Annotated in this window: 40 protein-coding genes; 18 read left to right on the forward strand and 22 right to left on the reverse strand. The window is 38.2% G+C overall.

Annotation, left to right across the window (positions count from 1 at the left end; translation table 11 throughout):
- The 4 genes from J582_RS17775 to pepN form a co-directional block, all read right to left on the reverse strand.
- Nucleotides 1-1,277, reverse strand: a 1,277-nt coding sequence (locus J582_RS17775) for a fimbria/pilus outer membrane usher protein (protein WP_032048310.1), incomplete at its 3' end; no start/stop codon positions are given.
- A gap of 9 nt (nucleotides 1,278-1,286) precedes the next feature.
- Nucleotides 1,287-1,991: a molecular chaperone gene (locus J582_RS17780; RefSeq protein ID WP_017393250.1), complete on the reverse strand. Its 705-nt coding sequence runs from the start codon at nucleotides 1,989-1,991 to the stop codon at nucleotides 1,287-1,289.
- 74 nt (nucleotides 1,992-2,065) lie between these two features.
- Nucleotides 2,066-2,596 carry a spore coat U domain-containing protein gene (locus J582_RS17785; RefSeq protein WP_004886579.1) on the reverse strand — a complete coding sequence of 177 codons (531 nt, stop codon included), beginning with the start codon at nucleotides 2,594-2,596 and terminating at the stop codon, nucleotides 2,066-2,068.
- A 541-nt stretch (nucleotides 2,597-3,137) separates the two neighbouring features.
- Nucleotides 3,138-5,744, reverse strand: coding sequence for an aminopeptidase N (gene pepN / locus J582_RS17790; RefSeq protein ID WP_031982607.1), 2,607 nt, complete (start codon nucleotides 5,742-5,744; stop codon nucleotides 3,138-3,140).
- Between the two features lie 319 nt (nucleotides 5,745-6,063).
- Between pepN and J582_RS17795 the strand changes: the two genes are divergently transcribed.
- The 3 genes from J582_RS17795 (at nucleotide 6,064) to thiM (ending at nucleotide 8,491) form a co-directional block, all read left to right on the forward strand.
- Complete coding sequence (locus J582_RS17795) at nucleotides 6,064-6,321, forward strand: hypothetical protein (protein WP_002049016.1); 258 nt, start codon at nucleotides 6,064-6,066, stop codon at nucleotides 6,319-6,321.
- A 151-nt stretch (nucleotides 6,322-6,472) separates the two neighbouring features.
- Nucleotides 6,473-7,630 carry a hypothetical protein gene (locus tag J582_RS17800; RefSeq protein ID WP_032048311.1) on the forward strand — a complete coding sequence of 386 codons (1,158 nt, stop codon included), beginning with the start codon at nucleotides 6,473-6,475 and terminating at the stop codon, nucleotides 7,628-7,630.
- 33 nt (nucleotides 7,631-7,663) lie between these two features.
- Nucleotides 7,664-8,491, forward strand: a complete 828-nt coding sequence (thiM, locus tag J582_RS17805; RefSeq protein ID WP_031982604.1) for a hydroxyethylthiazole kinase — start codon at nucleotides 7,664-7,666, stop codon at nucleotides 8,489-8,491.
- Nucleotides 8,492-8,519: 28 nt separating this feature from the next.
- Here thiM and J582_RS17810 read toward each other — a convergent pair whose 3' ends face one another.
- The 3 genes from J582_RS17810 to J582_RS17820 form a co-directional block, all read right to left on the reverse strand.
- On the reverse strand, nucleotides 8,520-9,371 hold the full coding sequence (locus J582_RS17810) for an AraC family transcriptional regulator (RefSeq protein ID WP_031982602.1): 852 nt from the start codon (nucleotides 9,369-9,371) through the stop codon (nucleotides 8,520-8,522).
- A gap of 81 nt (nucleotides 9,372-9,452) precedes the next feature.
- Nucleotides 9,453-9,812 (reverse strand): 5-carboxymethyl-2-hydroxymuconate Delta-isomerase, encoded by a 360-nt coding sequence (locus J582_RS17815; RefSeq protein WP_004886572.1) that lies wholly within the window; start codon nucleotides 9,810-9,812, stop codon nucleotides 9,453-9,455.
- 43 nt (nucleotides 9,813-9,855) lie between these two features.
- Complete coding sequence (locus J582_RS17820) at nucleotides 9,856-11,568, reverse strand: AAA family ATPase (RefSeq protein WP_017393254.1); 1,713 nt, start codon at nucleotides 11,566-11,568, stop codon at nucleotides 9,856-9,858.
- 230 nt (nucleotides 11,569-11,798) lie between these two features.
- On the opposite strand from J582_RS17820, the gene mdh reads away from it, so the two are divergent.
- Both mdh and J582_RS17830 read left to right on the forward strand, forming a co-directional pair.
- Nucleotides 11,799-12,971, forward strand: coding sequence for an iron-dependent methanol dehydrogenase (gene mdh, locus J582_RS17825; RefSeq protein ID WP_032048312.1), 1,173 nt, complete (start codon nucleotides 11,799-11,801; stop codon nucleotides 12,969-12,971).
- 193 nt (nucleotides 12,972-13,164) lie between these two features.
- Nucleotides 13,165-14,133, forward strand: coding sequence for an alpha/beta hydrolase (locus J582_RS17830; RefSeq protein ID WP_002049001.1), 969 nt, complete (start codon nucleotides 13,165-13,167; stop codon nucleotides 14,131-14,133).
- Here J582_RS17830 and J582_RS17835 read toward each other — a convergent pair.
- Nucleotides 14,130-15,320, reverse strand: coding sequence for a helix-turn-helix domain-containing protein (locus J582_RS17835; RefSeq protein ID WP_004708154.1), 1,191 nt, complete (start codon nucleotides 15,318-15,320; stop codon nucleotides 14,130-14,132). The genes J582_RS17830 and J582_RS17835 overlap by 4 nt on opposite strands.
- A 142-nt stretch (nucleotides 15,321-15,462) precedes the next feature.
- Between J582_RS17835 and J582_RS17840 the strand changes: the two genes are divergently transcribed.
- From J582_RS17840 to J582_RS17860, 5 genes are all read left to right on the forward strand, one after another.
- Complete coding sequence (locus J582_RS17840; RefSeq protein WP_022575525.1) at nucleotides 15,463-16,974, forward strand: aldehyde dehydrogenase family protein; 1,512 nt, start codon at nucleotides 15,463-15,465, stop codon at nucleotides 16,972-16,974.
- A 221-nt stretch (nucleotides 16,975-17,195) separates the two neighbouring features.
- Nucleotides 17,196-18,632 (forward strand): ethanolamine permease, encoded by a 1,437-nt coding sequence (gene eat, locus J582_RS17845; protein ID WP_031982601.1) that lies wholly within the window; start codon nucleotides 17,196-17,198, stop codon nucleotides 18,630-18,632.
- Nucleotides 18,633-18,646: 14 nt separating this feature from the next.
- A complete protein-coding gene (locus J582_RS17850) occupies nucleotides 18,647-20,032 on the forward strand; it encodes an ethanolamine ammonia-lyase subunit EutB (RefSeq protein WP_031982599.1) in 1,386 nt (461 codons plus the stop codon).
- A gap of 10 nt (nucleotides 20,033-20,042) precedes the next feature.
- Nucleotides 20,043-20,858 carry an ethanolamine ammonia-lyase subunit EutC gene (gene eutC, locus J582_RS17855; protein WP_031982598.1) on the forward strand — a complete coding sequence of 272 codons (816 nt, stop codon included), beginning with the start codon at nucleotides 20,043-20,045 and terminating at the stop codon, nucleotides 20,856-20,858.
- Between the two features lie 164 nt (nucleotides 20,859-21,022).
- On the forward strand, nucleotides 21,023-21,745 hold the full coding sequence (locus J582_RS17860; RefSeq protein WP_002048996.1) for a glutamine amidotransferase: 723 nt from the start codon (nucleotides 21,023-21,025) through the stop codon (nucleotides 21,743-21,745).
- 778 nt (nucleotides 21,746-22,523) lie between these two features.
- Here J582_RS17860 and J582_RS17865 read toward each other — a convergent pair.
- Entirely contained in the window at nucleotides 22,524-24,251 is a 1,728-nt protein-coding gene (locus J582_RS17865) for a glutamine--tRNA ligase/YqeY domain fusion protein (RefSeq protein WP_002049025.1), read from the reverse strand.
- A gap of 167 nt (nucleotides 24,252-24,418) precedes the next feature.
- Between J582_RS17865 and J582_RS17870 the strand changes: the two genes are divergently transcribed.
- The gene (locus tag J582_RS17870) at nucleotides 24,419-24,928 is read left to right on the forward strand and encodes a peptidylprolyl isomerase (RefSeq protein ID WP_002049022.1); all 510 of its coding nucleotides are present in this window, start codon (nucleotides 24,419-24,421) and stop codon (nucleotides 24,926-24,928) included.
- Between the two features lie 15 nt (nucleotides 24,929-24,943).
- Nucleotides 24,944-25,663: a UDP-2,3-diacylglucosamine diphosphatase gene (locus J582_RS17875; protein ID WP_031982596.1), complete on the forward strand. Its 720-nt coding sequence runs from the start codon at nucleotides 24,944-24,946 to the stop codon at nucleotides 25,661-25,663.
- A gap of 7 nt (nucleotides 25,664-25,670) precedes the next feature.
- Here J582_RS17875 and J582_RS0104940 read toward each other — a convergent pair whose 3' ends face one another.
- Nucleotides 25,671-25,889, reverse strand: a complete 219-nt coding sequence (locus J582_RS0104940) for a hypothetical protein (protein ID WP_022575521.1) — start codon at nucleotides 25,887-25,889, stop codon at nucleotides 25,671-25,673.
- 138 nt (nucleotides 25,890-26,027) lie between these two features.
- Between J582_RS0104940 and nfsB the strand changes: the two genes are divergently transcribed.
- Nucleotides 26,028-26,681, forward strand: coding sequence for an oxygen-insensitive NAD(P)H nitroreductase (gene nfsB / locus J582_RS17880; RefSeq protein ID WP_002048986.1), 654 nt, complete (start codon nucleotides 26,028-26,030; stop codon nucleotides 26,679-26,681).
- A gap of 36 nt (nucleotides 26,682-26,717) precedes the next feature.
- Here the strand turns inward: nfsB and J582_RS17885 are convergent, their stop codons facing one another.
- From J582_RS17885 to tsaE, 5 genes are all read right to left on the reverse strand, one after another.
- Nucleotides 26,718-27,575: a DMT family transporter gene (locus J582_RS17885; RefSeq protein WP_022575520.1), complete on the reverse strand. Its 858-nt coding sequence runs from the start codon at nucleotides 27,573-27,575 to the stop codon at nucleotides 26,718-26,720.
- 129 nt (nucleotides 27,576-27,704) lie between these two features.
- Nucleotides 27,705-28,211 carry an RNA chaperone Hfq gene (hfq, locus tag J582_RS17890; protein WP_000033651.1) on the reverse strand — a complete coding sequence of 169 codons (507 nt, stop codon included), beginning with the start codon at nucleotides 28,209-28,211 and terminating at the stop codon, nucleotides 27,705-27,707.
- A gap of 94 nt (nucleotides 28,212-28,305) precedes the next feature.
- Nucleotides 28,306-29,250, reverse strand: coding sequence for a tRNA (adenosine(37)-N6)-dimethylallyltransferase MiaA (gene miaA, locus J582_RS17895; RefSeq protein ID WP_031952771.1), 945 nt, complete (start codon nucleotides 29,248-29,250; stop codon nucleotides 28,306-28,308).
- 6 nt (nucleotides 29,251-29,256) lie between these two features.
- Complete coding sequence (gene mutL, locus J582_RS17900) at nucleotides 29,257-31,212, reverse strand: DNA mismatch repair endonuclease MutL (protein WP_022575518.1); 1,956 nt, start codon at nucleotides 31,210-31,212, stop codon at nucleotides 29,257-29,259.
- Nucleotides 31,205-31,678 carry a tRNA (adenosine(37)-N6)-threonylcarbamoyltransferase complex ATPase subunit type 1 TsaE gene (gene tsaE, locus J582_RS17905; protein ID WP_002049012.1) on the reverse strand — a complete coding sequence of 158 codons (474 nt, stop codon included), beginning with the start codon at nucleotides 31,676-31,678 and terminating at the stop codon, nucleotides 31,205-31,207. The genes mutL and tsaE overlap by 8 nt, the downstream gene beginning before the upstream one ends.
- Nucleotides 31,679-31,797: 119 nt before the next feature.
- Between tsaE and J582_RS17910 the strand changes: the two genes are divergently transcribed.
- The 3 genes from J582_RS17910 (at nucleotide 31,798) to J582_RS17920 (ending at nucleotide 33,667) form a co-directional block, all read left to right on the forward strand.
- On the forward strand, nucleotides 31,798-32,706 hold the full coding sequence (locus tag J582_RS17910; protein ID WP_031982595.1) for a pseudouridine synthase: 909 nt from the start codon (nucleotides 31,798-31,800) through the stop codon (nucleotides 32,704-32,706).
- A 111-nt stretch (nucleotides 32,707-32,817) separates the two neighbouring features.
- The gene (locus J582_RS17915) at nucleotides 32,818-33,126 is read left to right on the forward strand and encodes a type II toxin-antitoxin system RelB/DinJ family antitoxin (RefSeq protein WP_002049033.1); all 309 of its coding nucleotides are present in this window, start codon (nucleotides 32,818-32,820) and stop codon (nucleotides 33,124-33,126) included.
- Between the two features lie 97 nt (nucleotides 33,127-33,223).
- Nucleotides 33,224-33,667: a GNAT family N-acetyltransferase gene (locus J582_RS17920; RefSeq protein ID WP_002049009.1), complete on the forward strand. Its 444-nt coding sequence runs from the start codon at nucleotides 33,224-33,226 to the stop codon at nucleotides 33,665-33,667.
- Here J582_RS17920 and J582_RS17925 read toward each other — a convergent pair.
- A complete protein-coding gene (locus J582_RS17925) occupies nucleotides 33,660-34,364 on the reverse strand; it encodes a pseudouridine synthase (RefSeq protein ID WP_031982594.1) in 705 nt (234 codons plus the stop codon). The two genes, J582_RS17920 and J582_RS17925, sit on opposite strands and share 8 nt — an antisense overlap.
- A 102-nt stretch (nucleotides 34,365-34,466) precedes the next feature.
- Nucleotides 34,467-34,685: a hypothetical protein gene (locus J582_RS17930; protein WP_002049030.1), complete on the reverse strand. Its 219-nt coding sequence runs from the start codon at nucleotides 34,683-34,685 to the stop codon at nucleotides 34,467-34,469.
- Nucleotides 34,686-34,941: 256 nt separating this feature from the next.
- Here J582_RS17930 and J582_RS17935 point away from each other — a divergent pair, with 256 nt between their 5' ends.
- A complete protein-coding gene (locus tag J582_RS17935; RefSeq protein ID WP_002049035.1) occupies nucleotides 34,942-35,394 on the forward strand; it encodes a DUF441 domain-containing protein in 453 nt (150 codons plus the stop codon).
- A gap of 62 nt (nucleotides 35,395-35,456) precedes the next feature.
- On the opposite strand, the gene J582_RS17940 is transcribed toward J582_RS17935, so the two are convergent.
- On the reverse strand, nucleotides 35,457-36,377 hold the full coding sequence (locus J582_RS17940) for a LysR family transcriptional regulator (protein ID WP_002048985.1): 921 nt from the start codon (nucleotides 36,375-36,377) through the stop codon (nucleotides 35,457-35,459).
- 271 nt (nucleotides 36,378-36,648) lie between these two features.
- The gene (locus J582_RS17945; protein WP_139841901.1) at nucleotides 36,649-37,077 is read right to left on the reverse strand and encodes a hypothetical protein; all 429 of its coding nucleotides are present in this window, start codon (nucleotides 37,075-37,077) and stop codon (nucleotides 36,649-36,651) included.
- Between the two features lie 230 nt (nucleotides 37,078-37,307).
- Between J582_RS17945 and J582_RS17950 the strand changes: the two genes are divergently transcribed.
- Nucleotides 37,308-38,507, forward strand: coding sequence for an MFS transporter (locus J582_RS17950; protein WP_031982591.1), 1,200 nt, complete (start codon nucleotides 37,308-37,310; stop codon nucleotides 38,505-38,507).
- A gap of 28 nt (nucleotides 38,508-38,535) precedes the next feature.
- On the opposite strand, the gene J582_RS17955 is transcribed toward J582_RS17950, so the two are convergent.
- The 3 genes from J582_RS17955 to J582_RS17965 all read right to left on the reverse strand — a co-directional run.
- A complete protein-coding gene (locus J582_RS17955; RefSeq protein ID WP_031982589.1) occupies nucleotides 38,536-39,519 on the reverse strand; it encodes an ion transporter in 984 nt (327 codons plus the stop codon).
- A 138-nt stretch (nucleotides 39,520-39,657) separates the two neighbouring features.
- Nucleotides 39,658-40,092: a hypothetical protein gene (locus J582_RS17960; RefSeq protein WP_031982588.1), complete on the reverse strand. Its 435-nt coding sequence runs from the start codon at nucleotides 40,090-40,092 to the stop codon at nucleotides 39,658-39,660.
- A 229-nt stretch (nucleotides 40,093-40,321) separates the two neighbouring features.
- The coding region (locus J582_RS17965) for an aconitase family protein (RefSeq protein WP_032048313.1) at nucleotides 40,322-41,364 on the reverse strand (1,043 nt) is incomplete at its 5' end.

The following is a 41,364-nucleotide window of genomic DNA, read 5'->3' on the forward strand; positions in this document are numbered from 1 at the left end:
TTTTCATCCTTATACTGACTGGCGGCAATATCGGCATTAATCACCCCCACACCAAACAAATTCTTGGCGAAACCTGTTCCTACGTTGGAAAGACCATCTGTTGAGGCTTCCACACCCCCACTTAAGGTTAGTGAATTGCTATAACCATAACGAATTGCACCAGAGGCAAAGGTGGCATCATCATAATCGTTTGAGTACAGCCCATAGTTATAGCGTGGAACCCCAACATCTACTGAAAACTCATTTATGCCTTTTGCCAGAATCTTCGATGAAAAGTAGTAAGGCTTTTTAGTAATGATTTGCTGACCTGTGGCATCAGTCGTCACCAGTGTGACTTCATTTCCTGAAATAAACGGCAGCTGTTTAATGTCAAATGGGCCTGACGGAACAAGGCCTGAATAAATCTTTTGCTGGTTAACGTATAAGTCCAGTGTTGAAGGCAGTGCCGCCGAACCGGAAAATTGCGGCAACGCCGAGGTAACAATATCACCACGCTGGGTATAGGCACTCGACCACTGCAAACCGGCAAGACGCACACTACTGCCCCAGTCCGAGCTGTTAGAAATAAAGTCACCTAGGGTATATATCCTGACTTTTTCAGGGTCTACATATTGCCATTTACTTTCCAGACGCACCCACTTCTCATGGCTATAGCTCGTTTCATTACTACCGTTATATAAAACGCCTGATGAAAAGTTACCGAGTGCACTATTAAAAATTCCTTCAGCTGAACCTGAGAAAATACTCTCATCATTGGTTATAGTGTGGTACAGGCTGTAGTTCAGGATTGCAGCATTTAAGGGTTTCATTTTCAGCAAGTTAGTGTTTGTAGTCGATTGACCATTTAAGTCAACAGAATAGTCACTCAACATGCTCGAAGGAACTTGTAAGTTTAAAGATTGCTCATTTTCCAGATATTTAAACTGGATTCCTTTAAGTTCATTAATACATACCCATTGGCTATCTGGAATATGCTCATCCATTTTCACTCTTAGCGTTTTTAAGTCGCCAGAACGAATATATAACTTTCCGTCCTTAGATTGTTTTACGGAAAACAAATCTTCTGAAGGATTAGAGTTAATAGAAATATTTAAAAATAACTGAATAAAATTAAGATTTTGCTCCTGTCCATTTGTCTTTTCCTGCGTATATTTATTATTGCCATCTATAGATTCAGGAACACTTGGAATCAAAGTATTCGTATGATCTACTAATTGTTCAGCAAATGAATGCGCTGGAAAGTACGCAACACATAAGACACCTATAATATATTTCATATAAGCCTCTTAAAGTGTGGTTTTCTTACCATTTACTGTCAGAGAAATACTATATTTATGATTTGGCTGATATGTAAAATTACTAATTGAATAACTTTTTGCTTGCTTTGCAAGAATATAGCCATTCACTGTATTTACCTTAATCGGATAACTCTTATTCTCTGTGTTATCTACAAGGGTTAAATCATTTAACAGTGCATGTCGATTCCCAACATTATTAATATTTAGGGAAGGTTCTTTTTGATGAGTATCAATTTTCCAATTTAGTTGAGTAATCGCATCTTTATTGACAACAAATACAGGTAATGACGAACGAAGCAATACATTTACACCTTGAGAAGCTTTTCGGCTATCAACAGGTTTGGGTAATTCATCAATAATAATACGGTAAGTTTTTTCACCAGAAATAGGCTCTGGATTAATTCTAACTACCCGTAAATTATAAGACTCATTAGGCTTTAGCTTTAAAAAAGGTGGACTAATATTGATTTCATCTGTAGGCGTTAATTGATCTTGCCCATTATTTTGAGTCCATTCAAATATACGTACCTGTAAATCAGCACTTTCATTTGACTGATTATATAAACTAATTGAAGATGCTTTCTGATGGCTTAAAATTTCCACTGTTACTGGTGAAAGACGGATTGTAGCTGCGTTAATAATGGTAGATAAAGATAAGAATAATCCCGTAATAATAAAAATATTTTTTTTCATGTTTTACTCAAATATATATCTTTTAATATATTAGCCCTTTCAAAAGGGCTAACAGTTTTTCTAATTTATACAAATTAATAAGTTACCGTTATTGTCACCGTATCAACATAGCTACCCGCACTTGGCAACGCTGAACCAGCAGGAATACGACCATATACGTTTACTGTTTGTACCGCACCACTCCCTGTACCACTATAAGCGGTTGTAGCAATTCCAATTGCAGTAGCACGTCCTGTATCTGAATATAAGTTATAAGGGATATATTCATTACTTGTTGCACCACCAATCATACGACGTTGGGTCGTTTGAGCATTTTTGCCGCCATCGAAAGCTAGAGTCCATGGCACAGTATTGTTACAAAGGACTTTAATTGAGGTACCTCCGGTCGTCGTGGTATCAGCATCTTCGTTAGTTGCGAGAGAGCTTAAAGTACCAAAGTCCAAAACAGCATTTGTGGTTGTACCTGTTGCAGATGTATTCAGGACACAACTATTTGTTACTGTCGCCTTAACAGTTAATGTCCCCGTTGCTGTAGCGGCGTTTGCTGCATTAAAAGAAAATAATCCTACAGCAATTGCCGATAAATAAAAAAAAGTCTTTTTCATGTCTAAAACCTTTTAAACTAAATTGTCGAATTAATAGATATAAAAAAATTAACTCTTATCCTTACAATCATTTTTATTTGACTGCTCTTTTAAAGCTTATTTTTTATCCTATTTTAGTCATCATACATAAAAATAATTAAAATGTATGAGTATGTTTTTATTTTTATTTCTATTTAATAAAATACCATTACACCAACTAACAAAACATTAACAAAAGTTAACAATCAAAATTACAAGAATTTGAATTATTTAAAATTAATAAATTACTATTAAAATTTATTTCCTAAATTTTAAATAAATATGTCAAAAATTTAGGTCTTTTAGATAAAAACCATAAGGATTAAAATTTAACTATACTATTTTTTGTCACATTAAAAGATATATTTAAAATAAATCATTAAAAACTCACTTTAACTAAAATAAATTATAGAGCGTATATAATTCTAATTTTTATGATGGGTAATATCGAACACTCTTTATTATGAAATTTATATAAAAATAAAGGCCTCTTAAGAGGCCTTTATTAAGTATATTTAAATAATTAAATACTCAACATACTATTTAAAGTTTCAGAAACATTTTTAGATTTCACTTTAGGCTGCAAGGCTTGTAAAGCCAGTTGCACTTGAGTGCGCTGAGGTTCTGCAAGCGTATACCAACGAGATAACACTTGTAATAAGCGTGAACCTAAAATCGGGTTTTTCTCGTCCAGATATTCTGCAAGATGAATAAAGTGAGCCACACCAAAGCCCCAAGTATTTTCAGGGTTATTTGACAAACCACCACTCACGGCGCGAATACGGTTTGGCGTAGTTAAGTCATAATCAGGATGTTGAGTTAAGTACTCAATTGTCTCAACTGTCGCATTTGGGTTTGCTGCCTGAATCATAAACCATTGGTCTAAAGACAATGCTTCGTCTTTAAAGCGATTATAGAAATCAGCAAGGGCTTCTTGTGCTTGAGGCGCATTTTGCCACACTAGTACACGTAGCGCACCTAAACGTTCAGACATATTGCCTGTGCTTTGATATTGCTCGTAAGCCAATTCAAACGCACTTTGGTCGCCCTGTCGCGCCATCATCATAAGCATAATGTTCTTTAATGCACGTACACCCATCGCTAAAGAAAATTCTTTTTGCAAGTCTGGGTCCAGGGTAAGGTAAGTCTCTTTCCAGAATGAACCCAAATCTTGTGCTAAACGATTCAGCAAGGCTTCACGTTTTACATGAATATCGGCTGGTGCATAGTTTTGATCAATACGACTACCCAAATAACCTTCAGTTGGTACATCAAATAAACGGGATGCTAAAAGTGGATCACGACCAACTAAATCAGGCAATGTACTTTGAATAGCTTGAATATAAGTATCCGCAGAGTGATCTTCTAACAAAATACGTTCAAGCAAGGTTTGTGTTGCTTGCCATTGGTTAAAACCATTTGTTTCATGCTGAATCAAGAATGCTAATTCTTCATCACTGTAATCGAATATCAGATTTACAGGTGCAGAGAAGTTACGTAATAGCGATGCAACTGGTTGCTCAGTCACACCTGTAAACTCGATAGTAGCTTCATCTTGGTCAAACAAATACACGCCATCTTTAACACCATTTACAAATAGGCTGTCGCTATGAAGTGTATATTGCTCACCTGTTTTAGCATTAAATAGCGCCAACGCTACAGGAATCGGAACAGCTTTTAAGTTTGGATATTTAGGATGTGCTTTTAGGCTTTGTTTAAAACTTAAACGGTAAGTTTGTGCTGCTGCATCATACTCACCTTTCGCTTCAAGCTTTGGTGTACCTGGTTGGTTATACCAAGTTAAGAATGCAGATAAATCGACACCTGAACCTGCTGACAATGCTGCAACCCAGTCTTCTACAGTTACGGCTTGTCCATCATGACGGCGGAAATATTCATCCGTTCCCTGACGGAATTTTTCTTTACCTAGTAATGTCGACATCATGCGGTTAATTTCCGCACCTTTTTCATAAACAGTCGCTGTATAGAAGTTATTAATTTCTACAAAGTGGTCTGGGCGTGGAGGGTGCGACAATGGACCTGCATCTTCTGGGAATTGATGCGATTTAAGAACAGCGACATCGTCAATACGTTGAACCGCAGCAGATTGTAAATCTTCCGAGAAAGATTGATCACGGAATACAGTTAAACCTTCTTTTAAGCACAACTGGAACCAGTCACGGCAAGTAATACGGTTCCCTGTCCAGTTGTGGAAATATTCATGGGCAATCACAGACTGTACACGCATAATCGCTGCGTCAGTTGTATATTCTTCATCGGCAAGTACACATGAGGTATTAAAGATATTTAAACCTTTATTTTCCATTGCACCCATGTTGAACTGGCTCACCGCCACAATCATATAGTTGTCGAGATCATAAGCACGGCCGTAGTGTTCTTCATCCCAACGCATAGAATGCTTTAATGCTTCCATCGCGATATGGCATTTTGGAATATCTTTCTCAATCGCATAGATTTCTAAAGCGACATCACGCCCTTCTGAAGTGGTATATCGGTCTTTAAGAACAGCTAAATCACCAATCACACAAGCAAACAAATAACTTGGCTTTTTAGTCGGGTCTTGCCAGATCGCAAAGTGACGGTTTTCACCAACTTCACCTGTTTCAAGCAAGTTACCGTTAGCAAGTAATACCGGATATTTTTTGTCTGCTTCTACACGTGTAGTAAAAACTGAAAGTACGTCTGGACGGTCTGGATAGAAGGTAATTTTGCGGAAACCTTCAGGCTCATTTTGCGTTACAAACAAGTCACCAGCTTTATATAAACCTTCAAGCTGAGTGTTGGTTTCAGGGTGAATAATAACTTGAGTTTGTAAAATGACTTCATCTGGTGCATCAGTGATCACCAGTTGTTCACTATCGAGTGAATATTGTGCAGGAGTAAGATCTTGTCCATTGAGCTGAATAGATTGCAACTCAAGATCACGGCCCAATAGCACCAAGTCTCCGGCAGTTTGACGCTTCATGACCAATGTTGAATCAACAATTGTTTTATCGTCATAGACTTGAATATCAAGATTAATTGATTCAACCAAGAACGCAGGTTTTTGATAATCTTTTAAATAAACTGTTTGATCTGCCTGAACTGGAGGCTGCGCCGCAATATTCATCTTTATTCCTTATATACTTTTCGGAAACCGTAGTACGAATTTTATGAATTTGATCATATACATTCATACATACTATGTTTGTTTACCTTTATAAAATTAATGGGACTTCATTTATACATTTCAAATTAGAATCGTCTTTTATTAGCACAGATTAGACCAAAATTACGATAATCGCTGCTTATATAATCAATCTATACAATAAAAATAAAACTACTTTCGCTTTTAACATTTTTGAGGAGCTGCTTACATTTTGGGCATGGTTCTTGCCTTATCAAATATACCAGTATAAGTATTTCAATCAGAACAAGAGGAACTCACTATGGAATTAAAAACTTATTTACATCGATTAGAAAATATTAAAGCGATTCATGATCTAGATGCAGCAGGACTCGACCATCATGTGATTGCCGTGTTCTTGTCTGCCGAAGGTATTTCAATGACTGCTCAGGAGGTAACCACTATCGTTAATACTTATGACGCCTTAGGTAAAGTGAAATTACCAAGTAAAAAAGTGCAGGCACTTATCAATGCCAAAAAACTTGGACAAAATGATGAGACCTTACCGTGCCCTGTTTAATCTTAACTTTTAACCTCTTATGAAAACCTAAAGTCAAAACAAAGACTTTAGGTTTTCTATTTTTGCACCAAACAAAAAGACAATCACAGCTATCGGCAATGCGGCTGTGTATAATAGGTCAGTCATGATTAATTTAAATGTTCGGAGCGAAATGGCCTTACAAATTCTACAAAAACAGCTAGATGAAAGTAGCCATTGCCCTCTCTGCCAAGCGTCGATGTATTGGGTAGATGCCGAACAATTTGAGCAAGACGTTCAATTTCATGAATGTAGCCATTGCCAACATCGTGTATTTAAAGACACGAAAATGACGTGCCACTGTGATCAATGCACAAAACAAAGAAAGAAACTTTTACAGCAAACCCGCCTACAAGAACAACGCCAATTTAAATCAAAAGACCAACCACAACGCAGTCTGGAACAACTGAGTTTTTTACATAAACTTTTTTTACTAAGCCTACTTGATGACTATGCTCGTGATGACATTGCACATGACGAATACATTCATTGGGACCAAATAAAATATCAGCCGATTACCCCCAACTGGATGTTCCAAAGCCATCTGATTAAACAGCTTCATAAAGATGGGATTTTAAATGCACAAGATCAAACCGATGAACCACAGTGCTTTTATTTAAATATTCGTCTAGATGGTTATAACGACCCAAGTTTATTTAGTGTAGCTCAGCAACTACGCCACTGGTTCTATGAAAACCTAAGTCTTGGTATTCCATTTCGTAGTGCCGATGAAGTGAAAGATGTGCTGTTTCAGGTGCTCTACCAAGAAATTATTCAGTTCACTCAGTTCTACTGCCGAACTTGGGGTATCCAAATTGCAGGAAGCTCTAATTTTCAAGCCTTTTGCTACCGTTTAATGGACTCATTGGCAATTGGACAAATTTATTATCTTATTCAGACTGCACTTGAATACCTTTATAAACAAAAGGCGCTACAGCCACGAAATGAAAAGTTTATTAACACCAATTTATTAAAGAAAACTTTAGAGCAATATCGGGAACGGGCTTTGGCTGAAAAGTGGGAAACTTCAATGTTGCCACGTCCTTACAATATTCCTTACAGTAAAATGAGCCACATATTGTTTAACCGCTTTTTAGGTTATGACGAACAGATTTTTGTACAACCTGTATGGAAAGCATGGCGAAAAATCGAACCTCGGTTAAACTTTTACTCGGTTAAACGTTGTATGTACTGTGGTTCAAATGATCTAAGTGTTGACTATGATGCAGCAGATTATGTGTCGTTGATTTGCCAAAACTGTAAACATCAAGATCACTATTTTACACGTTAAATTTCTTATCTCTGGCTTAATAAGGATTATCAGATGACTTCGACATCCAACCTCATTGAACAGGTGATTGAAGCTTGGCAAAACATGCAGGCAAAAACGCCTCTTGTGCAATGTATTACCAACAGCGTTGCTGCCAACTATACAGCCAATGTGTTACTCGCTTCCGGTGCTTCACCTGCCATGATTGATAATCCTTATGAAGCAGAAAGCTTTACCAAAATTTCATCGGCTTTAAGCATTAATTTGGGTACACCGACTTCAGAGCAAATGCAAGCCATACAAATCTCTGCTAAGACCGCACAGCTTAATGAAGTACCGTGGGTACTCGATCCGGTGGGCTACGGACCAATTTTAGCTTGGCGCAGTCAAATGACAGACGAGCTTTTGCAGTTCAAACCAAACGTTATACGTGGTAATGCCTCAGAAATTAGCACGCTTGCAGGCAATCAGGTTCAATCAAAAGGTGTAGACAGCACTTTAAGCAGTGACCAAGCTTATCAACAAGCTTTTTCACTCTTAACACATGCAAGCTGTATCGCTATTTCAGGTGAATCAGATTACATTTTATCTAACGAAATAGATGCTGTGATTCAAGTAAATGGTGGAAGCCCGTTACAACCCAAAATTACCGCAACTGGCTGCGCTTTGGGTGCATTAATTGCAGCCTATAGCGCTGTGACAACACCAACTATTGCAGCTCTTTCAGCTCATATTCATTTTGCAATTGCAGGTAAACTTGCTGCAAATCAAGCACAAACGATGGGTAGTTTTAGTAGCATATTTATGGATTATATCCATATGCTAGATGCTAACCTGATTGAGCAATATGCAGATATCAAACTTTTAAATAAACAGGCATAACCTAAGTTATGCCTGAATGACACTAGACTCACTTTAAAAGTAAGTAGATATCTGTCACAAGGTCACATTCATTCACATCATGCACAAAGTTATGATAGTGAAAGAAAACCGGATAATCCCCTGCCTCTTCTGGTTGCTCAGGTAACCAGTTTCTAAAGATGTAATAGACGCTATCTTTAATCTGGTCATGGCTACCCAAATGTCTTACGGTTGCATAACGCCCCGCAGGAATTTCACCTGTCTGTACACCGTAAGTATTTTCAGGTACAGCCTTTTCAATTGAACCGGCAATATCAAATCGAAACTCATCAGATAGAGTCTGTTCAGGGTCAGCAAAAGGAATACCATAAGTTCTAGACTTGGTCACTGGTGACAAACCTGTTTCTTTGCGCCAAGCAATAAAACGTGCAGCCGTTTCAAAGACTTTATCAGGGCTTCCTAAATGCGATAAATACGCAATCTTTTCAGCAGGTCGCTCAACAATATTTACATTCATTTTTAACTCACTTTTCGGAATCGTAAAAACAAACTTCTGATGCCAAGATTCCCAGTCCGGTTTATCTCTAAAAGCTCGAGGAGTTTGATCAAATGAACGCTTAAATGCACGAGTAAATGCCTCTGGACTATCAAACCCTGCTTGTAATGCAATCTCAACAATCTTGAGATCAGGTTCAAAAGCCAATTGAAAAGAGGCCCGCTTTAAACGAGAAAGTTGAATAAACTTCATCACATTTAAACCAATATGAATGGCAAAAATGCGATGAAAATGGAACTTAGATAAAGCTGCGATCTGACTCAATCGATCAACATCTAGGTCTTCATCTAGATGTCTTTGAATATAATCGCAAACCAGTTGCAGCTTTTGTGTATATACAGCCATACATTCATGTCTGTTCATTCGATAGCACTACTTTTACATAGTGCTCATCGCTATTCTTGATCGAAATTGCGTTTTTTAGAATTATACAACTTGCTTAAAATAATCGTCTCTTGGCATGTCGATAAGCTCAACACACAATTGAATTTCTTTATTAAACTCTTGTGGTAGATATTTTTTGTTGCTGAGCGCCGCTAATAACTGCTCACCCACAAGCTGTTTTTGTTCAGCAGTTCTTCCCGACAAAATATAGGCTTTTACATGGATATAGGCTTGATCAACCCCTAAGCCAATCAGAAAAACTTCATCTTTACGTGCACGGCTTTTGATGTCTTCTGGACTAAACAACTCTGTTTCAATCAGCGTGGTATTAATTTCTTCAAGTAATTGTTTTGCATTTAGTCCAGTTAAGTTATCTGAATAATCAACTACAACGTGCGGCATAGCCACCTCAATTTATATAATAAGTCATTAAGCCCATTGAACTTTATTCAATAAATAATAAAGCTAATCGAACTTGATCATATCCCATTCGAGGGCTAGTTGCTTCAACAATTGGTCTTAGTTTGATCGAACCATCATCAGAAAAATGATCTGGATTTTGACGCTTTTTCAACTTCTTATAAATTTTACGGACTTCTTCGACCACTTCTTCACCTGGGTGAGCAACCGAAATATCTAGTTTTTGCTCTTTATGCAGTCGAGCCAAGTGATTAATAATAGTTGCTGGTGTTAGACCACGTTCATGCGCGATATCTTCAATTTCGTAACCTTCTTCAAACAAGACACGTGTCTCGTCTAGCGTTGCCGTAGCATAATTTTGCTTACCACCTTTTGCGAGTTTCTTCTCATTACGAGAAATCTCGGTTTCATTTAAGGTGCCGCCACAGTGACGGATAAAGGCTTTGTGCTGGGCGGTTAAATCGACATCAGCAAAATTATCTTCCGCTTCAGCCGATAACTCCTGAAAACGGCGATCAGCTTTTACAGCAAGACTATCTAGCTCTAAGGCCTGCTCATTAAATCCTAATAATTTTAATCCTGTTAAAGATTTCAAACGTGAGAGCGCAACATAACCTTGCCCTTTTTCAAAGGTATGCATCAGGTTAATTTCAGCAGCCTCCAAAGTCATACCTTGGCTTTTATGAATGGTAATCGCCCAAGCTAAACGAAGTGGAATTTGCTGGAAACTTGCAATGACTTTTCCGGCTTCATTTTCAATTGACCATGTTTCCGGTGCGACCAGCAAAGTTGTACCGTCAGTTAATTTTACTTTTGGTAATAACCCGTTTTCGTCATCTTCTTCAAAACCGATCACCTCACCTAAACTTCCGTTGATATAACCCATATCAAAGTTGTTTTTTACAAACATGACTTTGGCATGCTTTTTCAAAGTAAGTTCTTCTGGTGCACGAACTGAGGATTTTAAAGTTTCTAATAGTTTTTCATTACCATCTAAAACTGCATTAAATTGATGTCCTTCATTATCAATTTCATTTAAGTGCTGATAATTGATATTGTCGACATCCATATTGTGCGTATAAAGACGAGTAAATGTCTCACCAATGTCATGTGCACGTGATTGATGTAAAGCTTGCAAATGTTCAGCTTGAATACTTTGCGCACGGATGGCATTTAAAATCTGATTTAAAATTTCATCGTCTTGACGGTGCTGTTCTGTTAAATAGCATACGCGGAATTTAGCTTCGACCCATGCATCTGACATAAAACAGAATTTGTCACGGTTGGCTTCACCATTACGGCCTACAGGTGGCAACTGAAAAAAGTCTCCAGCCACAATCACTTGAATGCCACCAAAAGCTTCATCACTTTCTTTAAAATATTTTAAAACCTGATTGACCAGATTGAGCTGCTTCGCATGTAGCATCGAGATTTCATCAATGACGAGAACTTGCGCATTTTCAAGGTGTTCCTTGAGATATTTACGCTCTTTCATACGTTTTAGATCGTCGTCAGTTAACTGATCTTTAATGCCGATGCCCGCCCACGTATGAATGGTCATACCGTTCATATGCGTTGCAGCAATACCTGTCGATGCTGTAATCGCTACAGGCACTTTACGTGCTTTTAGATATTGAATGTACTGATTGAGTGTATAGGTTTTCCCTGCACCAGCCGAACCGGTTAAAAAAACATTTTCACCTGCTTTGAGCAGTTTAAGTGCAGTTTCCTGTTTCATAATCTCATATGTACATCTTCAACAGCCCATAGCTTAACGATTTTCCCGAAAAAATTAAATGAATGCGCCAAATTTTATATAAAGTCATTAAAAATCAACAATTAAAACTTAAGTAATATTTGGTAGTTTTTTGGTAGGTAGGAAAATAATCTACACATCACAATACTAAGCCCATGGTGAGGCTCACCTGTAATAACAAACAATGGATTTATGGAAAAAGGAATCACTCCATGGCTTTTAAAAATATTGCAGATCAAACAAACGGTTTTTATATTCCTTGCGTATCACTCTTTGGTCCAGGATGTGCCAAAGAAATTGGTACAAAAGCACAAAATCTCGGCGCAAAAAAAGCATTAATTGTGACCGATGAAGGGCTATTTAAATTTGGCGTTGCAGATCTTATTGCAAGCTATTTAACCGAAGCAGGCGTAGCGAGCCATATTTTCCCGGGCGCGGAACCTAACCCAACCGATATTAATGTTCACAATGGCGTAAAAGCCTATAACGACAATGGGTGTGACTTTATTGTCTCGCTAGGCGGTGGTTCATCTCATGACTGTGCAAAAGGAATTGGTTTGGTCACTGCAGGTGGTGGTCATATTCGTGACTACGAAGGCATCGATAAAAGTAAAGTACCAATGACACCACTGATTGCAGTGAATACAACGGCAGGTACTGCATCTGAAATGACTCGCTTCTGTATTATTACCAATACAGACACTCACGTAAAAATGGCAATTGTTGACTGGCGTTGTACCCCACTTATTGCTATCGATGACCCGAAACTCATGATTGCAAAACCAGCAGGTTTAACAGCAGCAACTGGTATGGATGCGTTAACCCATGCGGTTGAAGCATATGTGTCTACGGCGGCAAACCCAATTACCGATGCGTGTGCTGAAAAAGCAATCACCATGATTAGTCAATGGTTACAGCCTGCTGTCGCAAATGGTGAAAACATTGAAGCACGTGATGCAATGAGTTATGCACAGTACTTGGCTGGTATGGCATTTAACAATGCATCTTTAGGTTATGTCCATGCAATGGCTCACCAGTTAGGCGGGTTCTATAACCTACCTCACGGTGTATGTAACGCAATCTTGCTACCACATGTTTGTGAATTTAACTTAATTGCTTGTCCAGATCGTTATGCAAAAATCGCGGAGTTAATGGGTGTAAATACGCAAGGTCTCACCGTAACAGAAGCTGCATATGCTGCAATTGATGCCATCCGTAAACTGTCTTCTCCAATTGGTATCCCATCTGGCTTAACAGAACTTGGCGTAAAAACCGAAGACCTCGCGGTGATGGCCGATAACGCTCAAAAAGATGCATGTATGCTGACCAACCCTCGTAAAGCAAACCATGCACAAGTTGTGGAGATTTTTAAAGCCGCTCTTTAATACTGATGTAACGGTATGTTCCTGTAGTAAGTCAAATCCCTCCGACCGTTGACTTACTTTTTGGGAATACTTAGCTCCAGCGGTATTCCCTTTTTTTAAAACCTATACTCCAACCTTCTCTAAACCTGATTGACAATTTGCCCATTTCATTGAAGGATACTCAACATGACTTAATGACAATAGCTCGATAAAAATGAATACATCTACAGCTAAACACAATTATGCCCCAGATATTTTAGGTGCCGGCTACGAACAGCTAACACTCAACTTTCCAGATGATTATGAAGGTAAAGTTATAGCCACCTTAGTTCGTAAAAAGGCCACTCAGCCAACTCAAAAAGCCGTACTTTATATTCATGGTTTTTTAGATTATTTCTTTCAAACTGAAATGGCCGAGCAATTCAATGCGCATGGCTATGACTTCTATGCACTCGATTTAAGAAAATATGGCCGCTCAAAGTTGCCTCATCAAATTTTCTACAATGTGCTTGATTTAAATGAATATGATGCCGAAATTACTCAAGCATTAGAGATCATTGGCCAAGAAAAACATACACAAGTATTACTCGCAGGTCATTCGACTGGCGGTTTGACAGCAACGCTTTATGCTACTCATCATCCAGATCATCCACTTATTAAAGCACTATGGGCGAATAGTCCGTTTTACGACTTCAATTTAAGTTTAGTTGAAAAGAAATTTGGTATTCCAATGCTCAGTCGAGTAGGAAAATATCTGCCTAAAGTTAAATTTCCAAGCAAACTTAACAAATGGTACACCACCAGTCTTCACAAACAACTTAAGGGTGAATGGGACTTCAACCTGGATTGGAAACCGACCTCTGCCCCTACAGTTCAACTTAGCTTTCTACATGCGATTCATACAGCACAAAAAGAAATTCACCACGGCGTTAAGCTAAACGTCCCCGCACTGATTATGCATTCGCACCAAACTAAAAATCCTCGTAAATGGGGACCAGATGCAACCCAAAGTGATGTTATTTTAGATGTTAAAGACATTGCGAAATTCGGTAAAAAAATAAAGGGTGATGTTTCGGTTGTCTCTATTCACAATGGCTTACACGATTTAGTCCTTTCGGCCCAGCCAGTGCGGAATCAAGTCTATCAACAACTATTCCAGTGGCTGGATCAAAAAATCACCTAACTTAGCTTAGGCGAGTCAATATATTTCACCAGCAGTTGATGCGCAGGATGTTCACTCGGTAATAATTCCATAAGACGTTCTACCGCATCGATTGCTTCGGGAAAATGAGCTAAATGTTTGAGTAATAAATCCGTTTCTTGGGTTTTAAAAATTGCATCGCTCAAGCGTGACTCAAGGCAGTCGCGCCATGCACACAGAAACGGACTTTCGGTTTTTGCCAGAAAAACACCGGTATAAAGCTGTAAAGCAGAAGCCGCATATCCTGCATCGAGTGCTTGTTCAGCTTGTAAGAAATCGGCTTCAACATGCACAAGTAGCCGATATGGGCGTGAACCAAGCAAACCGCCTAAAATATCTCGTAGTTGAGACATTTCAGCCTTAAGCGTACCCATGCTGACTTTGCGCTCACCATAGAGTGCCTGATAAAGATGTTCTAAAGTTAAGCCATGTGGACATAGTGCCAATATGGTTAAAATTTCAATTTGCCGCGGTGTTAATAATAAACTTTTACCATTAAATTTAACTTGTGGCGTCGAAAATGCCCGAATATGTAATTGTTGGCGTTGCTGCTCTAGCAAAGCAGATTGAATAATGGATGCACAACGTTCGGCAGCCAATATTCCTAAACTATTATGATTCTTCCATGTAGTTGATAAATCAACCACACCTAGTGTTTGTTTTGAATATGGATCGATAATTGGTGCGGCATAACATACCCAATCATGAATCGACTCCATGTAATGTTCATTTGAAAAAACACAGCTTGATTGTTGAGTTTTTAAAGATAAAGCTAAGGCATTTGTACCGACAAATTCTTCACGCCACTGCCCGCCTTGTACAAAATGCACGCGTTCAGCAGCACTTTGCATTTGGGCACTGGGCGCAGTCCAAATAATAGTACTGCCTATATCACCGACAGCAATCACCATTGAAGATTGCTCTGCAATATGACGTAAGTCGTCACCACACTGACTTAAAGCCATATCTAAAGCATTTTGTGAAGCAGATTTTTTTTCGACTAATGGAGCCGCAAAGCGTTCTTTAGGAATCGCAGCAGAAGCTGATCGCTCCCATGAGCTTGCAATACTTTGGCCGAGTTTGGCAGCGTTTTGAGGAGAGAGACTATTTTGCGTGCGCAGTTGATCAATCAACGTCCGTTGCTGCAATAAATCCTTTTTTGTGAACATTTGTAAATTCCTTATATATCCACATTTCTATTCCAACCTTTCTCCAACCTTCTTCTTTATATCCTAATTATACAAAGTACGAAAGTACCTACTGACAGGGTTCTTGTTAGTCTTTAGTCCTAAAAAGCAAAGGAATATTTATATGCGCTATATCGATCCAAATCAACCAGGCTCAAAAGTTCAATTCAAATCACAATATGAAAATTTTATTGGCGGTGAATGGGTCGCACCTGTAAAGGGTGCGTATTTTGACAATGTATCTCCCGTTGACGGAAAAGCCTTTACACGTATTCCACGCTCTAGTGCCGAAGACATTGAACTCGCGCTAGATGCAGCGCACAAAGCTAAAGCAACATGGAATAAAGCATCTCCAACGGTACGCTCAAATATACTTTTAAAAATTGCCGATCGTTTAGAAGCAAATCTTGAAATGCTTGCGGTTGCAGAAACTTGGGATAACGGTAAAGCAGTCCGTGAAACTTTAGCCGCTGACCTTCCACTTGCAATCGACCATTTCCGTTATTTCGCTGGATGTATTCGTGCTCAAGAAGGCGGCATCTCTGAAATCGATGAAGATACTATCGCTTATCATTTCCATGAACCGCTAGGTGTGGTCGGACAAATCATTCCATGGAACTTCCCGATTTTAATGGCTGCATGGAAGCTGGCTCCTGCTTTAGCGGCTGGTAACTGTGTGGTAATTAAGCCAGCTGAGCAAACGCCAGTGGGTATTTTACTGGTTGCCGAACTCATCCAAGACATTTTACCGCCGGGTGTACTTAATATTGTCAATGGTTTCGGTTCAGAAGTCGGCCGCCCGTTAGCTACCAACCCACGTATTGCAAAAATCGCATTCACAGGGTCAACACAAACTGGACAAATGGTGATGCAATATGCGACCGAAAATATTATTCCAGTTACGTTAGAGCTTGGTGGTAAGTCACCGAACCTTTTCTTTGAAGATATCATGGATAAACAAGATGACTTCTTAGAAAAAACACTTGAAGGTTTTGCCATGTTTGCCTTAAACCAAGGTGAAGTATGTACTTGCCCTTCTCGTGCTTTAGTGCAAGAAAGTATTGCTGATCAATTCTTAGAGTTGGCCGTTGAACGTGTAAAACGCATTAAAACTGGTCATCCTCTCGATACTGAAACTATGATTGGTGCTCAAGCATCTTTACAACAACAAGAGAAAATCTTACGTTGTATTAATACGGGCCGCGAAGAAGGTGCAGAGCTCTTACTTGGTGGTAGTGGCCGTAAAGAAGTAGGTGACGGTTTCTATGTTGATCCGACTATCTTTAAAGGCCACAACAGCATGCAAGTCTTCCAAGAAGAAATTTTTGGACCTGTACTTGCTGTGACAACATTTAAAGACTTTGACGATGCAATCAAAATTGCCAATGACACCATGTATGGTCTAGGTGCTGGTGTCTGGTCACGTTCAGCCCATATTTCTTACCGTGCTGGTCGCGCTATTGAGGCGGGTCGTGTCTGGACAAACTGCTATAACATCTACCCTGCGCATGCTGCATTTGGTGGTTACAAGAAGTCTGGTATTGGTCGTGAAAACCATAAGATGATGCTAGATCACTATCAACAAACTAAAAACTTGTTGGTAAGTTATTCAACTAAACCAATGGGCTTCTTCTAAGTTTCGCACCAAGTTGATACCAGGCTATCAACGCTAGAAGGAAGCAAGCTCAGTAATTGTATAAAAAGCCAGTAATTTAGATTGCTGGCTTTTTTATTTAGTACAGCCAGCTCTCAAATTTTTACTATCCGGAATAAAAAAGCGTCATCTAATATTTAAAGCACATCATTTAGGCATTGCTTTTGCATTCATTCATACAAACCAACTCGCAGGAGTATTGTATGAATCAACCAGAAACAGCTTCCGTTATTTCTTCAAGTGCAGAAGTCTCATCAGCAGAATATTTTGCTCAGCGTCAACTTAAACAAGGTACCGTAGGTTGGTTACTCCTGATTGGTTTAGGCGTAGCGTATGTGATATCGGGTGATTTTGCCGGCTGGAACTTTGGTATTGCCCAAGGTGGTTGGGGTGGAATGTTCATTGCCACGGCACTCGCTGCGCTTATGTACTTATGTCTATGTCTTTCTATGTCAGAAATGTCTACCATGATGCCGACAGCAGGTGGCGGTTATAGTTTTGCACGTGCTGCCTTTGGTCCTTTCGGAGGCTACTTAACAGGTACGGCGATTTTAATTGAATACGCCATTGCGCCTGCTGCTATTGCCGTATTTATTGGCGGTTATTGCGAATCTCTATTTGGGATTAATGGCTGGATGATTTACCTCGCCTGTTATGCCATTTTTATGGGTATACATCTCAAAGGTGCCGGCGAAGCCTTGAAAATCATGTTTGCCATTACGCTAGTCGCTGCTGTTGCCCTTGTTGTGTTTATTACAGCAATGATCCCACATTTTAGTGCACAAAACCTTTTAGATATTCCCGTTAGCACAGCAACTGGTGCAAGTCGTTTTCTACCTCATGGCTATTTGGGCATCTGGGCCGCGGTTCCCTTTGCAATCTGGTTTTTCCTTGCAGTTGAAGGTGTTCCATTAGCAGCCGAAGAAGCAAAAGATCCAGCCAAATCTCTGCCACGCGGTTTAATCGGTGCAATGCTCATCTTAACCGCGTTTGCTATGCTCATTTTGTTCTTGGGTGCAGGCGCAGCAGGTGCAAGTACTTTACAAAACTCAGGTGCCCCTCTGGTAGATGCTTTAGTGAAAGTTTATGGCACCAACACTTGGCTTGCGACATTCGTAAACTTTGTGGGTTTAGCTGGTTTAATCGCAAGTTTCTTCTCAATTATCTATGCCTATTCGCGTCAAATCTTTGCATTGTCACGAGCTGGCTACTTACCGACGTCACTCTCGTTAACTAATAAAAATAAAGCCCCTTATCTCGCAATTATTATTCCGGGCATTATCGGGTTCCTGCTTTCACTTACCAAAGAAGGCGATTCACTGATTTTAATCGCGGTTTTTGGCGCAACTATTTCGTATGTGTTGATCCTTTTATCCCACATCAAATTACGTCTATCTAAACCCGATATGCGTCGCCCTTATAAAACACCAGGTGGCATTGTGACCTCAAGTATTGCACTCATTTTAGCAGTCGCTGCTGTGGTCGCAGGTTTTGTTGTTAATCCGAAAGTTTGGTTTATTGCTGCCGGCATCTATGTCGTATTTATTGCTTACTTCTTATTCTACAGCCGCTATCATTTAGTGAAAGGTACACCAGAAGAAGAGTTTGCAAATATTAAAGCTGCCGAACAAGAACTATAAAAAGGGATGCAACTATGAGTTATCGCAATATTGTCGCCAATCAACAGTATCATTTTGCTGGCCTAAAAACTTTGATGGCAAAAGCTACACCGTTACGTTCAGGCGATGAGCTAGCAGGTATAGCTGCCAGAGATGCAACCGAACATGTTGCGGCACAAATGACTTTGGCCGATGTGCCACTGAAAACCTTTTTAAATGAAGTTGTAGTCGATTATGAATCTGATGAAATTACGCGTCTGATTATTGATGAACATGACTTAACAGCCTTTGCCCCTATTTCACACTTTACAGTAGGTGATTTTCGAAATTGGTTACTTGGAGAAGATGCAACTGCCCAAAGCTTAAAAGCTTTAGCATCAGGTTTAACTCCAGAAATGGTGGCTGCTGTCAGCAAAATTATGCGCAATCAAGATTTGATTTATGTCGCCAGCAAATGTGAAGTCATTACCCAATTTCGTAACACCATTGGTTTAAAAGGTCATCTTTCTACCCGTTTACAACCTAATCACCCTACCGATGATGTGCTCGGTATTTCAGCCAGTATTTTAGATGGTTTGATGTATGGCAATGGTGACGCCGTGATTGGTATCAATCCAGCGACGGATAACCTGCATAATTTGTCAGAGCTACTGAAATTGCTTGATCATGTTATTCAGGAATATCAAATTCCGACGCAATCTTGTGTGCTCACACATATCAGCTCAGGCATTCAACTTGCTGAAAAAAATGTGCCAATTGATTTAATGTTTCAATCAATCGCTGGTACCCAACTGGCAAACGAAGGATTTGGAATTTCACTCGATTTACTACAAGAAGGATATGAAGCCACACTCGCACTCAAGCGCGGAACCATTGGACACAACGTTATGTACTTTGAAACGGGTCAAGGGAGTGCCCTATCAAGCAATGCACATCACGGCGTTGACCAGCAAACCTTAGAAACTCGGGCCTACGCAGTGGCTCGTAAATATAACCCGCTTTTGGTAAATACAGTCGTCGGCTTTATTGGCCCCGAGTACCTATTTAACGGTAAACAAATTATACGTGCAGGTTTAGAAGATCACTTCTGCGGTAAGTTGCTTGGAGTACCGATGGGCTGCGACATTTGTTACACCAACCATGCCGATGCAGACCAAAACGATATGGATGTGCTTCTTACTCTATTTGGCGCTGCAGGCATTAACTTCATTATGGGAATTCCAGGTTCGGACGATGTCATGCTCAACTATCAAACCACTTCATTCCATGATGCTCTCTATTTAAGACAACTCCTCGGTTTAAAACCCGCTCCTGAGTTCTCGGCTTGGCTTGAACAACAAGGGATTTTTAAACAGCAAAACTCTCAAATTTGTTGGGCAGACCACATGCCTGACCAATTCTCTCGTCTGCTCATGAACTAGGGGGAACACCATGAAACTGAACCGTGATATTCAATATCCGTCCTCTACCCATCAGGATCAGTGGGAAAAACTTAAAGAGTTTACTGATGCCCGTATTGCTTTAGGGCGTGCTGGTTGCAGTATCCCAACACGGGCCTTACTTGAGTTCCAGTTGTCTCATGCGCAAGCAAAAGATGCTGTTTATCAACATATGGATGTTCCCTACTTGTCTGAACAGTTACAGCAAAAGCAACTTCAAACTCTTCATGTTCAAAGTAATGCCGCTAATAAAGAAATTTATCTCAAACGCCCAGATTTGGGTCGTCAGCTTTCAAATCTATCAAAAGAAGCCTTGATTAAAGAGTATGCAAAAAAACCACAGCAGTATTATGTTTGTATTGTGGTAGGTGACGGTCTCTCTGCAAGAGCGATTGAAGCAAATGCTATCGCATTTATTGCAGTGCTAAGCGAACATATTCAACAAGAAAACTGGAGCCTTGCGCCAATTATATTTGCAACAGGAAGCCGAGTTGCTTTAGGCGATGAAGTTGCAGAAATTTTTAAAGCCTCCATGCTGGTTATGCTTATTGGAGAGCGCCCAGGTTTAAGTTCTCCTGACAGTATGGGAGTTTACTACACATGGAATGCATATTCAGGTTGCCTTGACTCCAAACGCAACTGTATTTCCAACGTCCGTTCAGCAGGCTTAAGTATTCCAGTTGCGGTACAACGTTTAATGGCACTCATGAAAAAATCGAAGCAGCTTGGCTTTTCAGGAGTAAATTTAAAAGATGAACATCAACTTTCAAATATCGACCATAATGAAAACTCAAAGCTTTTATTTTAAATAGTAGGTTACGCATAGATATTTCTTACCTACAAAATATTTCTGCGTAACAAGATTATCTTAACGAAAAATAGCAATTTTCAGGTATTGACGATTTATATGGATATTTTCTTCTTTATATTTATCGCTATACTCCACCTATTGATCTTCTATGAATCATTTGTATGAGTACTACAAACGCCTTTCCTAAAACTATTTATGCCATTCAGCATCTTGCTTTCGAAGACTTAGGTTCATTAGAAGATGTCTTTTATCAACTTGGTTTTCGCGTCCGTTATTTTGAAGCTGGTGTAGATGATTTAACTCCTGCTTTCGCCCATGACGGTTTAACTATTATTTTAGGTGGTCCGATCGGAGTTTATGAAACTGAAGATTATCCATTTTTAAAAGATGAAATCGCTTTACTCAAACAACGTTTGGCAGCAGATAAACCAACACTTGGCATTTGCTTAGGTGCACAGCTTATAGCTCATGCACTTGGTGCCAAAGTATATGCAGGCCATCAAAAAGAAATTGGCTGGGGAGCTTTAAGCTTAAGTTTACGCCCTAATCAGGTATTATCGCCTTTGCTTAATAATATCCATGTTTTACATTGGCATGGTGATACTTTCGACCTTCCTGAAAATGCAGCCCTTTTGGCGAGTTCAGATATTTATACTAACCAAGCCTTTGAAGTGGGTAATAATATTCTTGCTTTACAGTTCCACATTGAGACGACTCAAGAAAACTTTGAAAAATGGCTTATTGGTCACACATGTGAACTTCGTAATGCTGGAATTTCCATTCCTAAATTGCGTGAGCAAAATATCGAATATGCCCCTGCACTTGAACACGCTGCATTTGAATTAATTCAAAAATTCTTGAAAAGAATTGGTTATAGTGCATAAGTGAAGTAATTTCTAATGTTTAATGAATATTATTTTTTACCACTTGGTATTTTATGACTATTTTTTAAACAAAGAAACTTTATATTTTATTTTTAGAAACATTTCAGAAAAGTTTCAGTGTATTATTAATTTGTAACATAAAATATACGCTGATTTACTATGGATATCTGGAAGTTTCTTAAAAGCTTTAATACGGTCAATACTTACTTAATGCTTTCAACAATGCTTCTCATACTATTAGTTCTTTACTTTTATGTGATTAATCCTACCTAAGCTCTTTTGCCAAGGAAGCGAAATCATAAAGAAAAAGAATATTATGATGAGAAGACCTCCGAAAAAAGCCCAACCTTACAGTTGGGCTTTTTTAATATCTGTTGTTGACTCACAATATGTTGTTCGTCTTGCGAAAAAGTAAGAGATAAGCAATCTCAACTATCTACTCACAACATGTTGCTCGTCTTGCGAAAAAGTAAGAGATAAGCAATCTCAACTATCTACTCACAACATGTTGCTCGTCTTGCGAAAAAGTAAGAGATAAGCAATCTCAACTATCTACTCACAACATGTTGCTCGTCTTGCGAAAAAGTAAGAGATAAGCAATCTCAACTATCTACTCACAACATGTTGCTCGTCTTGCGAAAAAGTAAGAGATAAGCAATCTCAACTATCTACTCACAACATGTTGCTCGTCTTGCGAAAAAGTAAGAGATAAGCAATCTCGACTATCTACTCACAACATGTTGTTCGTCTTGCGAAAAAGTAAGAGATAAGCAATCTCTTACTTTTTCTCAGGTTTGAAGCTGTCTTTCAAATCAAGAACGCGGTTGAAGACAGGTTTTTCAGGAGTATGATCATGTTGGTCCGCAACGAAATAACCTTCACGTTCAAATTGGAAACGGTCTTCTGGTTTCGCTTGAGCTAAAGCAGGTTCAATCACAGCCTGAACGACTTTCAAAGAATCTGGATTTAAATTCGCTAAGAAATCATCACCAGTTTCAGGGTCAGCCTCTGTAAATAAACGATCATAAATACGTACTTCAGCAGGAATACCCTTGCTTGCAGATACCCAGTGAATCACGCCTTTTACTTTACGCCCTTCAGGATTCTTGCCTAAAGTGTCTGGATCGATTGAACACTTCAGCTCAACAACTTCACCATTTGCATCTTTGATGACTTCATCACACTTAATTACATATGCATGGCGTAAACGAACTTCACCATCCGGAATTAAACGCTTAAAGCCTTTTGGCGGTACTTCTTCAAAATCTTTACGGTCAATATAAATTTCTTTAGTTAATGGAATGACACGCTCACCCATATCGACATTTGGATGACGCGCATGTGTAAGGTCTAAATCTTCCGGTAAGTTTGTAAGTGTCACTTTTAAAGGATCTAACACAGCCATACCACGCGCTGCTGTATTCTCCAAAGATTGACGAATACAGAACTCAAGCATTGCAACATCAACAATACCGTCAGTTTTAGACACACCTACACGTTTACAGAAATCACGTAAGCCTTCTGGTGTAAAACCACGACGGCGCATACCAACAACTGTTGGCATACGAGGGTCATCCCAACCATTTACATAACCACCTTCAACCAACTTACGTAATTTACGTTTAGAAGTAATGGTGTAATCTACATTCAAACGAGATGATTCGTATTGGTGCGGAACAGCTTTAGACTTAACCTTTTCAACAATCCAATCATAGAATGGACGGTGATCTTGGAATTCCAATGTACAAAGTGAATGCGTGATTCCTTCAATTGCATCAGACAATGGATGAGCATAGTCATACATTGGGTAGATTTTCCATTTGTCGCCAGTTTGATGATGCTCTGAATGCAAGACACGATACAAAATTGGATCACGCATATGCACGTTCGGGCTTGCCATATCAATTTTAGCGCGTAAAACAGCTTCACCTTCTTTTAGTTCACCGCTGCGCATTTGTTCAAAGCGAGCAAGGTTCTCTTCAACAGATGCATCACGATACGGCGAGTTTTTCCCTGGTTCAACAAAACTACCACGGTTTAATTTAATTTCTTCTGGAGACTGCAAATCAACATATGCATCACCTTGCTCAATCAATTGAATTGCCCATGCATAAAGCTGATCAAAATAACCAGAAGCATAGCGAGGTTCACCATTCCAGTTAAAACCAAGCCATTTCACATCATTGGCGATACCATCAACGTATTCTTGTTCTTCTGCATCTGGATTCGTATCGTCAAAACGTAAATTACAGAGTCCATCAAACTCTTCTGCAACACCAAAGTTTAGACAGATTGCTTTTACGTGACCAATATGTAAATAACCATTTGGTTCTGGCGGAAAACGAGTTACGATTTGTTTGGTACGTCCGGCAGCTAAATCATCAGTAATGACTTGGCGAACAAAATCTAATCCAGCCTGTTGTTCTTGCTGCGCAGAATCGACAGAGGCATGAGTATTCGGTGTCGGGTTGTTTGGCAGGTTCGAGACAACATCATTAGGCTTCATAGTGTATCAATCACTTCTTTGTAGATAAAATTTCGAAAAAATAAACGCTATCTTCATTTTTCACAAAGATTTTAACGTTTTTTACTTGCCTTGTAGTTTACAGTTTGCTTATGCTTCTCTCAACCAAAAACCCATGGTCATAAGCCCATGTTTAGGAGATTAATGTAATGAGTTTTCCTCAAGTCGAATTAAACACCAATAAAGGTCGTATTGTTCTTGAACTAAATACTGAAAAAGCACCAAAAACAGTAGCAAACTTTTTAGAATACGTACGTGACGGTTTTTATGACGGCGTTATTTTCCACCGTGTCATTGATGGTTTCATGATCCAAGGCGGCGGGATGGATGAAAACTTCAAAGAAAAAGCAACTCGTGATGCAATTGAAAACGAAGCTGACAATGGTTTAAGTAACGATGTTGGTACAATTGCTATGGCACGTACTCAAGCGCCACACTCTGCTTCTGCACAATTCTTCATCAATGTAAAAAACAACTCTTTCTTGAACCATACTTCAAAAACTGCACAAGGTTGGGGTTATGCTGTATTCGGTAAAGTTGTTGAAGGTATGGACGTTGTAGACGCGATCAAAAGTGTACGTACAGGTAACCGTGGTTATCACGCTGACGTTCCTTTAGAAAACGTTGTTATCGAATCTGCTAAAATTATTTCTGAATAATTTTAGGATAAAGCTGTGACCTATCTGTTTATTTCAGATTTACATTTGTCACCTGAACACCCTCGACTCGTTCGAGGGTTTTTAGATTTGTTGGTACATTATCAAAATAAACAAACACAGCTTTATATTTTAGGTGACTGGTTTAATGCTTGGATTGGTGACGATTATTCAGCTCCTTGGCTCGACGAAATTGTCGAAGCTTTAAAAGTTTTTAATGAAAAAGGTAATCGTGTTTACTTTCAAGTCGGTAACCGCGACTTTGCTCTAAATCAGGTTTTCCTCAATAAGTTTAATGGTGTATTACTCCCCGATATTTATTATCTTAATATTGCAGGCCACCAATACCGTCTAGAACATGGCGATGCGTTATGTACGGATGATATTTCTTATCAAAGATTTAAAAAAATTATTCGAAATCCCCTTTTAGTTGCCTTTTTACGCCGTACGCCACTGAGCTTCCGTGCGAAGCTGGTCAATGGTTTCCGTAAAAGAAGCCATTCGGACAAACAGCAAAAAAGTTATGAGATTATGGATGTGAATGAACAAGCCGTGCTCTCCGCCCTAAAAGATATAGACATACTTATTCATGGGCACACTCATCGTCCAGCTATTCATAAAGTACAGAACAAACAACGAATTGTACTCGGTGACTGGAAAGAAGATCACGCACAAATTTTAGAAATTGATCCCTCTTCACATCTGCAGCAAATCAAACTAACTGATTGGTATTATTAATTAATTGTCAGTTATTTTTCACATGCTTAGCTTGTTTATTTAAATCAAAATCCCAGATCATACATAGACAGGTAAGGAATACAAATTTCCAGCTTATATGTCCATATTTTTGATATTCGATGTATAAAATTAAAAGACACAATACAAATGCAAAAAACAGAAAGGCTTTAACAACTCTAATTTCTCGCAGCTTACTCTTTGCATCTTTGGGCATTAAATCAAACATTTTCAATAAATTAATTAAAAATTTATATAAGTATTATATTTCTTTATCACATTAAAATGCAGATGTTTTCTTATAAAATCGCGTATCATGCCAAAGATGAGAACACTTCGATTGTAATAAGATTGATATGGAGTAAGTATGGATTTACTAAATACGGTTAAAAGTCGCTACACCACAAAAGCGTATGATCCTGAGAAAAAAATTCCCAAAGAAAAATTTAATAAATTATTAGAAATTTTACGCTTCACCCCTTCTTCAGTGAATATTCAACCTTGGCATTTCTTGGTGGCTGACAATCTTGCTGCTAAAGAACGCATTGCTAAAGCCTTAACAGGGCGATATGCCTATAATGCTCCTAAAGTTCTTGAGTCATCACATACGCTTGTATTTTGTACAAGAACAGATATTTCACCCGAATATTTAAATCAATTACTTGAACAAGATGATTTAAGCGGTCGATTTAAAGATGAAAAAGCAAAACTTGGTCAAAAAGATACACGCCATGGCTACGTTGAGTTTTATCGCAATGAACAAAAAAATTTATTTGGCTGGATGGAAAACCAAACTTTTATCGCTTTAGGACAACTACTTTTTGCAGCTGGTCTTGAAGGCATAGATGCAACCCCAATGGGTGGCTTCGACGAAGATGTTTTAAATGAAGAATTTGGCTTAAAAGAAAAAGGCTTACGTAGCTCTGTCATTGTCTCACTTGGCTATAGAAGTGAAAATGATTTCAATGCGAAGTTGCCAAAATCTCGTCTGCCAGATGAAGTTATTTTTACACATTTATAAGATTAGCAGAGTTCAAAAGAACAGTCTTTTGAACTCCTATTTCATAGCTAAGGCTAAACAAACCAATCCACTTATTCCCAAAATCGTTCCTAAAATCGTTGGGAGTTTTAATTTTTCTTTATATAAAACTACACCACAAACTATCCCAAGTAATACCACTAGAATATTCATGCTTGCAAAGACAATCGCTGGTGAATCTTTAAGTAAAATATGTGCTTTAACATACAAGGCAATGTTTGAAAAATTAAGTACACCTAGTATTAATCCGGCCACAGTATTTTTAAAATTCCATGCTGACTTTTTTTGGAATAATAAATAAACTATTGATAATACAAAGGCTGTAATAAAAATCAGATTCAAAGTTAACGTAAATTGTAGCCCCAAACTACTCGTGTATTTTAACAAGACATCTACAGCAGCATAACCAAACCAGACACTCATTAACGCAAGAATTGCCTTTTTCGATTGATGGCCTGAAGTGCCATTTATCTGTCCAAATACGATTAAAATAACAGCAAAAATTCCTAAACCAATACCTAATAATTTAAGAGAATTAAACCGTTCTTGAAAAAAGAAATAAGCTGCTAATAAAGAGAGTACCACTGACAATCGTTGAGCAATTTCTGTTTTGACGATACCGGCATGCTCTAAGGATTTCGCAAGACATAAAAAAATACTCGGTAAAATGATGCCTAAAGCAACGATTAGCCACCAAGGCATGTGTTGTATAGAAATATGCTGAATATCTGGCTTAAACCACCAATAACATAACAAGCTAGCACTTGCATAATTCCATGCAATCATTTGCATGGGTTGATAGCCCTTTTTCTTTAAATTTTTTAGTAATACAGACACCAGAACACTGCACAGCGCCGCAGCAAATATTAATATCATTTGCGAAGAACCTATTAAACTGAGTTTTCAAGAAAGCGAGATGCACTACAAATAACTGAATATACTTTTTATATTTTTAAAGCTATAAAAAAACCAGCCATCACTGACTGGTTTTTCTAAGCTAATCAATTAACGATTATTTTCGTCGTCTTGACCATCTTCAAATTTAGAATCGTTGTCGAAACCGCCTTGATGACCACCGAAGCCGCCTTGACCACCGAAGCCGCCTTGACCACCGAAGCCACCTTGACCACCGAAGCCGCCTTGACCGCCGAAGCCGCCTTGACCACCGAAGCCACCTTGACCACCGAAGCCACCTTGACCACCGAAGCCAGCGCCTTGAGCACCACCAAAGCCAGCGCCTTGACCACCGAAGCCACCTTGACTACCACCCTGAGCTGGGAAACCTGCACCTTGTGCACCTGCTGGACGTGGGTTACGAGCTGGAACAACTGTAGAAATTGCGTGTTTGTAAACCATTTGACTTACAGTATTTTTTAATAAAACAACATATTGGTCAAAAGATTCAATATGACCTTGTAATTTAATACCGTTAACAAGGAAAATAGAAACTGGGATACGTTCTTTACGGAGAGAATTTAAGAACGGATCTTGTAAAGTTTGACCTTTAGACATTTTTAACTCCAAAAAAAAATTTTTAAATCAGCGCAAAAAAACTATCTTTATTTTTCAACTAAAAATTATAAAAAGACAGTGTGCAAATTTTGCTTTATCCATAAGAGTTTCGCAAGTCTTCTTTCGCCTGCTTTATCGTCAAGTAAGTTTTAAAATCGTGTATTTCTTGCAAAGAACGTAACCACGTATATTGACGTTTGGCAAGTTGTCGTGTTGCAAATAAGGCTTTATCCTCCATTTCTTGCTTTTTTTTGAGACTCATATCACTTTTTAATAGAAATTCTAGAGCTTGTCGATAACCAACAGAACGCATAGAGGGTAAATTTTCATCTAAATCGTATTTTTCAATTAGAGATTCAACTTCACTCAAAAAACCGATATCCCACATTTTGCTTAATCTTTGCTCAATGCGTTGATGTAATTCTAACCGATCTGGAAGCAAAGCATAGTTATGAAATATGTATCGATATGGTACGTTTTTTGGTTGTTCTGCCTGCAATTTGGTAATTGGTTGACCTGTAATACGATAAACTTCTAACGCGCGAATAATTCTTTGTTTATCAGAAACCTTGAATTTCACACCAGCTGCCGGATCTACTGCCACAAGTTCATCATAAACAGCTTGCCACCCTTCATTCGCTGCTTTTTCTTCAATTGCTGCACGAACATTTGCATCTGCGCTTGGCAAGTTACTTGATAATCCTTCTAGGAGCGCCTTGAAATAAAGCATGGTTCCTCCTACCAAAATAGGAGTTTTGCCGCGTGAATGCATCTCGTCAATTAAAACACAAGCATCTTCAACAAACTGGGCAGCCGAATAGACCTCAAGTGGAGTAATAATATCTATTAAATGATGTGGATATAGCTCCTGCTCTTCACGTGTTGGTTTAGCCGTACCAATATCCATGTCTTTATATACAAGAGCCGAATCAACTGAAATTAACTCAAAATCTCCACGCTCGTAAAGTTCACATGCCAAAGCGGTTTTTCCGCTTGCAGTTGGTCCCATTAAATTGATGACGGGCAATTGATTTGACATGTAAAACTACTCTCCTCGAGCAAATAATTTATCTAGTTGAGATAATGGAAATGCACGCCAAGTTGGACGACCATGGTTACATTGACTGGCAAATTCGGTTTGTTCCATTTGGCGAAGTAAAGCGTTCATTTCTGAGAGGCTAAGTTGTCGATGTGCTCGCACTGCCCCATGGCATGCCATACCAGCTAACAGTTCATCACGCTTTTGCAATAATCCTTGAGCTTCATCATTTGGATCTAAATCATTAAGAAGTTCAGGAATAAGGTTTTCAAAATCTGCTTTTTGCAAAATAGCCGGCACACCACGCACAATGACTTGCTCATCGCCATATAAATCAATTTCTAGCCCCAAACGCTCAAGCTGAGGCTTTAAGTCTTCGACCCGTACCGCTTGCATACGACTAATTGAAATGACTTTAGGTATAAGTAACTGTTGAGATGTCCAAAACTCAGGTTTATCCCAAGCATTTTTCATTTGTTGCAGCAAAATACGTTCATGCGCTGCATGCATATCAACAATAATCAAACCTTCAGTATTTTGCGCCAGAATATAAATTCCATGAAGCTGAGCAATTGCGATACCTAATGGAAATTCATCTACTTTAGCAACTGGTTCAACATTTTCATCAACTGAAAAATTGGTAGCAGGTTGATCACGTAATGGCGCCAAATAAGTCTTTAATGCATTATTTAACTGCGCAGAACCATTATATTTTGGAGTTTGTTCTGCATAGTGAACAGCTTGGGGACGACTATTATTAAAATCAGTTAAAAGCTCAGTCGAAGGTTGAGAACTATTCGGCTTATCTAGAGTTGTATCAACAGCTTGCTCTGTACGATGTAATGTGAATTGTTCTTGATATTTAGGCTGAGGTTGTACCGAAAGATTTTGAGTATCATCTACTTTCATGGCTTGTGCCAAATCAGCACTAGCGGTCTGAAATTGTGCTAACGTTTCTTTAGCATAATGTCTGACAAACTCATGTACTTCTCGTTGATTTAGAAAACGAATCTCATGTTTCGTCGGATGAACGTTAACATCAATATTTTCAGGGTCGACTTCTAAGAAAAGCAAATAAGATGAATGCTGATGACCATGTAAAATACCGTCGTATGCCATTCTTAAAGCATGTGAAATGGTTTTATCTTTCACAATTCGGCCATTTACATACACATATTGTAAGTCTGCTTGAGCACGTGCATCAGAAGGATGCCCTAGCCAACCTGACAAACGCATGTTAATACTTTCGGCATCGATCCAGTAAGCATTTTGAACAAACTGTTGACCCAATAATTGCTGTACACGCTGAAATCTTAATTCCCCGCTATCTGCTATTGGTAAATTAATTCGAATATTGTCATTGTGCTCAAGTACAAAACGTATATCAAAATGTGTTAGCGCCAAACGACGTACAATTTCTTCAATATGCCCAAATTCAGTGGTTGGCTTTTTTAAAAATTTACGACGAGCAGGTACATTAAAAAATAAGTCCTGAACTCGAATATGGGTGCCCTTTTGTGCAGCAACAGCTTGGACTTGTTGATGATCAAAGGCTGTACCATTCACCTCGACCTGATGACCAATTCCGCTTTCATCTTGGCTACTGGTTAAAGTCAATCGTGAAACTGCAGCAATAGAAGCAAGTGCTTCACCACGGAAACCTAAGCTCACAATCGCGTGTAAATCTTCTGCTGTTTTAATTTTACTGGTTGCATGGCGCATCACTGCCAATGGTAAATCATCAGGATGAATTCCATGTCCATTGTCAATAATTTCGATTAATGTTGAGCCGCCTTGTGCAATCCGCACAATTAACTCAGTTGCACCTGCATCAATTGAGTTTTCTAATAATTCTTTTACGACCGATGAGGGACGTTCAATCACCTCACCAGCAGCAATCTGGTTGGCTAACGCGGCGTCTAATGTATGAATACGACGTTGTGTTAGCTTTTCATCAGTCATGAAGCTGTTCCTGCAAAGTCTGGTACAAATGCTCTGTTGGTAAAGTTAAAGTGACGAAACGATTGAGTTCATCATCTGATTTTTGAATATCAATAACGATATCTGCCTCAGGGATTTCGTCTCCACCTTTTGATGGCCACTCAAATAAAAATAGTGCATCCTGAATATCTAAATAATCACGGATTCCCATTAATTCAAGTTCGTACGGATCATTGAGACGATATAAGTCAAAATGAAAAATTTCTTTATTATTGATTTTATATGGTTCAACCAACGTATATGTCGGACTTTTAACCGAACCTTTATGCCCTAGAGCTTGCAAAAAATAACGGGTTAATGTCGTTTTACCGGCGCCCAAATCTCCAATCAGATAAATCACGCCAGCTTGAACATGCTGCGCCAATGCCTGAGCTAAACGCTGGGTATCTTCTTCATGATTTAAGACCATTTTCAATGAATACGACATAACACACTTAACATGATTCAAAATAATCGATATGATACCATTGCCCTGCTTTAAAGCCTACTTAAGTGCTTAAAGTTGGCTTTTTTTACATCACATTTATTAAATATTGACACACTTTTATGTCTAGCCCGATTGAATTTTTCCCACCTATGATTGATGGCGTAAGCGCAAGCCAAGTCTATCTTCCTCCACAAACGACAGTACAAACCATCTATCAATTTCTTTGTGAAAACTTTCCTCATATAAAAGCAATAGAGTGGCAGCAACGTTTCCAAGATGGACTTATTTATGCACAAAATGGCAAAAAATTAACATTAGACAGCCCTTATATAGCAAACACGCATATTTTTTATTACCGATTCCTTGCTAACGAAGTACATGTTCCCTTTGAGCATCAGATTTTATTTGAAAATAATGATTTGCTGGTTGTCGATAAACCCCATTTTTTAACGATTAGCCCAACAGGGCAATATGTCCAAGAAACGTTATTGGTGCGTTTAAAAAAACAAACGGGCAATGAGTTTTTAACACCAATCCACAGACTAGACCGTGAAACTGCCGGTGTCGTTTTATTTTGCAAACGACCACAATCACGTGGAATTTACCAACAGTTATTTGCAGATCGCGAAGTTCATAAAATTTACCATGCAATCGCTGCCTATAAAGCTGAATTAAGTTTCCCTCAGATATTAAAATTGTATTTAGATAACGGCACGCCCTTTTATACAATGCGCGTTATTCCCCATACTAAAACCAATACCGAAACTAAAATTGAGCTGCTTCAGCATAATCAATCTTGGGCTAAATATTGTTTAACGCCAACCACCGGCAAACAACATCAACTCCGTGTTCATTTAAATCATTTAGGTATACCGATTAAAAATGATCCGTTTTATCCCGTAGTTCAACACAAAGCCGATGATGATTTTTCCCAGCCCTTACAGCTTCTAGCTAAGCAAATTTCTTTTATAGACCCGCTAACAAAACAGAAAATGGTTTTCAATTCACAGCTTGAATTGACACTGTAATCTCATCGTAATGACAAAAAGATTATTTTTTATGCTGAAAGACATTGAAATTACATTCCGATGGTTTAAAATAAATCCCTAAAAATTAAAAATCATTTGGTTTTGTTATTCATGCGAAAAACAGAAGTTTATCAGGTTCGACTTGACTCCCAAGAGAAAAAACAGGCTTTTGCTGTTTTTAAACAATTGGGAATTACCCCTGCCCAAGCGGTACGACTGTTCTTTAAACAAGTCGTCTTAACTAAATCTATTCCTTTTGCTATCGAAAATCAGAACATTAATATGGAACAATTATTAAAACTGAGAAAAGCAAAAGCAACTTCATTAAATCAGAACCCTTCAAATTTAAATGAAGATGATGACCATGAAGATTTATTTGAAGAGCTAAATGCACTATTAGGTGAAAGTGACAAAACTTAACGGTGTTGCATTTTTAAACAACTTTTAACGTCAATTGGCGTCTTTTTTAGTTATGCTCTCTTTGTAAAAATATAAACATAAATACAAGGAGCGCCTAATGATTGTAAGACGAGCGACCTATGAAGATCTAAGTCAACTTGCTGTTCTATTTGATGAATACCGTCAATTTTATGGTGCATCTTCTAATCTTGATGAATCACATCATTTTTTAAAACAACGTTTTGAGAATAAAGAAAGTGTGTTTTTCATCCACATTAAGGATGAAAAAATCACAGGTTTCGTTTTGCTTTATTTAGGTTTTTCTTCAGTTGCTTGCTCTACTTACTATATCTTAGATGATGTCTATGTTACCCCTATGTTCCGACGTCAGGGTTCAGCAAAACAGCTCATTGATACAGCTATTTTATTTGCAAAACAAGAAAATGCTTTACGTATTAGTTTAGAGACTCAAACGAATAATCATGAATCTCACCGTCTCTATGAAAAAATGGGATTTATTCGAGACAGTGAATTTCAGACATTCCATTGCTTTCTTAAATAATATTTTGAGCGAGTTGCTTTTCCTGCTCCGACAAATATACCCAATTCCCTTCCTCAATCTCAGGTAAGACCAATTGACCGATTTGATGTCGATGTAATTTTTCGACTTTATTGCCCACAGCTGCAATCATTCTTTTGACTTGATGATAAACGCCTTGATGAATGGTCATTGTTAATTGATGAGACCCTAGCAGTGCTACATCTGTCGCAGCAAACACACCTTTTTCTTGGTGTAAATTAACACCCTGAGTAAGCATTTCAATTTGCTCAGGTGTGACTGAATCAATAGTCGTAACATGATAAACCTTTGGGACATGTTTACGAGGATGAGTTAAAGCTTGTAAATATTTACCATCATCAGTGAGTAAGAGTAAGCCCGTTGTATCTTGATCTAAGCGGCCAATTGCTTGCACACCCCGTTGAATCATGATTTCAGGCAATAAACTAAAAACACTTTGATGATGCTGAGGATTGTGTGAGCACTCAAAACCTTGCGGCTTTTTTAAAGCGAGGTAAACTTTTTCCCGATATTGATAAGTTTCCCCAAACAAAGAAAATTCTAAATTTTCAGGAGAAAACTGTTTTTTGAGATCAATGACAATCTCTCCCTCAATACTTACAGAACCATTTTTTATTAACTGCTGGCAATATTTACGTGAACCAAGCCCTTGTGATTGCAAAATTTTTTCCAGCAGCATAAAGCTTTCTCTTTAGAACTAAACCATTATTTTAACTCAGTTTCAGAGCTTTATTACGTTTTTGCTTTAACAACTTTGTTCTTAACTTCCATCATCTTCAAATTATTCTTCAATGACTCGATAAATTTTTTCGTTTTGCTCACTTTCAAATAATAATTCTGTTGTAGGCAAAATGATCTCATTATCCACAATAATATGTTCGATACGCTGACTTAACTTTAAAGGCTCATTTTCATGTTCAACTAAATTTTTCTTCAATTGTGCTTTCGCATCATAAATTTTGTCGAACTGATCTTTAATCTTGATATCTATAATATCCATATGGCTGACCCTGTAGTTATAAGTATTGATTATTTTTTATATCATAATCTCTCAAACGAATGGTCTTTTAAGTTGTTAATTTATATAACATTGTGACCAAGCGTAACTAAAAATAAAACTCCTTATCATTGAGTCATATACATTAATTTTTTTCTTGCAACCGCTTCATTTAAACTATTCCACGTTTAAAAAGCGCTCACATTTTGGCTCTTAATTATTATACAATTCAAATTATTTGCTTTTCTTGCCGCTTCTCATGCTCGCCCAATTTGATGTTAATTTAGTTGTCTTATTAGTTCTACTTATCTGCGGTTTACTAAGTCAAAATGCAGCTGTAACGATTGCCGCAGGCATCTTAATCGTCATTAAAATCACACCATTAAATCAATTTTTTCCTTATATTCAAGCTCATGGTCTTAACCTAGGAATTCTCATTTTAACCATTGGCGTACTGACTCCAATTGCCAGTGGTAAGCTTAGCGGAGAGAGTATTTTAAAATCCTTTATAAGTTTTAAATCTTTGCTGGCTATTGCTATTGGTCTACTTGTGGCTTGGCTAGGTGGACGTGGTGTGAAACTTATGTCAAGCCAACCTGATGTTGTGGCAGGCTTACTTATTGGTACAGTTGCGGGCGTTGCTTTACTCCGAGGCGTCCCTGTTGGTCCCCTGATTGCTGCAGGCTTGCTGTCCTTATTCATTGGTAAATAAAATTATAGATATTAAAAAGGTGCTTAATCGCACCTTTTTAACACTTAAGCTCAATTAATTTTTTATCCAGAATAATAGGCATTACGTTTTAAAGAGAACTTTTCTAACTGCTTTAAAAATCCTTCAAAATAGCTCTTCTCTTTTTCTTCAGTTCGGTAGCCTGCATATAATGTACGTCTTAAACCCGTTGCAGAAACACAGTCTAAACGGCGGCTAGTTACCCAACCCTTTTGTTCATATTCATTCACTACCCAGTCTGGTAAAGCAGCAATGCCTCGACCGCTCGCTACAAGTTGAATCAACATTTGCGTTAAATCTGTAGTTCGAATCTGTTTTGGTTGAATATTTGCCGGTATAAATAGTTTCGACATAATATCTAAACGGTGCTTATCTACCGGATAAGTAATGAGAACCTCTTCAGCTAAATCTTGAACTGTAATATGTTCAGCACGAACCAATCGATGAGTATTTGATAAAACCAAACGCGACTCATATTCAAAAATTGGAAAATACTCGATTCCTTTTAATGCGATCGGATCGGCTGTAATAAGTAAATCAAACTCACCATTTTGTAAAAGCTCATGTGGATTTGCTTCAAAGCCCGAAGCAAAGTCTAAGTCTACGTCTGGATACTGCTGTCGATATTGATTTAATAAAGGCATTAACCAGTCAAAACAGCTATGACATTCTGAGGAAAAAATAATTCTGCCTGTTTGCCCATGAACAATTCGCGTAATGTCACTTTGTGTGATCTGAATTTGTGGTAATACATCATCAGCCAATTTGAGTAAACGCTGCCCAACATTTGAAAAACTAACAGGTCTACTTCGACGATTCACCACTTCTACACCATACCAATGATCTAATTCTTTTAATTGGTGAGAAATAGCAGACGGTGTTAAACACAGATCATTCGCAGCCGCAACAAGTGAACCATGTTCACGTAAAGCAACCAAAGTTTTAAGATGACGAATTTCTAACATGGGCAAAAGCCTGAACAAATAGATTTATCTATACATTTTTCAACTTATCTGTTATTTGACAGCAATTAGAGTCAGTTTAGATAAATCACCATTAATGAACAGTATTCATCTTATCACAATATTAATTAATTTGTCTCAACATGAACTTTACTTAATTCTTTTTATAAGAAATGAATTTTCATAAATATAAAGGTAAATATTTTTATTAAATAGAAATTAGTGAACCTTTTATATAGACAAAGAAAAAGGCCTTATGGCCCTTTTCATTTCATCATTGTGCTTTTGCTTTAGGAAATGCCTGCTCAAAATCGATGAGCTTAAAGCTTTTTACCAAGTCATCTTGCCCATACGTTACTTCATAAGAGGTTTCTTTCCCACTAAAATATGCTTCAGTTGGTGTTCCAAATACTTCCCATAACCCAAATGAGGCAACATCTGCTATGCCATGGCCAAATGCTCGGCTTACTTTAGCCCATTTTGGATAACCTTGCTGGAAAGTATAAATTTCGACTCTTGTACCATCACGATATTCGGAAAGTACAGGTGCTCCAAACTCGGCAATAACATAATTGCGAGAACTACCCGGATTTAAAACATTTAAATTTTTTTTACTTGGTTGATTCCCCGCCATAAAGACTGAGCAACCAGACATAGATAACATAACCAAGCCCAGAAGGCAGGCAATACTTAATTTTCTCACGATTTAGATTCTCTATTTCTTAAATATTTATACAACTTATTGTAATGCCTAAAGTATTACGTGCTTATCATATATAATTTAATAAAAACTTTCGATAAATTATTCAATATAAAGATAAAATGTTATTAGTTTAAATATGCAAACTTCCTCTCGAGATTCTAGTTTTTTATTATTTTGATCTCTTTTTTCCCTTATACTTTCTTTTTTGAGTTTCCTTTTATTAATTTATTATGGCGTCACCCCAATCCCCTTCATCTTCTCCTCAAAACTACTCGCTCTTCTTGGCAATTTTTTCACTCGCAGTAGGCGGTTTCTGTATCGGCACTACAGAATTTGTCGCAATGGGTCTTATTCAAGAAATTGCACACAATTTAAAGATCACAGTACCTGAAGCCGGGCATTTTATTAGCGCTTATGCATTAGGTGTTGTAATTGGCGCCCCGATTATTGCTATTTTGGGCGCTAAAGTTCCTAGAAAGTCTCTATTGCTTTGTCTCATGCTGTTTTATGGGATTGCTAATGCCTGTACAGCTTTAGCACATACGCCAGAAACAGTTTTAATTTCTCGTTTTATTGCGGGATTACCTCATGGTGCATATTTTGGAGTCGGTGCCCTTGTAGCTGCTGAACTCGCAGGCCCTTCACGAAGAGCTTCAGCAGTTGCACAAATGATGATGGGTTTAACAGTTGCTACTGTTATTGGCGTACCTTTAGCTACATGGTTAGGCCAACATTTTGGTTGGAGAGCAGGTTTTGAATTTTCAGCAACAATTGCATTTTTTACTTTAATTGCCGTAGCTTGCTTTGTACCGAATATTCCAGTTCAAGCTACTGCCAGCATAAAAACAGAATTAGCTGGGCTTAAAAATATAAATATGTGGTTAACCCTTGCAGTCGGCGCAATTGGCTTTGGGGGCATGTTCTCGGTATATAGCTATGTCTCACCAATTCTCACTGAATACACTAAAGTTAATATCCAGATTGTTCCTATTGCATTAGCGCTGTGGGGCATCGGGATGGTGATTGGTGGGTTAGCCGCGGGCTGGCTTGCAGATAAAAATCTCAATAAAACTATTGTGGGCGTACTTATTAGCTCAGCGATTGCATTCGTAGTTGCAAGCTTTCTGATGAGTAATATATATAGTGCTATTGCTTCTTTATTCCTAATCGGACTTACCGTGATGGGTTTAGGTGGAGCTTTACAAACACGCCTCATGGACGTTGCAGGCGATGCCCAAACCCTAGCAGCTTCACTTAACCACTCCGCCTTTAATATGGCCAATGCATTAGGAGCATTTTTAGGTGGTTGGGTACTGAGCCATCAGATGGGCTGGATTGCACCGATCTGGGTAGGTTTCGTACTAAGCCTTGGTGGTCTTATTATCTTGCTCATCGCATTTGCTGTAGAAAAAGCAACTCAAAAAGCCTGATTCTCATTAGGCTTTTTTAATAAAAATACTAATCTGTTAACTTTTCACCACAGTGTGGACAATAGCATTTCTTCTCTCTCACAGATTCTTTTTCTTCTAATACCTTTTCGCGCATGATTTGGATAATCAGATTATGCGCTTGTTCTTTCGGTAGTCCCACTTTTTGTCGAATACGTTCTATTTCAGCTTCATCATGCATGATGTCAATACCACGCACTTGAAGTAACTCACGAAACTCTTGTTCAAGGCGCTGATTCCGTTGGTTAAGTTCATTGGCTAAACCGGAAGCTAAAATACCAGCCGGTAAAGCAGCAATCCCTACCCCTAAAATTGTAATTAAAGCTCCTAGTAGTTTTCCTAAGCTGGTCACAGGTGTGACATCGCCGTATCCAACTGTGGTTAAGGTAACGACCGCCCACCACATTGCTTTAGGAATAGAGCTAAACGCTTCTGGTTGCGCTTTATTCTCAACCACATAAATACCAGAGGCAGTCATAATAATCATAATGATTAAAATAAAAATCACTGCCTGAAAAGAACCTTTTTCTCGCTTAATAACACATAGCAATATTTGCAAAGAAATAAAATAGCGAGTTAATTTTAATAGTCGAAGTAATCGTAAAATTCTAAGCATACGAAGGTCTATTCGTACAAAGAAATTTAGATACGCCGGCAAAATTGCCATGAGGTCAATCAGCGCTTCTCCGCTTTTCATCCATGCGAAACGCTGCTTCCATGCAGCTTGTGTAGGATCACGCTCTACTACACTCCAGAGGCGTAAGAGGTATTCAATACTAAAAATCGTGATTGAAATATTTTCAAAGTAGTCAAACCATATACGATAGCTGTAATACAGATCGTTTACAGTTTCTAGCAATACCGCAATGACATTCCCAATAATTAAGAAAACCAAGAAGTAGTTAATACACCTACTGACTGTTGTTTCGTAATCATGATCATGAAGGTTGTTATAGAAGAATTTACGTAATCTCTTCCAAGCTAAAATTCGCATACAGATCTGAGCCACATGATATTGAACATATATTAAGCTCACATACTTAAATTCACCACTATAAGGACCAATAAAATATTTTATTAATTGTATTAACTAAACAATCATAAATAATATTTCATATTTTCTAATTATATTTTAATGAGCAGCAACATATCTAAACTGATTTTCTTCCCACCATTGCACATCATAAATACCTGCATGTGACTTCAAAATGACGTTAATATAATTTTGAAGCAGCATAATATGGTGAGTAATATCTAATTTTCTAAAAAGAAATCTTCTCAAAATTGGCGTATTTGGTGAAATGAATATCGCAAAGCCATTACTATATTCTTCATAAACACTAATACCGATATACATCGTGATCTCAGGTAATGGTACTTCTATTTCCCACCCCCAGCGTTCAGCATTTAATTCAATACTTAAGTGATATCTATTTTTCAATATACTATAAATATACTGTGCAATATCTTCCGTTTTCTGTACTAACGTATTTCCGTCTTCTGCTGATAAATTTTGATCATATAGCTGATAATCATCAAATTTAAATTCAACAATTGTCTTTAGCATTTTTAAGTTCCATATATAAAATACCCATGTTCTTTTTAATTATTTTTAAGTTCATCCAATTATTTTAAAGCAAAATCTTCTTTAATATCTAGCGTTATATTTATTTTTACATTTTATAGGAATAAAACTTGATTAATTCATTACTTTAATATTTAAAATATGCACTAATTCTCATTAAAATAAAAAAGGAGCTGAATAATCAGCTCCTTTTTTGTACTAAATCGACTTATTAAGTCAATTGAGCAGCAGCAATTTTCTTAGTATCTACTTTATCAGCAGCATTTGTATATTCGCCCATTTGGTCGAAATTCAAATATTTGTAGATGTCAGCAGACATACTGTCAATTTGAGCTGCGTATTGTTGGTATTCTTCTGGAGTTGGTAACTTACCAAGTACAGCAGCAACAGATGCAAGCTCAGCAGATGCTAAGTAAACGTTAGAACCTTGACCTAAACGGTTAGGGAAGTTACGTGTAGAAGTCGAAACAACAGTTGTGTTCGGCGCAACACGTGCTTGGTTACCCATACATAATGAACAACCAGGCATTTCTGTACGCGCACCAGCACGGCCATAAGTGTTATAGAAGCCTTCTTCCATTAACTGATGTTCGTCCATACGTGTTGGTGGAGCCAACCATAAACGAGTTGTTAATGAACCGCTTGGTACTTTCTCAAGTAACTGACCAGCAGCACGGAAGTGACCAATGTTAGTCATACAAGAACCGATGAATACTTCATCAATTTTGTCGCCTTGAACGTCAGAAAGAAGTTTTGCATCATCTGGATCGTTCGGGCAGCAAAGGATAGGTTCTTTGATTTCTGACAAGTCAATTTCATACAATTTAGTGTATTCAGCATCTGCATCAGCTTTAAGTAAGCTTGGGTTTGCTAACCATTTTTCCATGTTTTCAACACGACGAGCCATCGTACGTGCATCACCATAACCTTGTGAAATCATCCACTTAAGCATTGTGATGTTAGAACGTAAGTATTCAGCAACTTTCTCTTCAGAAAGTGTGATTGCACAACCAGCAGCTGAACGTTCAGCAGAAGCATCAGAAAGTTCGAATGCTTGCTCAACTGTTAAGTCAGTTTCCATTTCTGTTAAGTCGATTTCTAAGATACGACCAGAGAAGATATTCTTCTTACCTTTTTTCTCAACAGTAAGATCGCCTTCTTTGATTGCATAGTAAGGAATCGCATGTACAAGGTCACGTAAAGTAATACCAGGCTGCATTTTACCTTTGAACTTAACAAGAACTGATTCAGGCA

This window comes from Acinetobacter sp. 1566109 (genome assembly GCF_000582255.1).
GTDB classification, from domain to species: domain Bacteria; phylum Pseudomonadota; class Gammaproteobacteria; order Pseudomonadales; family Moraxellaceae; genus Acinetobacter; species Acinetobacter nosocomialis.

What these genes read in the sequence shown, in the direction of transcription:
- J582_RS17780 (WP_017393250.1), bottom strand. Translation starts at nt 1,991, where the DNA reads ATGAAAAAAAATATTTTTATTATTACGGGATTATTCTTATCTTTATCT.
- J582_RS17785 (WP_004886579.1), bottom strand. Translation starts at nt 2,596, where the DNA reads ATGAAAAAGACTTTTTTTTATTTATCGGCAATTGCTGTAGGATTATTT.
- pepN (WP_031982607.1), bottom strand. Translation starts at nt 5,744, where the DNA reads ATGAATATTGCGGCGCAGCCTCCAGTTCAGGCAGATCAAACAGTTTAT.
- J582_RS17795 (WP_002049016.1), top strand. Translation starts at nt 6,064, where the DNA reads ATGGAATTAAAAACTTATTTACATCGATTAGAAAATATTAAAGCGATT.
- J582_RS17800 (WP_032048311.1), top strand. Translation starts at nt 6,473, where the DNA reads ATGGCCTTACAAATTCTACAAAAACAGCTAGATGAAAGTAGCCATTGC.
- thiM (WP_031982604.1), top strand. Translation starts at nt 7,664, where the DNA reads ATGACTTCGACATCCAACCTCATTGAACAGGTGATTGAAGCTTGGCAA.
- J582_RS17810 (WP_031982602.1), bottom strand. Translation starts at nt 9,371, where the DNA reads ATGGCTGTATATACACAAAAGCTGCAACTGGTTTGCGATTATATTCAA.
- J582_RS17815 (WP_004886572.1), bottom strand. Translation starts at nt 9,812, where the DNA reads ATGCCGCACGTTGTAGTTGATTATTCAGATAACTTAACTGGACTAAAT.
- J582_RS17820 (WP_017393254.1), bottom strand. Translation starts at nt 11,568, where the DNA reads ATGAAACAGGAAACTGCACTTAAACTGCTCAAAGCAGGTGAAAATGTT.
- mdh (WP_032048312.1), top strand. Translation starts at nt 11,799, where the DNA reads ATGGCTTTTAAAAATATTGCAGATCAAACAAACGGTTTTTATATTCCT.
- J582_RS17830 (WP_002049001.1), top strand. Translation starts at nt 13,165, where the DNA reads ATGAATACATCTACAGCTAAACACAATTATGCCCCAGATATTTTAGGT.
- J582_RS17835 (WP_004708154.1), bottom strand. Translation starts at nt 15,320, where the DNA reads ATGTTCACAAAAAAGGATTTATTGCAGCAACGGACGTTGATTGATCAA.
- J582_RS17840 (WP_022575525.1), top strand. Translation starts at nt 15,463, where the DNA reads ATGCGCTATATCGATCCAAATCAACCAGGCTCAAAAGTTCAATTCAAA.
- eat (WP_031982601.1), top strand. Translation starts at nt 17,196, where the DNA reads ATGAATCAACCAGAAACAGCTTCCGTTATTTCTTCAAGTGCAGAAGTC.
- J582_RS17850 (WP_031982599.1), top strand. Translation starts at nt 18,647, where the DNA reads ATGAGTTATCGCAATATTGTCGCCAATCAACAGTATCATTTTGCTGGC.
- eutC (WP_031982598.1), top strand. Translation starts at nt 20,043, where the DNA reads ATGAAACTGAACCGTGATATTCAATATCCGTCCTCTACCCATCAGGAT.
- J582_RS17860 (WP_002048996.1), top strand. Translation starts at nt 21,023, where the DNA reads ATGAGTACTACAAACGCCTTTCCTAAAACTATTTATGCCATTCAGCAT.
- J582_RS17865 (WP_002049025.1), bottom strand. Translation starts at nt 24,251, where the DNA reads ATGAAGCCTAATGATGTTGTCTCGAACCTGCCAAACAACCCGACACCG.
- J582_RS17870 (WP_002049022.1), top strand. Translation starts at nt 24,419, where the DNA reads ATGAGTTTTCCTCAAGTCGAATTAAACACCAATAAAGGTCGTATTGTT.
- J582_RS0104940 (WP_022575521.1), bottom strand. Translation starts at nt 25,889, where the DNA reads ATGTTTGATTTAATGCCCAAAGATGCAAAGAGTAAGCTGCGAGAAATT.
- nfsB (WP_002048986.1), top strand. Translation starts at nt 26,028, where the DNA reads ATGGATTTACTAAATACGGTTAAAAGTCGCTACACCACAAAAGCGTAT.
- J582_RS17885 (WP_022575520.1), bottom strand. Translation starts at nt 27,575, where the DNA reads ATGATATTAATATTTGCTGCGGCGCTGTGCAGTGTTCTGGTGTCTGTA.
- hfq (WP_000033651.1), bottom strand. Translation starts at nt 28,211, where the DNA reads ATGTCTAAAGGTCAAACTTTACAAGATCCGTTCTTAAATTCTCTCCGT.
- miaA (WP_031952771.1), bottom strand. Translation starts at nt 29,250, where the DNA reads ATGTCAAATCAATTGCCCGTCATCAATTTAATGGGACCAACTGCAAGC.
- mutL (WP_022575518.1), bottom strand. Translation starts at nt 31,212, where the DNA reads ATGACTGATGAAAAGCTAACACAACGTCGTATTCATACATTAGACGCC.
- tsaE (WP_002049012.1), bottom strand. Translation starts at nt 31,678, where the DNA reads ATGTCGTATTCATTGAAAATGGTCTTAAATCATGAAGAAGATACCCAG.
- J582_RS17910 (WP_031982595.1), top strand. Translation starts at nt 31,798, where the DNA reads ATGTCTAGCCCGATTGAATTTTTCCCACCTATGATTGATGGCGTAAGC.
- J582_RS17915 (WP_002049033.1), top strand. Translation starts at nt 32,818, where the DNA reads ATGCGAAAAACAGAAGTTTATCAGGTTCGACTTGACTCCCAAGAGAAA.
- J582_RS17920 (WP_002049009.1), top strand. Translation starts at nt 33,224, where the DNA reads ATGATTGTAAGACGAGCGACCTATGAAGATCTAAGTCAACTTGCTGTT.
- J582_RS17925 (WP_031982594.1), bottom strand. Translation starts at nt 34,364, where the DNA reads ATGCTGCTGGAAAAAATTTTGCAATCACAAGGGCTTGGTTCACGTAAA.
- J582_RS17930 (WP_002049030.1), bottom strand. Translation starts at nt 34,685, where the DNA reads ATGGATATTATAGATATCAAGATTAAAGATCAGTTCGACAAAATTTAT.
- J582_RS17935 (WP_002049035.1), top strand. Translation starts at nt 34,942, where the DNA reads ATGCTCGCCCAATTTGATGTTAATTTAGTTGTCTTATTAGTTCTACTT.
- J582_RS17940 (WP_002048985.1), bottom strand. Translation starts at nt 36,377, where the DNA reads ATGTTAGAAATTCGTCATCTTAAAACTTTGGTTGCTTTACGTGAACAT.
- J582_RS17950 (WP_031982591.1), top strand. Translation starts at nt 37,308, where the DNA reads ATGGCGTCACCCCAATCCCCTTCATCTTCTCCTCAAAACTACTCGCTC.
- J582_RS17955 (WP_031982589.1), bottom strand. Translation starts at nt 39,519, where the DNA reads ATGCGAATTTTAGCTTGGAAGAGATTACGTAAATTCTTCTATAACAAC.
- J582_RS17960 (WP_031982588.1), bottom strand. Translation starts at nt 40,092, where the DNA reads ATGCTAAAGACAATTGTTGAATTTAAATTTGATGATTATCAGCTATAT.